Annotated in this window: 58 protein-coding genes, 2 pseudogenes and 1 other annotated feature (2 of these 61 only partly in view); of the genes and pseudogenes, 8 read left to right on the forward strand and 52 right to left on the reverse strand. The window is 40.0% G+C overall.

Annotated features, from left to right (window positions below):
• Both ACZSMY_RS11550 and ACZSMY_RS11555 read left to right on the forward strand, forming a co-directional pair.
• Positions 1-167: pseudogene (locus ACZSMY_RS11550) on the forward strand (transposase); its annotated part reaches 406 nt to the left of the window's first position; the annotation flags it as partial.
• A gap of 175 nt (positions 168-342) precedes the next feature.
• Positions 343-1,074, forward strand: coding sequence for an alpha/beta hydrolase (locus ACZSMY_RS11555; protein WP_052484914.1), 732 nt, complete (start codon positions 343-345; stop codon positions 1,072-1,074).
• Positions 1,075-1,219: 145 nt separating this feature from the next.
• Here ACZSMY_RS11555 and ACZSMY_RS11560 read toward each other — a convergent pair whose 3' ends face one another.
• Positions 1,220-1,870 (reverse strand): hypothetical protein, encoded by a 651-nt coding sequence (locus ACZSMY_RS11560; protein WP_465147798.1) that lies wholly within the window; start codon positions 1,868-1,870, stop codon positions 1,220-1,222.
• Between the two features lie 116 nt (positions 1,871-1,986).
• Here ACZSMY_RS11560 and ACZSMY_RS11565 point away from each other — a divergent pair, with 116 nt between their 5' ends.
• Positions 1,987-2,115 carry a hypothetical protein gene (locus ACZSMY_RS11565; protein WP_256704976.1) on the forward strand — a complete coding sequence of 43 codons (129 nt, stop codon included), beginning with the start codon at positions 1,987-1,989 and terminating at the stop codon, positions 2,113-2,115.
• A 535-nt stretch (positions 2,116-2,650) separates the two neighbouring features.
• Here ACZSMY_RS11565 and ACZSMY_RS11570 read toward each other — a convergent pair.
• From ACZSMY_RS11570 to hprK, 6 genes are read right to left on the reverse strand one after another with little or no spacing between them, the layout of a single operon-like run.
• The gene (locus ACZSMY_RS11570) at positions 2,651-3,184 is read right to left on the reverse strand and encodes a glycerol-3-phosphate responsive antiterminator (RefSeq protein WP_465147799.1); all 534 of its coding nucleotides are present in this window, start codon (positions 3,182-3,184) and stop codon (positions 2,651-2,653) included.
• Entirely contained in the window at positions 3,184-3,720 is a 537-nt protein-coding gene (locus ACZSMY_RS11575) for an acyltransferase (RefSeq protein ID WP_465147800.1), read from the reverse strand. Before ACZSMY_RS11575 ends, ACZSMY_RS11570 begins: the two co-directional genes overlap by 1 nt.
• A 2-nt stretch (positions 3,721-3,722) precedes the next feature.
• A complete protein-coding gene (gene ppaX, locus ACZSMY_RS11580) occupies positions 3,723-4,358 on the reverse strand; it encodes a pyrophosphatase PpaX (protein WP_193064303.1) in 636 nt (211 codons plus the stop codon).
• A complete protein-coding gene (locus ACZSMY_RS11585) occupies positions 4,333-5,280 on the reverse strand; it encodes a nucleoside recognition domain-containing protein (protein ID WP_042530225.1) in 948 nt (315 codons plus the stop codon). The genes ppaX and ACZSMY_RS11585 overlap by 26 nt, the downstream gene beginning before the upstream one ends.
• Positions 5,281-5,312: 32 nt before the next feature.
• A complete protein-coding gene (gene lgt / locus ACZSMY_RS11590; protein WP_465147801.1) occupies positions 5,313-6,194 on the reverse strand; it encodes a prolipoprotein diacylglyceryl transferase in 882 nt (293 codons plus the stop codon).
• Between the two features lie 13 nt (positions 6,195-6,207).
• Entirely contained in the window at positions 6,208-7,146 is a 939-nt protein-coding gene (hprK, locus tag ACZSMY_RS11595; RefSeq protein WP_042530222.1) for an HPr(Ser) kinase/phosphatase, read from the reverse strand.
• Between the two features lie 173 nt (positions 7,147-7,319).
• Positions 7,320-7,570: a binding site (T-box leader), on the forward strand.
• A 112-nt stretch (positions 7,571-7,682) separates the two neighbouring features.
• On the opposite strand from hprK, the gene argS reads away from it, so the two are divergent.
• Positions 7,683-9,371, forward strand: coding sequence for an arginine--tRNA ligase (gene argS / locus ACZSMY_RS11600; RefSeq protein WP_465147802.1), 1,689 nt, complete (start codon positions 7,683-7,685; stop codon positions 9,369-9,371).
• 372 nt (positions 9,372-9,743) lie between these two features.
• Here the strand turns inward: argS and ACZSMY_RS11605 are convergent, their stop codons facing one another.
• Together ACZSMY_RS11605 and ACZSMY_RS11610 are read right to left on the reverse strand one after the other, a co-directional pair.
• Entirely contained in the window at positions 9,744-10,154 is a 411-nt protein-coding gene (locus tag ACZSMY_RS11605) for a hypothetical protein (RefSeq protein ID WP_465147803.1), read from the reverse strand.
• A 705-nt stretch (positions 10,155-10,859) separates the two neighbouring features.
• Complete coding sequence (locus ACZSMY_RS11610) at positions 10,860-11,399, reverse strand: hypothetical protein (RefSeq protein WP_465147804.1); 540 nt, start codon at positions 11,397-11,399, stop codon at positions 10,860-10,862.
• A 162-nt stretch (positions 11,400-11,561) separates the two neighbouring features.
• Here ACZSMY_RS11610 and ACZSMY_RS11615 point away from each other — a divergent pair, with 162 nt between their 5' ends.
• On the forward strand, positions 11,562-12,335 hold the full coding sequence (locus ACZSMY_RS11615; RefSeq protein WP_042530217.1) for a MerR family transcriptional regulator: 774 nt from the start codon (positions 11,562-11,564) through the stop codon (positions 12,333-12,335).
• Positions 12,336-12,417: 82 nt separating this feature from the next.
• Here the strand turns inward: ACZSMY_RS11615 and ACZSMY_RS11620 are convergent, their stop codons facing one another.
• From ACZSMY_RS11620 to ACZSMY_RS11785, 34 genes are all read right to left on the reverse strand, one after another.
• Complete coding sequence (locus ACZSMY_RS11620; RefSeq protein WP_455725790.1) at positions 12,418-12,822, reverse strand: MepB family protein; 405 nt, start codon at positions 12,820-12,822, stop codon at positions 12,418-12,420.
• Between the two features lie 194 nt (positions 12,823-13,016).
• The gene (locus ACZSMY_RS11625) at positions 13,017-13,373 is read right to left on the reverse strand and encodes a phage holin family protein (protein WP_042530213.1); all 357 of its coding nucleotides are present in this window, start codon (positions 13,371-13,373) and stop codon (positions 13,017-13,019) included.
• A complete protein-coding gene (locus ACZSMY_RS11630; protein ID WP_042530211.1) occupies positions 13,373-13,564 on the reverse strand; it encodes a PspC domain-containing protein in 192 nt (63 codons plus the stop codon). The genes ACZSMY_RS11625 and ACZSMY_RS11630 overlap by 1 nt, the downstream gene beginning before the upstream one ends.
• Before the next feature lie 136 nt (positions 13,565-13,700).
• Complete coding sequence (gene bshB2 / locus ACZSMY_RS11635; RefSeq protein ID WP_042530210.1) at positions 13,701-14,384, reverse strand: bacillithiol biosynthesis deacetylase BshB2; 684 nt, start codon at positions 14,382-14,384, stop codon at positions 13,701-13,703.
• A gap of 44 nt (positions 14,385-14,428) precedes the next feature.
• Positions 14,429-14,782, reverse strand: coding sequence for a YojF family protein (locus ACZSMY_RS11640; RefSeq protein WP_040978834.1), 354 nt, complete (start codon positions 14,780-14,782; stop codon positions 14,429-14,431).
• A 330-nt stretch (positions 14,783-15,112) separates the two neighbouring features.
• A complete protein-coding gene (gene uvrA / locus ACZSMY_RS11645; RefSeq protein ID WP_343769592.1) occupies positions 15,113-17,986 on the reverse strand; it encodes an excinuclease ABC subunit UvrA in 2,874 nt (957 codons plus the stop codon).
• A 7-nt stretch (positions 17,987-17,993) separates the two neighbouring features.
• Positions 17,994-19,976 (reverse strand): excinuclease ABC subunit UvrB, encoded by a 1,983-nt coding sequence (gene uvrB, locus ACZSMY_RS11650; RefSeq protein WP_465147805.1) that lies wholly within the window; start codon positions 19,974-19,976, stop codon positions 17,994-17,996.
• Between the two features lie 232 nt (positions 19,977-20,208).
• Positions 20,209-21,405, reverse strand: coding sequence for a PDZ domain-containing protein (locus tag ACZSMY_RS11655; RefSeq protein ID WP_289584436.1), 1,197 nt, complete (start codon positions 21,403-21,405; stop codon positions 20,209-20,211).
• A gap of 227 nt (positions 21,406-21,632) precedes the next feature.
• Entirely contained in the window at positions 21,633-23,108 is a 1,476-nt protein-coding gene (locus ACZSMY_RS11660) for a S41 family peptidase (protein WP_465147806.1), read from the reverse strand.
• Between the two features lie 394 nt (positions 23,109-23,502).
• Positions 23,503-25,113 carry a murein hydrolase activator EnvC family protein gene (locus ACZSMY_RS11665; protein ID WP_212928326.1) on the reverse strand — a complete coding sequence of 537 codons (1,611 nt, stop codon included), beginning with the start codon at positions 25,111-25,113 and terminating at the stop codon, positions 23,503-23,505.
• A gap of 195 nt (positions 25,114-25,308) precedes the next feature.
• Entirely contained in the window at positions 25,309-26,205 is an 897-nt protein-coding gene (gene ftsX / locus ACZSMY_RS11670; protein ID WP_042530201.1) for a permease-like cell division protein FtsX, read from the reverse strand.
• Positions 26,195-26,881 (reverse strand): cell division ATP-binding protein FtsE, encoded by a 687-nt coding sequence (ftsE, locus tag ACZSMY_RS11675; protein ID WP_042530199.1) that lies wholly within the window; start codon positions 26,879-26,881, stop codon positions 26,195-26,197. The genes ftsX and ftsE overlap by 11 nt, the downstream gene beginning before the upstream one ends.
• Before the next feature lie 664 nt (positions 26,882-27,545).
• Entirely contained in the window at positions 27,546-27,860 is a 315-nt protein-coding gene (locus ACZSMY_RS11680; protein WP_042530197.1) for a c-type cytochrome, read from the reverse strand.
• Positions 27,861-27,954: 94 nt separating this feature from the next.
• Positions 27,955-29,056, reverse strand: a protein-coding gene (gene prfB, locus ACZSMY_RS11685; RefSeq protein WP_139089017.1) for a peptide chain release factor 2 whose coding sequence is annotated in 2 segments (ribosomal slippage) — positions 27,955-28,983 and positions 28,985-29,056 — 1,101 coding nt in all. Because the reading frame shifts where the segments join, the coding sequence is not laid out codon by codon here.
• Positions 29,057-29,209: 153 nt separating this feature from the next.
• Positions 29,210-31,729: a preprotein translocase subunit SecA gene (secA, locus tag ACZSMY_RS11690; RefSeq protein ID WP_042530195.1), complete on the reverse strand. Its 2,520-nt coding sequence runs from the start codon at positions 31,727-31,729 to the stop codon at positions 29,210-29,212.
• Between the two features lie 356 nt (positions 31,730-32,085).
• Complete coding sequence (locus ACZSMY_RS11695; RefSeq protein WP_175297008.1) at positions 32,086-32,232, reverse strand: hypothetical protein; 147 nt, start codon at positions 32,230-32,232, stop codon at positions 32,086-32,088.
• Between the two features lie 412 nt (positions 32,233-32,644).
• Positions 32,645-33,199 (reverse strand): ribosome hibernation-promoting factor, HPF/YfiA family, encoded by a 555-nt coding sequence (gene hpf, locus ACZSMY_RS11700; protein ID WP_042530193.1) that lies wholly within the window; start codon positions 33,197-33,199, stop codon positions 32,645-32,647.
• Positions 33,200-33,509: 310 nt separating this feature from the next.
• The gene (fliT, locus tag ACZSMY_RS11705) at positions 33,510-33,863 is read right to left on the reverse strand and encodes a flagellar protein FliT (protein ID WP_042530191.1); all 354 of its coding nucleotides are present in this window, start codon (positions 33,861-33,863) and stop codon (positions 33,510-33,512) included.
• Complete coding sequence (fliS, locus tag ACZSMY_RS11710) at positions 33,863-34,264, reverse strand: flagellar export chaperone FliS (protein ID WP_042530189.1); 402 nt, start codon at positions 34,262-34,264, stop codon at positions 33,863-33,865. Before fliS ends, fliT begins: the two co-directional genes overlap by 1 nt.
• A gap of 19 nt (positions 34,265-34,283) precedes the next feature.
• Entirely contained in the window at positions 34,284-35,816 is a 1,533-nt protein-coding gene (locus ACZSMY_RS11715; protein WP_465147807.1) for a flagellar hook-associated protein 2, read from the reverse strand.
• Between the two features lie 12 nt (positions 35,817-35,828).
• Entirely contained in the window at positions 35,829-36,188 is a 360-nt protein-coding gene (flaG, locus tag ACZSMY_RS11720; RefSeq protein ID WP_084612853.1) for a flagellar protein FlaG, read from the reverse strand.
• 127 nt (positions 36,189-36,315) lie between these two features.
• A complete protein-coding gene (gene csrA / locus ACZSMY_RS11725) occupies positions 36,316-36,540 on the reverse strand; it encodes a carbon storage regulator CsrA (protein WP_040978816.1) in 225 nt (74 codons plus the stop codon).
• Positions 36,540-36,986, reverse strand: coding sequence for a flagellar assembly protein FliW (gene fliW, locus ACZSMY_RS11730; RefSeq protein WP_042530185.1), 447 nt, complete (start codon positions 36,984-36,986; stop codon positions 36,540-36,542). Before fliW ends, csrA begins: the two co-directional genes overlap by 1 nt.
• A 12-nt stretch (positions 36,987-36,998) precedes the next feature.
• Positions 36,999-37,562 (reverse strand): DUF6470 family protein, encoded by a 564-nt coding sequence (locus ACZSMY_RS11735; RefSeq protein ID WP_368901344.1) that lies wholly within the window; start codon positions 37,560-37,562, stop codon positions 36,999-37,001.
• Positions 37,563-37,740: 178 nt separating this feature from the next.
• On the reverse strand, positions 37,741-38,622 hold the full coding sequence (gene flgL, locus ACZSMY_RS11740; protein ID WP_042530181.1) for a flagellar hook-associated protein FlgL: 882 nt from the start codon (positions 38,620-38,622) through the stop codon (positions 37,741-37,743).
• A 9-nt stretch (positions 38,623-38,631) separates the two neighbouring features.
• Complete coding sequence (flgK, locus tag ACZSMY_RS11745; RefSeq protein ID WP_256704985.1) at positions 38,632-40,107, reverse strand: flagellar hook-associated protein FlgK; 1,476 nt, start codon at positions 40,105-40,107, stop codon at positions 38,632-38,634.
• Positions 40,108-40,125: 18 nt separating this feature from the next.
• On the reverse strand, positions 40,126-40,608 hold the full coding sequence (locus ACZSMY_RS11750) for a flagellar protein FlgN (RefSeq protein ID WP_052484912.1): 483 nt from the start codon (positions 40,606-40,608) through the stop codon (positions 40,126-40,128).
• Between the two features lie 27 nt (positions 40,609-40,635).
• Positions 40,636-40,899, reverse strand: a complete 264-nt coding sequence (gene flgM / locus ACZSMY_RS11755) for a flagellar biosynthesis anti-sigma factor FlgM (protein WP_042530177.1) — start codon at positions 40,897-40,899, stop codon at positions 40,636-40,638.
• 74 nt (positions 40,900-40,973) lie between these two features.
• Entirely contained in the window at positions 40,974-41,396 is a 423-nt protein-coding gene (locus ACZSMY_RS11760; protein ID WP_042530176.1) for a TIGR03826 family flagellar region protein, read from the reverse strand.
• A gap of 218 nt (positions 41,397-41,614) precedes the next feature.
• The gene (locus ACZSMY_RS11765) at positions 41,615-42,292 is read right to left on the reverse strand and encodes a ComF family protein (RefSeq protein ID WP_042530173.1); all 678 of its coding nucleotides are present in this window, start codon (positions 42,290-42,292) and stop codon (positions 41,615-41,617) included.
• The gene (locus ACZSMY_RS11770; RefSeq protein WP_042530171.1) at positions 42,289-43,698 is read right to left on the reverse strand and encodes an ATP-dependent helicase ComFA; all 1,410 of its coding nucleotides are present in this window, start codon (positions 43,696-43,698) and stop codon (positions 42,289-42,291) included. The genes ACZSMY_RS11765 and ACZSMY_RS11770 overlap by 4 nt, the downstream gene beginning before the upstream one ends.
• 96 nt (positions 43,699-43,794) lie before the next feature.
• A complete protein-coding gene (locus tag ACZSMY_RS11775; protein ID WP_042530170.1) occupies positions 43,795-44,637 on the reverse strand; it encodes a DegV family protein in 843 nt (280 codons plus the stop codon).
• A 230-nt stretch (positions 44,638-44,867) separates the two neighbouring features.
• The gene (locus ACZSMY_RS11780; protein WP_042530169.1) at positions 44,868-45,560 is read right to left on the reverse strand and encodes a response regulator; all 693 of its coding nucleotides are present in this window, start codon (positions 45,558-45,560) and stop codon (positions 44,868-44,870) included.
• Between the two features lie 256 nt (positions 45,561-45,816).
• Positions 45,817-46,956, reverse strand: coding sequence for a sensor histidine kinase (locus ACZSMY_RS11785; protein WP_042530167.1), 1,140 nt, complete (start codon positions 46,954-46,956; stop codon positions 45,817-45,819).
• A gap of 224 nt (positions 46,957-47,180) precedes the next feature.
• Here ACZSMY_RS11785 and ACZSMY_RS11790 point away from each other — a divergent pair, with 224 nt between their 5' ends.
• Positions 47,181-47,831: a YigZ family protein gene (locus tag ACZSMY_RS11790; RefSeq protein WP_042530165.1), complete on the forward strand. Its 651-nt coding sequence runs from the start codon at positions 47,181-47,183 to the stop codon at positions 47,829-47,831.
• 46 nt (positions 47,832-47,877) lie between these two features.
• On the opposite strand, the gene ACZSMY_RS11795 is transcribed toward ACZSMY_RS11790, so the two are convergent.
• Complete coding sequence (locus tag ACZSMY_RS11795) at positions 47,878-48,030, reverse strand: hypothetical protein (protein ID WP_175297007.1); 153 nt, start codon at positions 48,028-48,030, stop codon at positions 47,878-47,880.
• Positions 48,031-48,441: 411 nt separating this feature from the next.
• On the opposite strand from ACZSMY_RS11795, the gene ACZSMY_RS11800 reads away from it, so the two are divergent.
• Positions 48,442-49,401, forward strand: coding sequence for an LCP family glycopolymer transferase (locus ACZSMY_RS11800; protein ID WP_445376001.1), 960 nt, complete (start codon positions 48,442-48,444; stop codon positions 49,399-49,401).
• A 245-nt stretch (positions 49,402-49,646) separates the two neighbouring features.
• Positions 49,647-51,641 (forward strand): penicillin-binding transpeptidase domain-containing protein, encoded by a 1,995-nt coding sequence (locus ACZSMY_RS11805; protein ID WP_465147808.1) that lies wholly within the window; start codon positions 49,647-49,649, stop codon positions 51,639-51,641.
• 123 nt (positions 51,642-51,764) lie between these two features.
• Here ACZSMY_RS11805 and ACZSMY_RS11810 read toward each other — a convergent pair whose 3' ends face one another.
• From ACZSMY_RS11810 to ACZSMY_RS11845, 8 genes and pseudogenes are all read right to left on the reverse strand, one after another.
• Positions 51,765-52,217: an IDEAL domain-containing protein gene (locus tag ACZSMY_RS11810; RefSeq protein WP_193064272.1), complete on the reverse strand. Its 453-nt coding sequence runs from the start codon at positions 52,215-52,217 to the stop codon at positions 51,765-51,767.
• Positions 52,218-52,344: 127 nt separating this feature from the next.
• The gene (locus tag ACZSMY_RS11815; protein WP_193064271.1) at positions 52,345-52,710 is read right to left on the reverse strand and encodes a DUF779 domain-containing protein; all 366 of its coding nucleotides are present in this window, start codon (positions 52,708-52,710) and stop codon (positions 52,345-52,347) included.
• Between the two features lie 113 nt (positions 52,711-52,823).
• Positions 52,824-54,344, reverse strand: coding sequence for an acetaldehyde dehydrogenase ExaC (gene exaC, locus ACZSMY_RS11820; protein WP_042530156.1), 1,521 nt, complete (start codon positions 54,342-54,344; stop codon positions 52,824-52,826).
• 303 nt (positions 54,345-54,647) lie between these two features.
• Positions 54,648-54,830 carry a cold-shock protein gene (locus ACZSMY_RS11825; RefSeq protein WP_040978795.1) on the reverse strand — a complete coding sequence of 61 codons (183 nt, stop codon included), beginning with the start codon at positions 54,828-54,830 and terminating at the stop codon, positions 54,648-54,650.
• 318 nt (positions 54,831-55,148) lie between these two features.
• Positions 55,149-55,886, reverse strand: a complete 738-nt coding sequence (locus ACZSMY_RS11830; protein ID WP_052484911.1) for a Cof-type HAD-IIB family hydrolase — start codon at positions 55,884-55,886, stop codon at positions 55,149-55,151.
• Between the two features lie 265 nt (positions 55,887-56,151).
• Positions 56,152-56,520, reverse strand: a pseudogene (locus ACZSMY_RS11835) (helix-turn-helix domain-containing protein); the annotation flags it as partial.
• A gap of 316 nt (positions 56,521-56,836) precedes the next feature.
• Positions 56,837-57,325, reverse strand: a complete 489-nt coding sequence (locus ACZSMY_RS11840) for a chemotaxis protein CheW (RefSeq protein ID WP_042530151.1) — start codon at positions 57,323-57,325, stop codon at positions 56,837-56,839.
• A 28-nt stretch (positions 57,326-57,353) separates the two neighbouring features.
• Positions 57,354-57,671 carry the final stretch of a chemotaxis protein CheA gene (locus tag ACZSMY_RS11845; RefSeq protein ID WP_465147809.1) on the reverse strand. The gene runs 1,773 nt beyond the window's last position, so the window shows 318 of its 2,091 coding nt (coding positions 1,774-2,091); its start codon lies off the right edge, out of view; its stop codon occupies positions 57,354-57,356.

The raw sequence follows: 57,671 nt of genomic DNA on the forward strand, positions 1-57,671 counted from the left end.
AGATTGAGCGTGCCATGAAAACAAGCGTGGATGCCTCTTATGTGCTGATGGATTATTGATTCACGTACCAGCCTCTCGGATAGAGATAAAGACCAAGGGCTTGATGTTATTGGCATGGTGAAAACTTGAAACAACGTTACCCCTTTCAAGATAAGCACGTAAGCCTACTTATCAAGATTATTAAATCAGAACTTAGAAGTAGTCAAATAATTAACAAAAGATACATATGGAATAGTATACGTAACAATAATATGATAAGATTTACAAGGAATAATAAGCATTTTGGATTTTAAACGTTATATACTTTTATAATGGATGAGTTAAAATGAAGGAGATTTTTCTTTGAAAATTTTCAAAAGAACTATGTTAATCGTTGGAGGACTAGTCTCTCTAGCAGCTATATGTTTTTTTATCTGGTCACAAATCACATATAAGCCTACTAATGAACTTAAAGAGCTTGTTAATCTTTCCGAGGTAACTAATAATGAGGAAGGCTCTACTTATGTTTTTACACCAGAAGAACCATCCAAAGTTGGAATTATATTATATCCTGGTGCTAAAGTAGAAACACTGGCATATAGCTATCTCGCGGAACAACTAGCAAACGAAGGCTATAATGTGTTCATACCATCAATGCCATTAAATTTTGCCATATTCGGGATAGATAGAGCGGATGAAGTCATGCAACTTGATGAATCAATTACAACTTGGTATATTGGCGGACATTCATTAGGTGGATCAATGGCAGCGGCTTATACAAAAAAAAATCCTGACAACGTTGATGGATTATTCTTTCTGGGATCGTATACAAACGATAGCAATAATTTATCAGAGCTAACTATTCCTTCTCTTTCTATCTATGCAGAATTTGATGGATTAAGTACCTTGAATAAAATCGAAAAAAATCGTATCTATAATCCGAAATCAACTGAGTACTTTGAAATTAAAGGTGGAAATCATGCGCAATTTGGTATGTATGGTGAGCAAAAAAATGATTTAGATGCATCTATATCTCCGAAGAAACAGCAGGATTTGGTCATTGAAAAAATCATTAATTGGCTAGAGCAGTTATGATTCTTAATTTAGCTAAATGAAAAATGAGGAGGTAGCACACCGTTTATTTGTGAAGAACTGTTGCTACCTCCTTCTTTAAAAATGCTTCCATTATTTAAACTCATGTTTATAAAATTGACTTTAATAAAGCCGTCTATATATTGAGTTAAGTTTTCCTCTGAAAGTAAGCTGTTCCAAGTAATGAAATGATTAATATCAACTCAAAAAGATTGGTAATAGCACCGCTCTTTATAGGCCACTGAATAGCACTTCCAATTATCATTAATAAAGCGCCAATAAAAAAACAAGCCCATTTCTGTTTAATCCATATGAGGATAGAAACTACAACTAATACGAATGAGACAACCAATATCATGAATGGGGGACCGCTTGAAGGATCTAAGCTCCTATAACTCAGCACTCCAAATTCCCATTTTGCTTCGATGTTAAGATTAAATACTTCAGTAAATAATTCCAAAAACACGAGTAATGCAGTTAAACCTATAGCCAAAATTCGGATAGAAGTCTTTCTTGCCCATTGCATGTTTGCTTGCTCAAGTGTTTTCCAAGCGAATAATACAAGCAATGGCGTAAAGAAAGCATGTATCCAATACCTTGCAATATTTAGGTTTTCTAAGAAATCTCCTTCACCAATAATACGGCCTATAGTAAGGATGGTATTATCATAGAATAGACCTGCGATAACAGGTAATAAGTATATGGAGCTTTCAACATAAGGTTTCTTTAATAACCTTATGACTAATAGGAGTAATATGAAATAACTGATCGAAAAAATAGCAAAGAAAATAGTATCCATTGGGTTTTCCTTTTGTTCCTAAGTTTTTAGCCAATATATCTTGCTTATATTAACTGTATCCATTTACAGTATACAATAAACCACCTAACACATTTATTTTAATAGCATATGCAAAAATGGTTGAAACAATTCTTTTATTATCATCTGTATTTTCTCGATTTGTTTATGTGTTGGAATTATTGCATATGGAAACCGCAGTAAAAGAATATGAAGGGAACAAAGCAGAAGAAGAGAAAGGAGCATAAATTTCGTAAACTAATTTTAAAACAGGTTCTATAAATAGAAACAATTGGCATTTTTTATTTACACTCCGATACAAATTAACTATATATTCCTCCATTAGGAAGGGTTTTATGTTTCTGTTTCACCGAGTATTGCGTACGCAGAGTGGCAATTCTCCTTAAATGATTAAGCCTTCCCAGATATTATAGAAGCATCTTGTACTACGGCCCCCGGCTGACTTCTGATAGTTCAGTGAACATTCGCATGTTCAGTTACGACTGTGTACCGCATTTCTATCAGGCCTCCCAGGGTAATTACACACTCTTCTTCTTCATGTCCCCACTTCATTTACTCTATGCACCCTTTCGCAGTAAGGCTTGTTTTGCAGTCTTACCCAAGCACCTCTAGCCTTCTATGAAGTTCGTGTTCCTAAGGTTAACCACTACTACTCCCTTCGCAGATCGGGACTTTAAACCTACAGAGTATACGCATGCCTCGTACACAAAAAGGGTGTTGTAACTTCTTCCAACCCGCCCATTTAAATCGCCGCCGCTACCTTTAATCCCAAAGCTTCCGGCTTGAAGTAGAAACAGCAACCGCTCCAGCATCTAATGCTGCTTTCACCTGCTCTTCCTCTTTAATCAAACCGCCGGCAATGACAGGAATATCAATTTCTCCCGTTATCTCTTCAATCACTTCAGGCATCAGTCCAGGCAAGATTTCAACGTAATCCGGATGAAATCGCTGAATAAGCTTAATGCTCTGTTCTAACGCCGCACTGTCCAAGATAAAAACACGCTGGATTGCCAGCAATTTATGCTTCTTAGCAGCGGCAATCACATTGCCGCGAGTTGTTAAAATTCCATCCGGCTTTATTTCACGCTGCAGAAATTCCATGCCGTACTCGTCTGCTTTCAATCCTTGGATCAAATCAAAATGGACTAATACCTTTTTATTTGCGCGATGAGCGTAATCAATCATACTCTTGAGCTGAACTAATCTGGATTCTAAAATAATAATATGTTCGTGATTACTTTCCAATACTTTCTCAAAGTCCTTCATCCGCCGTACAGCAGGCAATACCCCATGCATCAAGAATTCCTCCCTTCATGCCCATCCGGTGATTGACGCGATTCCATTTCTTCCTTGGTATAAATAATCCGCATTGGATTCCCCCCTGCAAAAGCTCCAGCCGGGACATCTTTATGAACAAGTGTCGCAGCCGAGACAATCGCTCCATCACCGATATGCACCCCCGGCAATATCGTCGAATTGGCTCCGATCATAACCTCATTGCCAATATGCACCTCACCCAGACGATATTCTGTAATTAAATATTCATGCGCTAAAATGGTGGTGTTATAACCGATAATGCTGTTATCTCCAACCTTGATTTTTTCAGGGAACATGGAATCAGGCATCGCCATTAAAGCAAAGGATGTACGGTCGCCTACTTTCATGCGCAACAGATGCCGATACAGCCAATTTTTCATTCTTAAAAAAGGGGTATATCGCGCAACCTGAATGACAATAAAATTCTTCACTATTTTAAAAAAAGATACGGTACTGTACATCTGCCATAGAGAATTTGCTTTATGATGAACCTTATACCTTTCCGTTCTCCGCATGCCTATTCACCTGCCACTGTTAATAAATCCCTCATTGTATCCAAATAATAGGTTGGATGATAGCTTTTTAAAAAGGCTTCTGTTTTCTCGGACCAGCTTACTGCCGCCGTTTGTGTGCCTGCCCGCTGTCCGGAAACAATGTCATGAAAATTATCTCCGACCATTAACGTTGTCTCCGGATCGGCATCCAGCAAACTCATCGCTTTTTCCACCGGTTCCGGATCAGGCTTTTTATTTACTACATCATCATAGGTAATGATGACCGAAAAGAAATCCGTCAGCTTGGTTAAATCCAGCCCCATCATCACCGTTTTTTTAATTTTTGTGCTGACGATTCCTAATGTAATATCCTTTTCATACAGCTGTTTGATTGTTTCATATACATCCGGAAAAGCTTCTACATAACGGTCATGCTCTCTCATATTATACTCCCGGTACGCAGCGACCATTTGCTCAGACAGCCCCGGATTTATTTCATAAAAGGTTTCATTTAGCGGCGGTCCGTTAAGATGTTTTATTTCTTCCGGTGTAAACTGCATATCAAATTGTTGAAATGTATGTTCAAATGAAGCACGTATCAGCTCATTTGTATCAATCAACGTTCCGTCCAGATCAAACAGAATGGTACGAATGCTCATGATGCATTTTCCTTTCTTCTTTTTTCCAGAAATAAGCAAGCGTCATCGTTAAAATAATCGCTACCGATAACCGGATAATCAATAATGGCCAAACTGGAATACCAAGCGGAATAAAGACTAGTGTATCTTCGACGACCGCATGGCAGGATACCAGAAAAATCAAGGCTAAATACATATCCTTCTTTGGCACATTATCTTCCTTTACTGCCTGCATCATAAGACCTGCTCCATAAGCAAGTCCAATCGTCAACCCGGCAACCATCGTCATGGAAGCCCGTTTATCTATCCCCAGCAGCTTCATAAACGGAGCGAATTTATTGGATAAAGCTGTCATCCAGCCCAACTCCCGCATAACCTGCATAATAATCATTAACGGAATAACGATACAAGCTAGTTGAACAATTGCTGTCAGCGCAGCCTGCGCGCCATGGAGTGCAATCTCCCACCAATTATCCAGCACTACTTCATTACTGGAAATGAATCCATATTGAGCAAGCTCTGAACCGCCATTCCAGAATAAATTAATCAGTAGCCCGGAAATGACAGCCAGTCCGACCCGAATACCGACGATGACCCACCATCTTACTCCGACACTGGTTGCTACAGCAGATTCAATAAAAAGATTATGAGAGAACGACAGCATGACTGCCATAATAAAGACTTCCTTCACTGTAAAATCAAAAGAAATAATCGCTGCAATACCTGCATATAAATTCAAGCCATTCCCTAAAACAAGCGGAACAGCGGCTTCACCTGACAAACCGAATAACCCCATAAGCGGGGAGATGATATTCATAAACCAGGGGAAAACTGGTGTAAACTGTAAAATCGTTATAATTAATGTAATGGGGAAAATAACCTTTCCAAGCTTTAGTGTGGTCTTTAACCCCTCTTTCAATCCCCTGTAAAGCATCCCTTTCATTTTCTTACCTCATTTCAACTTAGACAATTCCATTACTTCTTTTTCTTCTTCTTTTTACCTTTATTTTTATTCGACGGCTTTGCCTGTTTCTTTTTCGCAGGCACGTCAAGGTAACGGACGTTGGATGTTTTTATCAGATACAGCATCATGATAACTCCTGCTACAATCGTTAGTATGGAAACAACCTGCGCCGTTCGCAGTTCACCAATAACATATAAACTGTCTGTCCGGAGTCCTTCGATATAGAACCTTCCAATCGAATAGGTAACGGCATACATTAAAAATACCATGCCGCGTTTTGGATTGATCCTGCGGAAAAACAGCAGTCCGAAAAATATCAGGAAATTCCAGACGGATTCATATAAAAATGTCGGGTGATACATCACACCGTCAATTACCATCTGATTCATAATAAAGTCCGGCAAATACTGATGGAAGCTCTCATAAGCCGCCCCGGAAATTGGCCCGCCATGCGCTTCCTGATTAACGAAATTCCCCCAGCGTCCAATTGCCTGACCTAAGATTAAACTTGGTGCAATCACATCAGCAAGACGCCAGAAAGAAATTTTCTTTACTTTTGTGAACACGATAGCTGTGAGAACCCCGCCGATAATAGCTCCATGGATAGCGATACCGCCCTCCCAGACGGCAATCATCTTCCAAAGCGGACCATTCGCATATTGTTCAAATTCAAAAATGACATAATAGATTCTCGCTGAAATAATCGCAATCGGCACAGCAAAAATAATGAAATCCATAATGGTTTCTTTGCCAAGGCCGACTCTTTCTGCTTCCCTCGTTGCTAAATAAACGGCTAATACGGCCCCAACGGCGATAATAATACCATACCAATAAATGGTTAATGGCCCCAGTTCTAAAAACACGCGATCAATAGGAGCGTCTGTCCCAGTCATCTATATCATCCTCCTATTGTGATTCCAAATCACCTTGTTCAATCATTTTAGTTAACCGATCCGAAAATTCCTCTGCTGTATTCACGCCCATCCGCTTCAGACGGAAATTCATGGCAGCTACTTCGATAATAACAGCAAGGTTTCTTCCTGGTCTGACCGGTATCGTTGCTTTTGGCAAATGAACATCCATGATCTTCATGGTATCTTCATCTAAGCCTAAACGGTCGTACTGCTTCTTTTCATCCCAGATTTCCAATTGAATCACCATCGAGATCCGCTTTTGGCTGCGGATGGAGCTGGCTCCAAATAATGTCATAACATTGATAATCCCAAGTCCCCGAATCTCCAGTAAATGCTCAATCAGAGCCGGCGCATTGCCAATCAGACTCTCATAATCCTCCTGCCGGATTTCCACATTATCATCTGCTACAAGACGATGCCCCCGCTTTACTAATTCAAGCGCTGTCTCACTTTTACCGACACCGCTTTGGCCGATTATCAAGACGCCGACACCATAAATATCGATTAACACACCATGTACCGCAGTAAAAGGCGCAAATTTTGATTCTAAGTAATTGGTTAAACGGCTCAATACACGCGTGGTTGTCCGCGGTGATTGTATGATAGGAACGCCAGAGTGCTTCGATGCTTCAAAAAATTCTTCCGGTACATCCATCCCGCGGGAAATGATGATCCCCGGGGTTACATCCGTACATAGATTTTCAGCACGCTGCTTTCTCTCCGCTGCATTCAAACCCAGAAAATAAGCTAATTCTGTCTTTCCGATCAATTGCAGGCGTTCTCTGGGATAATAATCAAAAAAGCCAGTCATTTCTAATCCTGGACGTGAAATATCACTTGTGATAATCTCACGGTGAACCCCTTCTTCTCCTGCTACCAATTGCAAATGAAACCTGTCCAATAAATCTTTTGTACAGACGGTTGATACCATTTTGAAGCTCCTCTCTTCAACAAAGCTAACTGATATACATTTTAGCATAATCCATTTAAAAAACGTAGGGGAGAAGTTTTGGTGTGATTAAATTATTTTTGTTGTATAGGATAAGCTTTAACAGCAGAAAATACTTGTTATTTTGAAAAAATACTGTATACTATTCCATTAATATGAAACCGTTGATGAAGAGAGTAATTATATTTTTGTATGATAGCGAACCGAGGGGACGGTGTAAGCCCGGTGATACAGAATATAATGAAGCGCACTTCGGAGGAGCTGTCTGAACAATCAGTAGGATACGCCGGGTGATTCCGTTAAAGATACGATAAGATGGTTCTTATTTCACTCCTTTCCTAAAGGATAAAGCCACACATAAAATAAGAACAATTAGGGTGGCACCGCGGATAAACTCGTCTCTATGTTATATCATGGAGACGTTTTTTATTTATTGCGGAAAATCGTACGAAAAACTCCCGCTGAATGAAGGTTTGTTTTATAAAATTGTATTCCATTATACTAGGAGGATTGATAACATGAATTATCACCAGCAATTTGGAGATGTAATAGCTTCCCATTTAGAAGGAGTATCCGATATAAATGAAATCATTTCATTGCTGGAAAAACCAAAATATAATGCACACGGAGATTTAGCATTTCCTTGCTTTACACTTGCAAAAAAATTGAAAAAAGCACCACAGCAAATAGCAAAAGAGTTATCCGAGAATATTGCTGCACCCTTTTTAGAACAGACGATTGCTGAAGGCCCGTATTTAAATGGATTTTTAAACAAGGAGACGATCAGTAAAGAAGTAATCCAACATATTATCAAGGAACAAGAAAATTTCGGTTCTTTTTCCCAGTACAAGAAAAAAACAATCACGCTCGATTTCTCATCTCCCAATATTGCGAAGCCTTTTTCCATGGGACATTTACGCTCTACTGTTATTGGCAATGCCCTTGCTAATATATCAGAAAAATGCGGTTATAAGGCAATTCGTATCAATCATCTTGGCGATTGGGGAACTCAATTCGGCAAGATGATTACCGCATATAAGCTTTGGGGCGCAGAAGAAAAAGTACAGAAGAATCCAATCAAAGAACTGTTTCATCTATATGTGAAGTTTCATGAAGAGGCAGAAAAACATCCTCACTTAGAGGATAAAGCACGCTTTTGGTTTATACAATTAGAATCTGGAAACAAAGAAGCAACTCGGTTGTGGAAATGGTTTAGAGAAGAATCACTAAAAGAATTTGAGAAAATTTATAAGCTGCTGGATATCGAATTTGACTCCTATGATGGGGAAGCTTTCTATAATGATAAAATGAATACAGTTGTCCAAAAGTTGAAAGCGAAAGATCTTCTGTCTTTCTCTGACGGAGCAGAAGTGGTTGACTTAACAGATGAACAGATGCCGCCTTGCTTAATCAAAAAGAAAGATGGTGCTACCCTTTACGCAACGAGAGATCTAACTGCAGCTATTTATCGAAGAAAGACCTATCATGTTGAAAAGTCCTTTTATATCGTAGGGCAAGAACAGCGCCTTCATTTTCAGCAGCTATTCCTCGTACTACAGAAAATGGGATATAACTGGGCAAATGAATTAGAGCATGTACCATTTGGCTTTATATTAAAAGATGGCAAGAAAATGTCGACTCGTAAAGGGAAGGTTGTGCTATTAGAAGATGTCATCAAAGAAGCTATTGATCTGGCTCACCAAAATATTAAAGCTAAAAACTCAACATTAGAAAATAAAGAAGACGTAGCAAAAGTGGTTGGTGTCGGCGCCATTATTTTTCATGACTTAAAGAATGAACGACAAAACAATATTGAATTCAACTTAGAAGCGATGTTGAAATTTGAAGGTTCTACCGGGCTTTATGTGCAATATACTCATGCCCGCGCCTGCTCGATACTTCGGAAAGCTCCTTCTGGAATTTATTTTCCTGATACTGGACTAACCGATTTGCACAGCTGGACTATCATCAAAACATTGATGAATTTTCCAGATGTAATCGAAAAAAGTTTTCAGCAGGCTGAACCATCAGTTATCGCAAAATATGTTTTAAAATTAAGTCAAGAATTTAATAAATACTATAGTAATATCAAAATATTAGCGGAAGACGCAGAACAAAGCAGCAGACTCGCGTTAGTAAAATCGACTGCGATTGTGTTGAAAGAAGGTCTGAGACTGCTTGGAATCAAAGCCCCCGAGGAATTATAAAAATCAGTCCACTATTTTTGTTTAAGGTACCTCTTATTTATTTTGAAAATACGCTTCACCATTTAACGAAGCTGTCAACAAAATGCACAGTATGCATTCGTTGGCAGCTTCTTCATTTGAGAACTTATCCTACATACTGCGCCGCCTTTTGCCCCAGGATAATACCGCTAATGGCTCTTCCCAAATACTACGATTCCGATAAGGACCCAGTCAAGCGCAGACATCCCTCCGCCGCTTTCATTTGCGTCACTTACAGCACTTTCAGTATCTTCAGCATTTGCTGTATCATCAGCAGTATGATTGTTGTCCTTATTTTCCGCGGTTCCATCCGTTTCATTACTGTTGGAGGTGTTCTCTGTTCCTTCGTTTAAATTAAGAATAAAATAGTTTATTCTTATATTGAGTACTATTTTTATAAAAAAACACTCTTCTTACGTATATTGTATAAATCGTTACGATAATTGAAAAAATCATATTACCTGTATAAGGCTGAGGAGTTTGATTACTTATAAGCACTGAACTGATTGTCGCAAAAAAGATTGAATAAGTTATCATTATCCAAAACCCCCATTTTTTTAATTGAATGTAACCATAGACCATTACTAACGAAAACAAAGCCAAGATAACTCTCATTATGCGTTCAGGTATACTGTGAAGTCCGATCCTTTCAGCTATACTAATCACATTCGCATTCGGGTCATAAAAAATTGCGGTAGATAACAAAACTATCGCACCAAAAATATAGAAATAACTTATTAATGTAACTCCTAAAGGTCTTTTCACTGTGACACTTCCCTTATATTATTTTAAACATTTGATATGTCCTGTTCTACCGTCAATCAAATGGATAAAGTCTTATATCCGGAGACGTAGATAACTTGAATTTATCACATCTTTTTATGTTCTGTATAAGATTTTCTTTAATAATTGGTTCTATGTCAAGCACTTGGTAACGCTAAACTACTTCATAGCTTTCTGAATTCATACAATAATGCTTAATCATAAGAGGTTAGATAACTAATTGAAAAAATTTATAAAATGGATAAAATAACTCACAATCTGTTGGTTTGTTTAAAACCGGGATGAAAAATATGAGCCATACATTCTTATTAAAAATTTTAAAAATAGCTCTGTTTCTACAAATTATTTGGTATATCATGTTCTTCACGAATATTCTTGGTTTGATTGGATCTATAAGTGAGTTATTACAAGATATAGTATGGATCGGCATATCAACATTCGGATTATCACTTTCTATTTCAGCTTTCTTCAAAAAATCATTTACTCCTCTTTCGGTTTGTACATTGTTCCTTTCCATCTCAATTATCTTGCTGTGGTATTTAATAACTGGAATTGGGAAAATGGGATAAAAGAAGCATTATAGATGTTTCTAAAAAACTAGCTAAATAATTACATACAAAGAGTGAGTTTCTATTTTCTATCCTAAAAAGCAGCAACTCACTCTCTTTATAACCGGATCAATTTGTTTTATTCATGATCATCCTCTATACCTCCCTGCGGATTATCCAACTCCACATCTTCTGCAATACGAACTTTACTGTACATTTCTTCATTGTCTCCTTCAATAAGTTCTACGTTAAATTTGTAACTGTCTTCTTCCATTTCCACATTTTCAAAACGCTCCGAGCTTTCAAACCGCAGGATTACTCCATCGTCCATCGGTTCTTCATTCACTTCTTCCGCATTTTGCGGCATGTACTTTTCTGCCCCTGCCAATGCTTCATCATAGGTTCGCTCTGACTCATCCGTTTCCAAGAAATCGAGTCCAAAAGCATAAACAGTATCTTCTTCAGCACTCATTCCTGCGTAAATGGAAGAAGTGTCATCCATACAGTTAAAAAATAGAGCAGAAAATAAGCCTTCCCCTTGCGCATTAAAATGATTTTCTCCATACGCATCAGCAAATTCATCCGTTGTACTTCCAAAACCAGGCATGCCCCCAGCTTCACTGTTACAGCCTCCCATAAATAATAAAGAAAGCGTAATCAAAAAAAGCCATTTTTTCATTAAATCTCCCCTGCCCTTCCACATTATTTTTATCCGTTCCTTCCATGCTGCTATTAAAAATATTACCTGGTGGGTTCTGGTTTAGACAAACACTTATATTTTTTCCTCTTGCACTTCACGTTACGGAAACCGTTATACTTATCTGTAAAGGAGCTGATTCAAATGTATACCATTGGAGAATTTGGAGCAAAAACCGGATTTTCAACACGGACGCTGCGTTTTTATGAAGAGCTTGGAATTCTTTACCCAAGCAAAAGAAATGAGAGCGGTCATCGATTATATGGCTTGGAAGAACTCGCTGCCTTACAGCGTATTCAATCGTTAAAGTTTATTGGCTATTCGCTTCAGGAAATCAAAGAATTGCTCGATAAAGAAGAAATTACCTTAGAAAATTTTGTAGACTCCGTCCCTGTTCAAAGAAAGGTTTTGGTGCATAAGCGCGAAGAATTAAACCGCGCCATTGCAGCTATTGATCATGTGCAAGCACTTTTAGATGATGATTTCCCATTAGATTGGACGGTCCTCACCTCGCTGCTTCACGGGATGGAATTTGAAGAAGAGCAAAAGGCATGGATGAAGGAGCATTTTCCAGATGATTTTGCATCACTTTTCACAGATATCCCAAAGAAAAAACGTGAAAAATTAGATAGAGAATGGCTTTCCATTCTGGCCGAGGTGAAAAGACTGATGCGGGAAAATGTTCCTCCGCATGCCCCAGAAGCGCAGCAGGTATTTTTAAATATCAATGATTTATTTATGAGGATTGTCCCTGAAGATGTTATTACAGAAAATATCGATAAATGGGAGGAGCAATTGGAATCTGCTGAAGCTGATGATTTTGTAGCTCCGACTTTTTGGTCGAAAGAGGAAGAAGCTTATATGGAGGAAATCGCTAAAGCGATGGAACAGAAGTATAAAGAGAGTGAAGGGAAATAATGGACTGAAAAAGTCCGAAAGAGCTCACTATCTACACTGAATCACTTCGGACTTTTTCATTCGATATTTTTATATGTACTTTTCAAGAAAAATATAATTCTGTAAGCCTTCCCCAATCTATTTCATTTGAAACATTGATAAAGTATGGCGCTTGCCATGCTTGTGTTTTTTTTGCAGCGTTATTTAACGACTTTTCCCAAGAAGGATATACTCTTATTGCCATTTTCCCTTTGTTATCAATCGTTCTTAATATTCTTTTTTCTAAAAGCAAGGACTTTGGAAAAATAAACTGACCTTTCAGGTCTTTATCTATAATTGAAATCATTATTTTATCAGGACTTTCACTATACGCATAAGCCTGATTACGCTGATTTACATCTTTTTCCCAGAAAACAACAAAGTAGCCTTTTTTCTTTGGTGTTCGTTTAGCTAAGCGGCTCCTATACATCGTTTCATGAATCGTAAAAGTAGTCCCTTCATATTCCATATTTTGCGGCTCATTCACTATATTTGTGATGTCATCATCTGTGCCAGAAAGCAATGATTTGATTAGGTTTATCGATTTTAGCATTTTTTCTTCTCCTTCCTTTTTTATCCCCCTCGCCCTCAGAGCAGCGGTATCTTGACAATATCCGTTTTAGTACACAAAGAAAAAGCCAGGCAATAACCTGACCTTCCCTTCTATCGTCGTATATCCCGGACAACACTGTTTAAAATCATCGAAATCAATGAAATCACAATCGATGCGATAAACGCCGTTCCAAACCCGTCAATGACAAAGGAAGGTCCGATAAGCGCCTGCGTAATCATCAATATAATCGCATTGACCACAATTAAAAACAATCCAAATGTAATCACCGTAATGGGCAATGTTAAAATAACCAAAATCGGCTTCACAAACATATTCAGGATGGCTAAAATAACACTTGCTAACAGCGCTGTGCCAAATCCATCCAGCTGAAATGAATCAAAAATCTGTGCAACTGCTATCAGCGCGACAGCATTTAATACTAATGAAATAACCCCCCGAAGTAACATTAATACACGTCTCCTCTAGGCATAATAAATGCAGCAATCAGATAAACAATTGCCAATGTAGAAAAGCTCGGGATAAGCAGAATCAAGAAAATAATCCGGAGCAGGGTCGGATCCACATTTAAATACTCTCCTATTCCGCCAAGGACACCAGCTAATATTTTATTGGTTTCGGAACGATATAATTTTTTCATGAAAGTACCTCCTCAGGTAATTGTTTTGCCATCTATTTATTCATGGATATGTGTGCTTCTACTGGTATATACGAAAATAGAAATGAAAAAGTTTCATTTCTATTTTCCCTCTCCCTATTCTTTTTAAACAAAACAATTAGTTGGAGCTGTTCTTTTCAAAATCCCAAGTATAAAAACGTTCCATCGCCTGATGCTCAATCAGTTCATTTTTCACTTCTTCATCGATTTCATCCATCTGTTTAAACCAGCCAAACATGCCTGCTACCTGAGAATCATGAGACAGAACCGTTTGCAGCTTTTTATCAAACGTATCATGGACATCATTCACGATATCAGGGCTTCCTAAATCCTCTTCATGACCATTGGAAAAGGCTTGTGCCCATACTTTTGGTCTTTTCTCAGGAGTCATATCTTCTACAGCCTGAATCGCAGCTGCTCCCAAGGAATTATGATCCGGGTGCACAGCATAGCCGGGATAGTGTGTAATCACAAGAGAAGGTTTAATTTCTTCTAAATAGCTTCTTAAATGATCGGCCACCTCTTGTTTATCTTCAAATTCAATCGTTTTATCACGGTATCCGAGCATTTTCAGTTCCATATCTAACGTTTCACATGCCTGCTTCAACTCTTTTTTACGAATTTCAGGCAAGGATTCCCGATTTGCAAATGTCGGATTCCCCATATTCCTCCCCATTTGTCCTAACGTTCCACATAAATATGTTACTGGCACTCCATCTCTTCGAAACTGTGCGATGGAACCAGAAGCGCCGAATGCTTCATCGTCTGGATGCGGATAAATAACTACTACATGTTTCTCCATTACGTTCACCTATCTTTCTAGAATCAAGCTATATCCTTCGTTTTTTATTGATGAAAAGGCGTCTCACTAATTTCTAATGCCACCATTAACCGGCCTTCTCTGTCATGACCGGCCAGCAGCAATTGGTCTTCCTGATAAATCGTCCAGTCGGTCAGTCCTTCTGCATAAATCCAGCCAAGCTCCATTTTCAAACCAACACGATAGGAGTTCCCTTCTCCTATAATCTTTGCCTGTTTATAGGTTACTTTTGCATTACGTATATATGCACCAACGGTATAGGCATTGGCGTCTAAATGATTCGCATAAGCTCCATTTGTTGTTTCCAAATGAACATACACTTCTTTATTTAAGTAACTGTCCAGCGCCTGCTGAACTTTTTCAATTTCTATCGGCTTCATGTTTCAACCTCCACTTCTTATTCTTTTACTCTATCGAAATGCGGACAAATCGTCAATTAGATAGCTTATTCATACGAAAACAACGCTTTAAGCTGATTTAAAAATTACATTTGCACCCTATTCGTAAGATATTTACGTTTTATTATACCATAGTATTCTGATTGGATTGCAAATGTATGATGAAATAAACTATTTTTTCTCCAACAGCATTGTGATTTGCCTTAAAAACATTGTATCTATCTGCAAATGTTTTTACAGTCTGTGATTCTGTGATAAAACAAAGTCCATCTAAAGAGCAAAATTGCACTCTAAAGATGGACCGGCTATCCTCTATTTACTGCTGACTTTCTCTTTCAGCATGTCCTTCATACGTTCCTTATCGCGCTCTAACACAGGGCCAAGATACTTTCCTGTATAAGAAACATCTGCCTGTTCTGCGATTTTTTCCGGCGTTCCCTTCGCGATAATCTGACCGCCGCGGTCTCCGCCTTCCGGACCTAAATCAATAATATGATCCGCACTTTTGATGACATCCAGGTTGTGTTCGATAATTAAGACAGAATCCCCATTATCTACAAGTCTCTGCAGAACCTCCAGCAGACGGCGGATATCGGCAGAGTGAAGTCCTGTTGTCGGCTCGTCCAGAATATAAAATGTCTTTCCGTTAGAGCGTTTATGCAATTCACTCGCCAATTTCACACGCTGTGCTTCCCCGCCGGATAATGTCGTTGCCGGCTGACCTAACTTAATATATCCTAAGCCGACATCATAGATCGTTTGCAGCTTCCGTTTAATTTTTGGAATCGCAGAGAAAAACTCCAGTGCTTCTTCAATACGCATTTCCAAAACATCAGATATGCTTTTACCTTTATACTTCACTTCCAATGTTTCCCGGTTATAACGTGCTCCGTCACAAACCTCACAAGGGACATACACATCGGGAAGGAAATGCATTTCAATCTTGATGATTCCATCGCCGCGGCAGGCTTCACAGCGTCCGCCTTTAACGTTGAAGCTGAAACGGCCTTTTTTATAGCCGCGTATCTTCGCCTCATTTGTCTGGGCGAACACATCACGAATATCATCAAATACCCCGGTGTACGTCGCCGGATTGGAACGCGGTGTTCTCCCGATTGGAGACTGGTCGATATCAATGACTTTTTCAATATGCTCGATGCCTTTTATGCTTCGATATTTCCCTGGTTTTACTTTTCCTTTATATAATTCTTTTGCTAAGGATTTATAAATGATCTCATTAACCAGCGTACTTTTCCCTGAACCGGAAACCCCTGTGACAACGGTCATCAGACCAATCGGAATTTCAGCTGATACGTTTTTTAAATTATTTTCCGAAGCGCCGGTAACTTTTATTTTGCGTTTATCCGCTTTTTTACGTTTTGACGGCACAGGAATAAATTCTTTTCCAGATAAATAACGGCCCGTTAATGAATTCTCATTTGCCTTCACATTCTCCGGCGTATCACTGGCAACAATCTCCCCGCCATGCTCACCGGCGCCAGGTCCGATATCAATCAGCCAGTCCGCCGCAAGCATCGTATCTTCATCATGCTCCACCACAATCAGCGTATTATCTAAATCACGCATCTGTTTGAGTGTTTCAATCAGACGGTCATTATCCCGCTGATGCAGTCCGATAGAAGGCTCATCCAGCACATAAAGCACTCCTGTCAACGCAGAACCGATTTGTGTCGCCAGACGGATCCGCTGTGCTTCCCCTCCGGAAAGTGTTCCTGCTGAACGGGACAGCGTTAAATAATCCAAGCCGACATTATTTAAGAATGACAGCCGGTTATCTATTTCTCTTAAAATCAATCGTGCAATCTGACGGTCCTTTGCACTCAATTCAAGCTGCTTAAAGAAATCCATTGATTCCAGGATAGAAAAATCTGTTACCTGACTGATATGCTTCCCGTCAATTAATACAGCAAGCGCCTCTTTATTGAGACGGTTCCCTTTACAGGTTGGACAATTTTTCTGCGCCATATATTTTTCTAATGTCTCACGGATAAAATCCGAAGAAGTTTCTTTATATCTGCGTTCTACGTTCTTTAACACACCTTCAAATGCAACATCCTTCGTACGGGAGCTGCCAAAATCATTTTCATAATGAAAGTGGATTTTTTCTTTCCCGCTTCCATATAAAATTTTATCCATTTGTTCCTCAGGGATATCCTTCACTGGAACATCCATCGGAATGCCATAATGGTCGCAGACGCTTTTCAATAGCTGCGGGTAATACTGCGAGCTGATTGGCTCCCATGGTGCGATAGCATGCTCATTTAACGTCTTATCCCAATCCGGAATAACCAATTCCACATCGACCTCCAGCTTGGTGCCCAGCCCATCACAGCTTGGACACGCGCCAAAGGGGCTGTTAAAGGAGAATAAACGCGGCTCTAATTTCCCGATAGAGAAACCGCAAATCGGACAGGCATGGTTTTCACTGAATAACAATTCTTCATCATCAATAACGTCCACGATTGCATTGCCTTCTCCCAGCTTCAGTGCTGCTTCCAGGGAATCACTCAGCCGGCTTTCGATGCCGCTTTTAATAACAATACGGTCGATAACCACCTCGATAGAGTGCTTTTTATTTTTCTCCAGATTAATATCATCCGCAACCTCCATCATATCGCCATCAATTCGAACACGCACATAACCTTGCTTTTTCAAGTCCTCTAATACTTTAACATGTTCCCCTTTTCTGCCGGATACGACCGGAGCCAAAATCTGCATTTTCGTTCTCTCCGGATATTCCAGAACCCGGTCAACCATCTGCTGTACAGTCTGCGAGCTGATCTCGATACCGTGCTTCGGACAGGTCGGCTTCCCTACGCGTGCAAAAAGCAAACGCAAATAATCATAAATCTCGGTCACTGTTCCGACTGTCGATCTCGGATTTTTGCTGGTTGTTTTTTGGTCAATCGAAATTGCCGGAGACAAGCCCTCAATCACGTCCACATCCGGCTTGTCCATCTGTCCCAGAAATTGTCTTGCATAGGCAGACAGCGATTCTACGTATCTGCGCTGTCCTTCTGCATAAACGGTATCAAAGGCAAGGGAGGATTTCCCGGAACCAGAAAGCCCTGTAAGAACCACTAATTTATTTTTAGGAATATCCACATCGATATTTTTTAAGTTATGCGCTCTGGCACCTTGGATTTTTATAGATTTACTTGGCATAAAAAATTCATCCTTCCGCTTTAAGCTCCAAGAGAACATCTCTTAATTCTGCTGCTTTCTCGAAGTCTAGATTTTTGGCTGCCTGCTTCATTTCTTTTTCCATTTTTTCGATGACTTTCTGCTTCTCTTTCTTCGTCATCTTCTTCATTTGCTTCGCTTCCGATTCATACGTTTCCGGTGCTTCCGCAGCAATTGTTGCCTGGATAACGTCGCGTACTTCCTTGCGAATCGTTTGCGGGGTAATGCCGTGTTTTTCGTTATATTCCTGCTGAACCATACGGCGGCGTTCTGTTTCATCAATTGCTTTTTGCATCGAATCGGTCATCTTATCAGCATACATAATAACTTTACCCTGTTCATTTCGTGCGGCACGACCCATCGTCTGAATCAGCGAACGCTCGGAACGAAGGAAGCCTTCTTTATCCGCATCCAAAATGGAAACTAAGGATACTTCCGGAATATCCAGCCCTTCCCGGAGCAGGTTGATTCCGACAAGCACATCATATTTCCCGACACGCAAATCACGGATTACTTCAATCCGCTCTAATGTTTTGATTTCCGAATGCAGATAAGCTACTTTTATCCCGATTTCTTTCAGGTAATCTGTTAAGTCCTCTGACATTTTCTTCGTTAACGTCGTAATCAACACGCGTTCATTGCGTTCCGTCCGCTTATTGATTTCACCTATTAAATCATCGATCTGCCCTTCAATCGGACGGACCTCCACCTCTGGGTCCAGTAAGCCGGTCGGACGGATGATTTGCTCTGTCATTTCTGGTGAATGCTCTAATTCATACGGTCCCGGTGTCGCCGAAACATAAACCAGCTGATTGGTCTTTTCTTCAAATTCTTCAAACCGCAGCGGGCGGTTATCCATCGCAGAAGGCAAGCGGAAGCCATGATCCACTAATACCTGTTTCCGGGCCTGGTCCCCGTTATACATACCGCGAATCTGCGGCAGCGTCACATGGGACTCATCAATAATTACTAAAAAGTCCTCTGGAAAGAAATCCAGAAGTGTATAGGGCGTTGCTCCCGCTTCACGCAGTGTCAGCGGACGTGAATAGTTTTCAATCCCGGAACAAAAGCCCATTTCCCGCATCATTTCTAAATCATAATTGGTCCGCTGCTCGAGACGCTGCGCTTCCAGCAGCTTCCCGGCATCGTTTAATTCCTTCAACCGGTCTTCTAATTCTTTTTCAATATTTTTAATCGCAATTTTCATTTTCTCTTCACGGGTCACAAAGTGAGAAGCCGGGAAAATAGCTACATGCTCTCTGTCGCCGATGATTTCTCCCGTCAGCGCATCGACTTCACGGATCCGGTCGATCTCATCTCCGAAAAATTCTACCCGGATACAATGCTCCTCATGAGATGCCGGGATAATTTCCACGGAATCCCCGCGCACACGAAACGTCCCGCGCTGAAAATTAATATCATTTCTTGCATATTGAATATCTACTAATTCCCGCAGAAGCTGATCTCTTTCTTTTTCCATGCCAAGTCTAAGGGACAGCACCTGGCTTCTGTATTCTTCCGGGTTACCTAAACCGTAAATACACGACACACTCGCTACGATCAATACATCGCTTCGTTCAAAAAGCGCCGATGTCGCAGAGTGGCGCAATTTATCTATTTCATCATTGATGCTGGCGTCTTTTTCAATAAACGTATCGGTAGAAGGCACATACGCTTCCGGCTGATAGTAATCATAATAGCTCACAAAATACTCTACCGCATTGTTTGGAAAGAACTCTTTAAACTCACTGTAAAGCTGTCCTGCCAGTGTTTTATTATGTGCAATAACAAGCGTCGGCCGGTTGATTTCTTTCACCACATTGGACATCGTAAATGTTTTCCCCGTTCCAGTAGCACCGAGTAACGTCTGATGATGCTGGCCGGCAAGTACCTTATCTACAATTTCCTGAATAGCTGCCGGCTGATCACCCGCAGGCTCATAAGCAGAAACTAACTCAAATTGCTCATTCATCCTATTTCCTCCGTTCCATACCATAGCTATTTTCTATTATATCCTTTTCTCAAAAAACGAACAAGTATTCGTTCTTGTTTTTAAGAAATTATATATTTTTTTATATTATTATTGAAATAACCTCTATTTTCATTATAGCCTTTCTGTCAATCTTTCAATCCTCGTTTTATTGTTATAATCAAATAAGAATGCTTGGATGCAGCAGTAAACCACTGTTCCAAGCATTCTTATGTTAAGAGGCGTTTGTATTCTTTTCTCTTCTAGCTTTAAAAGGCTCTTCCGCAAATTGAAAGCCTAAGGAATGGTGCTCTCCTTCATACAGAGATCCTTGTACAAAACGAACCTCTTCCTCATGGTTCAAAACTTCCATTTTAATATAAGCTCCGCTTCCCTGCAGTGCTTCATAAAAAGCTTGGCTTGTCCGTACGTTTTTCCCGCCGACTCTGTAAATGACCTCGCCAGTCTCTATTTCCAGCCTGTCCGCCGGACTGCCAGGCAGCACGCCAACCACTCTCAGGCCTTTGGCATGCGGCTGATAGTACGGACGGCGCAAACGGTCTCCTTCGCGATAGCGATAATTCAAATACTCTTTTCCGATAATCGCCAAAATTATCGCAGCCAGGGAAAGGTACGGGATAAATACTCCGCCGACAGCAATAAGTAAAATACCGATTGCTAAAAAGGTATTTGCTTTTGCCAGCTTGTAAATCGCATCCTGATGAAAATGTCCTTTTGCTTTATAGTTAAACCCAATCAAAAATGGAATCAGTGCTAAGCCTAAGCTGGATTCTCCAATGGATAAATACGGCCACCAGGGAGCAAAGGAAGTAATTAATCCTTCAGGCACAAGCATCAGCAGAGGAACAACCGTTAATCGTTTGATTTGCTGTTCGCCTACCCAGACACCGCGGTCACTCAGCGTAATTCTTGGAAACGTATCTTGCTTTTCAATACGTTTAATGAACAGGGATTCTACAAAAAGAAGCAATCCCGCTAATACAGCTAACGCCGGAAGACTGCTTTCGTAAAGCAAGGAATAATCAATGACATCTTGCATGTCAATAAGATACGGTGCAAAAAACAAAATAAGAAAAGTCAGCCCAAGTGTATAGCTGGGAGACAATAATGTAAAATGCGTACTGATGCTTAATACAACAAAGCTTAACGCTAAAACGAGAAGTGTTTCATAAGAGAATACCATGCCTGTGCCAATAATGACGGCAGAAATCAGTATTCCGCTGATTAAGGAGACAAGCCAGGTCCGATGCCACTCCATAAACTTCGGATATATTTTTATCCCAAAATCGTACCGCTCCCGTTTGATTCGAAAATAACTTGCCATCGTCAATATAAATAAAAACCAGTATAATGCCGGATTCAGAAAAAATTTGCCTATACCTTTTGCCAATTCAATAAGCCATGCTTCCACCAATACTCTTCACCTGCTTTGCAAATACAATTTGTTCATCCATCACATAGTGGTGGATGAACAAATCTCTTATTTTATCACGGAGAATCGCCCGTAAATCTTCCGTCTCAAAATAGAAAGTGGAAATATAATTAGTCAGAGGGGAGTTAACGGGCGCTAACTCCCTGAATCATTTAGGCTAATTCAGCGAGAGAAAAGCAACAACTCCCGCTGAATGAAGTTTCGTTTTATTGATAAAGTTCTTCTAAAGAGCGTTCCAGCTGTCGGTCGTCCTCTCCGTCCCGAATCTTTTCAATAACCTGTGTTTCAATTAAACCGCCTGTTTCTTCGTCTACTTCTCCAGTTGTTTCCAAGTCATTATCTTCCTGAAATTCTTCTACAGCTTGCTCTGTTTCTTCACTGAAATAACCGTCTGTTCTTCCAGTATCATATCCCAGTCCAGATAACATCACTTGCATATTTGCCACTGCTTCGCTTGTATGGTCAAACGTGAGCGGCTCGTCATCTGTCACTTGAATCGGAGTAGAGTAGTAGTAATCATCCTGCCTTTGTTCGACGGTCGGTTCCACTCCTTTTCCATCAATCCACTCGCCGCCAGGAGACAGCCATTTAAGAGTTGTCATTTTAATAGAACTGTCATCCCCAAGCGGAATAGCCTGCTGTACGGTACCTTTTCCAAAGCTTGTTTCTCCCACAACATCATAATCAAGCTCTTTCATAGCAACAGCGACAATTTCAGAAGCAGAGGCACTGCCTTCATCAATTAACACGCTGATTGGATAATCTTTCGCCTCATCCAGATTAGACACATACTCTTCTGCATTTCCATTCGCATCCTCGATTTGCAGATAAGGCATATCACTTGGAACAAATTGCTGTAAGATTTCTTCCGCAACATCTAACAGTCCGCCCGGGTTCCCGCGAACATCAATGACTAGACCGTCAATATCCTGCTCTTCCAGATCTGCCAGCTGTTCTTCAAATTCTTCTCCTGTATGCTCAGAGAAGTTTGTGATTTGAATAACTCCTGTATCCTTGCCATCTTCTGATTCCACTTCACTATATACGGTTTCCACCGGAATCGTATCTCTTTGAATCGTTACTTCAAATGGATCCGAAGTACCTAAACGCTGTATTTCTAAAACAACATCGGTTCCTTTTTCTCCGCGGATTTTAGCAACTGCCTCGTTTACATTCAATCCTTCTAAACTCTCTCCGTCCACACTTAAGACCTGGTCATTTGGACGCAGCCCTGCTTTTTCCGCAGGTGATTCTTTCATTGGCGACATAATGGTTATATAGCCGTCTATCTCACGGACCTCCGCACCAATTCCTTCAAACGAAGACTCAATCTGCTCGTTGAACTGCTCCATCATTTCACTATCTAAGTAAGAAGTATGCGGGTCTTCCAGCGTCGAAAGCATCCCTTCTATAGCGCCTTCCACCAGTTCATTATCATCAACATCTTCTATATAGTTTGATTTGATTAAATCAAAGGTTTGAGAAATCTTGTCTAAATCTGCCGGTAATTCAGCAGATGATTCTTCCTCGGCATTATCAGTTTCATTTTCTGAATTCGTTATTTCCAAAGGAGCGTTCCCCTCTGAATTTTGAGCTAATTTAACTCCGCCGTAGCCCCCTAACACACCGATAAGCAGAGCACCAATTAATATCAGTATGATTTTAGTTTGATTAAGCTTCATTTCTACACCTCTTTGTTGCTTCAAAAGCTTCCATCCAGCTCCGAAGTTGAATTAATATATCTATCACAAGCAGCAAACCATTTAGAAAAACTGATATTCGTAAAAATCATTTAAAAAGCGTATGTTCCTATATAAAAATAAAGACACTTCTCAAGTAAAACAAAGCATATTTATTTTCTAATAAAGAAATCATATCATGTTATCCAGTGAATGACTATGATTTTACACACAAACATTATCTAGAATCTTTCTTTTGAATAGACTATTCAGAACATGCTTCTGGCAGCTTTATTTAATAACAAGAAATCCGAACTAATTCACATTCTGCCTAAAAGCAAATGAAGTACTAGTTCGGATTTATTATTTGATAAATTTCTATTTATTTAGCTTTGAATTAATTCAAGTAGCCTGCCGGGTCAACCGGGTTCTTATAGCCTCCAGGGTGAATTTCAAAATGGAGATGGACACCAGTGGAACCTCCCGTATTGCCCATTACAGCGATTTGATCGCCTTGGCTCACCGTCTCGCCATTAGATACCGTAAAGCTATCCAAATGTGCATATAAGGTCGTATACTCCTGGCCGTTTATATTATGCGTAACCATCACCGTATTGCCATAACCACTCATTGAACCAGTATAAGCCACCACACCATCAGCAGCTGCACGAATTACTTTATCCGCTTCTCCGGCTTGCCCAAAATCCATTCCGTTATGCGGTCTGACATCTCCATGTATCGGATGTACACGATTCGGATCAAAAGGAGAAGTGGTCGGCCCGGAGGTTGGTCGAATAAAACCAGAACGATTGCTTGGCGCAGCATCTTCTGATTTCACCTCACCAGAAGCTCCGCTGGCTACTTGCACGTCCACATCACTTTCTTCTTCCTGCTGTTCTGTTTCTTCTTCACTGGAAGTATCTTCACTCTCTGATTCTTCCTCTGCCGGCTGGCTCTCTTGTTCCTGCTCTTCACTTTCTTCTTCCTGCTGCTCTGATTCTTGTTCACTTTCTGCCGCAGCTCGACGCGCTTCTTCCGCCTGACGTTCTTCTTCTGCCTTGCGCTCTGCTTCGGCTTCTGCCTCAGCACGTGCTTTCTCTTCTGCTTCCTTCTGTTCCAGATCATCCTTTTTACTTTGAGCAGACTCTAATGCAGATTGCTTCGCTGCTGCCTGAGCGTCAATCAGCTGCTGCTCCTCCTCAGCTGATAACTTCACTTCTTCCATTTCATCGTACTCAATTTCTAAGTCAGCTAATAACGTTTCTTTATCAGATATTTGTTCATCTAATTGGTCTTGCAATGCAAGCAGGTCATCATGCTGATCTTCAAGCGCTGCTTTATTTTCTTCTACAGCAACCTTATTTTCCTCAACCGTCACTTTACTTGCTTCCAGTTCCCCTTTATCGTCTTCCAGCTGCGCCTTATCATTAGCCTGTTCCTCCATAATAGATCTGTCAGAATCCATTACTTTATTCACCGCGGTACTGCGAGAGACGAATTCACTGAAATTTTGTGCACCAAAAATAACCTCTAAGTATTGAATTTCTCCACCATTCTGCTGAATACTGCGGAGACGGTCTTTAATGAGCGCATCTCGCTGTTCGATTCGCTCTTCTAAATCTACTATGTCTTCTTCTAATTCCTCTATACGATTAGACAATTCCTCTATTTCATCTGTTAAACTTTCAATCTCCTGATTGGTTGCTTCAATCTCGCCTTCTTTATCAGCGATATCTGATTGTGTCCGGCTCAATTCTTCATCTATGGATGAGATTTCACTTTCCACGTCACTTTGTTCTTTTTTGTTTGATTCAAGCTTTTCCTCCGAATCATCTTTCTTTTTCTTTGCTTCCTCTTTTTCCGATTCCAAATCAGACTTCTCTTTCTCCAGTTCGTTAATTTCATCTTCTACATCTTTTACAGACTCTGCTGAAACAGAATGTATTGGTGTCGTGACTGTGAGCAATGTAACCAGGCTGAATGCCGCAAGTGCTCTCAAGCTTCTCATATGTTGTTCCCCTCTCCATTTTGTTTCTGCTTTATAGTAAATTGTGATTTTTTTATCAGCTGAAAACTACCCCCTATGTCTTTCTGCTCAGCTGACTATTCTATTTTAGAAAAACTCGTATTCACTGCGTTTGCAGCAAATGCGAGTTTTTCTTATTTTCCCTATATGGAACATAATCTTTATTTCTTTTGTATGCTAGACTTTTAAGAATTTACGTACACTCATCACGCTTCCCCAAACGCCGATTACTGCTCCTATCAGCAGTACCATCCCGGACAGCTGCCAAGCAAATGGATTGAATGGCAGAAGGTCTATAAATCGGAAGGTATTCGTTATACCTGGTAAGTTATGATAAATATAATAATAACCTCCCACGATAACGGCCATTGGGGTTATGGAACCAAGTATCCCTAACAGTGCCCCTTCCACAAAGAACGGCCAGCGAATAAAGGAATTCGTTGCTCCTACTAATTTCTGAATGCCAATTTCGGTACTTCTTGCAATAATTGTTATCTTGATTGTATTTGAAATTAAGAAAATAGCTGTAAATACCAGCGCTATAATCAATGCCATTCCAATTGCTCTTGCATAATTATTAAATTGGAAAAGCCGATCAACTACTTCTTGGCCATATAATACATCTTCTACGCTGTCTAACTCGCTGATTTGATTGGCAATAGCCTCTGTTTCCTCAGGAATGCCAGCTTCCACGATATATACATGGTTCAACGGGTTGTCCTGCTCCAGCATGACCCACGCCTGGCCGTCATCTCCCATACTGTCAATTAAGCTTTTTAATTCATTATCATTGGAAGAAAATTGAACCTCTGCCACACCATCTATCTGTTCAATTTCTTCACCGAGTTCGACAATTTGATCTTCATCTGCCGTTAATTCAATTAGCGTACTGATTTGTACATCCTGCTCGATATTCCTTGCCATTTGGTCAAGGTTCAGAACTAAAGCCAAAAATACAGCTACAAGAATTAAGGTTGTGGTTACGGCCGCAATGGAGGCAAAGGTCATCCAGCCATTCCGGAATATGTTTTTCATACCTTCACGTATATGTCTTAACAATGTTCTAAACTTCATAGCCGTAGTCACCCCGCTGTTGATCTCGTACAATATTCCCATCTTCAATTGCAATGACACGACGTTTAATTGTATTAACAATATGTTTACTGTGAGTTGCCATGATTATGGTTGTACCTTTTGAATTAATGTCTTCTAAAACTTCCATAATTCCCCATGAAGTATCCGGGTCCAGGTTTCCTGTCGGTTCATCGGCTATTACAACCTTAGGGTTATTTACAATCGCCCGTGCAATTGCCACACGCTGCTGTTCCCCGCCAGATAATTCACTTGGAATCATTTTTGCTTTATCCTCTAATCCTACAAGCTGCAAGACTTCTGACACTCTGCGTTTGATACTTTTTGGCGACGTTTCGATTACTTCTAAAGCAAACGCCACATTTTCATAGACTGTCAGTTTTTGCAGAAGTTTGAAATCCTGAAAGACAACTCCTATATCACGACGCAAGTATGGGATATGCCTTTCTTTTATTTTACTTAATTCTCGTCCATTAATGATTATCTTACCTTTTGTCGGCTTTGCTTCACGATAAATCAAACGAATAAAGGATGATTTACCAGCCCCGCTCGGCCCGACAAGATAAACAAATTCACCACGATCGATATGTATATTTATATCGTTCAGTGCTGTCACACCATTACTATATGTTTTGGATACATTCTCCATTGTTATCATTTCATGACCACCTAATTTAATATATTATTTCCGCTTATGACTTTAACCGTTACTGATATCTGTCTGATTAACTGCCAAAAAAATACATATTTTGCAAGCTCTATCTATTTATATATTTCTGTTATATTTTTATTTCTGCTATTTTATCTCTATCTTTTTTATATCATTAGAATTCATTTAAATAGATTTAAACGACCAAAAATAATTATAACATCTCTGTGTATTTTATGATGAAAAAATCGTATTACATTTTTATTTCAATTCGACAACTCTTGTAACAATCAAAAAAGAACACTAATTAAGCTCGGCATAGAGCGGTTTAACACAGCTTCTTATAATCGACAATTTTTTATGTTTACTAGTTGAAAAGGTTTTGTTTTAAAGGATAACGGGTAATTGAGCGGTTTGTGCTAAAACGACGGATTTTGGAATTTTTGAAAGGCTGGAGGGTACACTGTATTTCATGAAGAAGATTGATTTTTATCATTATTTCTATTTGAACATTCAAGTAAAAAGCAGCATTAACCCGCTATACCTAATAAACGAAGAACTATGAATGTAAACCTGATAACGACGAAATATCAATGCTTTTAAAATACTTTTTTTAAATAAAATGAGAAGAAGAGACACAGACGCTTGCCGTAAAGCAAACGTCTGTCCGTCCCTATTGTTCAATTAACCAGGATGCCAACTCTTCTAAGTCTTGTCCTTCTACTTGCGACTGCGGCGGCATGCTGCCAATACCTTCTTGGACGATATCCTCAATTTGTTCCTGAGAATATTTTGACCCAATATCAAGCAGTTCAGGACCGCCATTTCCAGAAAGGTCAGCACCATGACAGTTAGCACAGTTATTGCGATACACTTCCTCGCCAGCTTCTAAATTTTCAGCTGAATCGCTGTTGGTATCGTCTGCATTACCGCAAGCTCCCAGAATAATAACCATTCCCAGGAACAAGGCAGCTAATCCTTTTTTCATCGCCTCAATCCTCCTTGCCAGTTGCTACTATTAGTATATCTGCTTCGGTTTCATTCTACATAAATCATTATGAACAAAAAAGGACAATTGGTGTTTATTTCATTTGGGAACGGAGATATCCGTCAATAAATATATCCAGATTACCGTCCATTACTGCCTGCGTATTCCCTGTCTCCACATCTGTTCTATGATCCTTGACCATTGAATACGGGTGGAAAACATACGAACGAATCTGGCTTCCCCAGCCAATTTCCATTTGTTCTCCGCGAATTTCTGCTAGTTCTTGCCGCTGTTTTTCAATCTCCAGCTGATAAAGCTTTGATTTTAACATTTTCATCGCTTGTTCCCGGTTTTTGATCTGGGAACGTTCATTTTGACAGGTAACAATGATATTAGTCGGAAGATGCGTAATCCGTACAGCCGAATCCGTCGTATTGACATGCTGCCCGCCGGCGCCGCTTGCACGATACGTGTCTATTTTTAAATCCTCTGTTTTTACATCAATATCTACGTCGTCGCTCATCTCTGGTGTCACATCACAGGATACAAAAGATGTATGCCGTCTTCCTGAGGAGTCAAAAGGAGAAATTCGGACAAGACGATGAACCCCTTTTTCCGCTTTTAAATAGCCATAGACGTTATGACCTTTGATTAATAACGTAACGCTTTTCACACCAGCTTCATCTCCGGGGAGGTAATCAATGGTCTCCACAGAAAACGAATGGCTTTCCGCCCAGCGCTGATACATACGCAGCAGCATACTTGCCCAATCCTGCGATTCTGTACCGCCTGCTCCTGGGTGCAGCTCTAAAATCGCATTATTCGCATCGTAAGGCTCGCTCAATAAGAGCTGTAATTCAAATTTATTTACTTTCTCTTTAAAATCCTTCAGCTCTGACTGCAGATCTTCAAATAACTCTTGGTCATTTTCCTCTTTAACCAGCTCATAAGATACTTCCAGATTGTCTAATGTTTCTTCAATCTCTTCAAAAGAATCGACGTAGCTTTTTAATCCATTCGATTCTTGAATAACTGTTTGCGCTTGATTCTGATCATCCCAAAAAGCAGGATCGGCCATCAATGCTTCTAATTCAGCAATCCGTGCTTTCTTTTGTTCGAGGTCAAAGAGACCCCCTGAAATCTTCAACACGTGAAGTTATTTTTTCCAGTTCTTGTTTAATTTCGCTTAATTCCATATACTGATTCCTCCTAATATTGCTTTTCCTTGCCATGGTATAACAGGTGCTCTGTGCAGGAAAGCTCTCTGTTTCCCCCAGCCGGGTTTCCCCGCCAATAGCCGTTGTATCCACTATTGAACAGGGGGTTATTTCAAATGAATGCCGATTAGCTTATTGCTTACCATGACAGTTTTTATACTTTTTACCGCTGCCGCATGGACAAGGGTCATTTCGCCCTACGGTATTATTTTTCACAACTGGTTTTCTGGATTTTTTCTTCTGACCGTCACCGCCTCCAGAAACAGCTTGCGTATTTTTAACGACTTCCTGACGCTGCAGATTATCCTGAATCTGTGCTTTCATCACATATTTGGATACTTCCTCTTCAATGCTTGCAATCATTTCTTCAAACATTGTGAAGCCTTCCATTTGATATTCACGCAGCGGATCGTTCTGACCGTAGGCACGTAAATGAATACCTTGGCGAAGCTGATCCATCTGGTCAATATGGTCCATCCATTTTGTATCTACTGTGCGCAGCAGAATAACTTTTTCAAACTCAACAAACTGTTCCGGCGTAATCTCTGCTTCTTTTGCATCATAACGGCGATTCACTTTTTCCATAATAATGCCGGTTATTTCTTCTGCTTCCTTATCCTGAAGCTCTGCCGTTGTCATATCACCTTGCTCTAATAGGTTACCTTCTATATATTCCACAATAGCATCCAGGTTCCATTTATCTTCATCATTATCCTGTGTATGTGTTGCAACAATTCGCTCTACAGTAGATTGAATCATATTTATAATGATTTCACGCAGGTTGGTTTCAGAATCAATGACGTCAAAACGCTGTTTATAAATAATTTCACGCTGTTCACGAAGCACATCATCATAAGACAGAACCGTTTTACGTGCATCGTAGTTATTCCCTTCCACACGCTTTTGAGCAGATTCTACTGCACGGGAAACCATTTTACTTTCGATTGGCTGGTCATCATCCATGCCAAGCCTTTCCATCATCGCTTTCAAATTATCTGAACCGAAACGGCGCATCAGCTCATCTTCCATAGATAAGAAAAATTGGGATATTCCCGGATCACCCTGACGTCCGGAACGTCCGCGGAGCTGATTATCAATACGGCGTGATTCGTGTCGTTCCGTGCCGATGACAGCCAGTCCGCCGAGGTCTTTCACACCGTCTCCTAATTTAATATCTGTACCGCGGCCTGCCATGTTGGTTGCGATGGTTACTGCACCTCGCTGACCGGCATTTTCAATAATTTCCGCCTCACGGAAGTGGTTTTTCGCATTTAGTACTTCATGCTTTACTCCCGCACGCTTCAGCAGCTGTGAAATCAGCTCGGAGGTTTCTACCGCTACCGTACCGACCAGAACCGGCTGGCCCGTTTCATGGCGTTCTTTGATGTTATTAACAACGGATTTAAACTTGCCTTCCATCGTTTTATAAATTTGATCTGCACGGTCATCTCTTTGGACTGGCTGATTAGTTGGGATAGCAATAACATCCATATTATAGATGCTTCTGAACTCTTCTTCCTCTGTTTTTGCTGTACCTGTCATACCAGACAATTTTTTGTACATACGGAAATAGTTCTGGAAAGTAATCGAAGCAAGCGTCATACTCTCATTTTGTATTTGTAAGTTTTCCTTCGCTTCAATTGCCTGATGCAGACCATCACTATAGCGGCGGCCTTTCATTTTACGTCCAGTAAACTGGTCGATAATAATGACTTCGCCTTCTTCTACCATATAATCCGTATCTTTATGCATGGATACGTGCGCTTTCAATGCCTGATTAATATGATGCGTTAAGGAAACATGTGATAATTCAAATAAATTTTCAATACTGAAGAATTTCTCTGCTTTATCAATTCCTTGTTCCGTTAATTGTACTGCTTTTGTTTTTTCCTCGAAGGTATAATCTGTTTCCTTTTGCAGTGTACGCACAAATCGATCTGCCTGCTGGTAGAGCGATGCAGATTTTTTTGCTGATCCAGAAATAATCAATGGCGTACGGGCTTCATCAATTAAAATCGAGTCAACCTCATCGATAATGGCATAATTCAATGGCCGCTGCACCATCTGTTCTTTATATAACACCATGTTATCTCTTAAGTAATCAAAACCAAATTCATTATTTGTTCCATAAGTGATATCTGCTTGATACGCTTTACGCTTATCTTCCTTGGGAAGACCATTGTGGTTTAAACCGACCGTTAATCCTAAAAAAGCAAACAGCTCTCCATTTTCTTTCGCATCACGATCTGCTAAATAATCATTGACTGTAATAATATGCACGCCTTCACCCGAAAGCGCATTAAGATACGCTGGCATCGTTGAAGCCAACGTTTTCCCTTCCCCTGTTTTCATTTCAGATATATTTCCATTATGCAGCGCTACCGCACCGACTAACTGTGTACGGAAAGGGCGCATTCCGAGCACACGCTTAGAGGCTTCACGAACAACCGCATATGCTTCTACAAGAAGGTTGTCCAATTCTTCTCCATTTGCGACCCGTTCCTTAAATTCCTCTGTTTTCTTCTGTAAATCATTATCTGAAAGCTTCTGCACCTCAGGCTCTAATGCTTCGATCTTGTCCACCTGTTTTTCGATACGCTTCACTTGTTTTTGATTTCCGTCACCAAAAATCTTCGTTAAAATTCCTGCCATTATGAACGCTCCTCAGTTAATTGAAACTTTTATTGCTTATAGAATTACACTTGATTCAAAATTATATGTCATATACCACTATTTAAAGGTAATGATATCGTAGCTGATAAATTTACCATGTCTGATAGGCAATAGTCAATATAAGTAATCATAACACTTCCTAAACCGTTATGACAACTTACATTGTCCGTTTCGTTCCCAGCAGGGTCTCTTTCTGACACAAGCTAATTATCTATATACTGACAGACCTCCTGCATGTATAAAAAAAAGAACTGAAATGTTGATTTCAGTCCTGAATGAAGTGATCTTCCGAGGGTGTTTTGCGAAGAGTAGTACCGATTATAGATACACTACTTTTAAACTTTTTCTTTTTGTTCAGAGGATATCTGTGCAAGATGCTTATTGAGGTTGCCTACAATACGTAATAGCTGCTGAATCGTATGCTCGTGCTGACTTACCCGCTGTTCCAATTCATCCAGCACTCGCTGTGTCGTATACTGCATTTGACTGCCCCCCTTTACTTTCTAATTTATTTATACCACACGCCTTCTTTTCCAGCGAATCCGCAAACTCCATTTTTCAACAGCCAAAAACACAGTTTGTCTAGACAAACTGTGTTTTTGGCTGTAAAAATGACGCGTTTACCCGTATAAACTGAAAAAAAACGCCAGTTTGATGTTTTTTTCGACAAAATTTCATCGATTGGATAAAATTAATAAATTTTTTGGCTTATTTATTCTTCCTTTACCACAACAAAGCCTGTACATACGCACTTTGTGAGCTATTTCTATCATCGCTATATATTTTTTTCTTGATAAAAAAACTTTTTAGCCATCTCGTAAAAAAGCAGGATATTGCTCCCTCCATCGGAAGCAATATCCTGCTTTTTCTATTAATATACTATTTTATTTTGATTTAAACATGCGGTTCAATCAATCCGTATTTTCCATCACGGCGTTTATAAACCACATTGGTTTCTCCAGATTGATCATTAGTAAATACAAAGAAGCTGTGTCCAAGCATATCCATTTGCAGGATTGCTTCTTCAGAATCCATTGGTTTTAAGTTAAAACGTTTGGTACGTACTAATTCAATTTGATTTTCATTTTCTTCAGATGCCAGTTTTGCTTCTTTTTCTAATTCAGCAAAAGCATGCTTAGGAGCGCCGTTTTGTCTGAATTTACGATTGATTTTAGTTTTATGTTTGCGAATTTGTCTTTCTAATTTATCTACGGCTAAGTCTACAGCAGCATATAAGTCAATATGCTGTACCTCTGCACGCAGTAAGAGATTTGTCATTGGGATGGTAACCTCAATGCGCTGTTCATCATTATAGACACTTAGATTTACATGCACATCGCTAGTCGGAGCGGAATCAAAATATCTTTCCAGTTTGCTGATTTTCTTCTCAACATACTCTCGAATAGCGTTTGTAACCTCAATATTTTCGCCTCTAATATTAAATTTCATATAAGTGTCCTCCTTCTTTACTTTTATAAATATATTATAGCACTATTTCACAAACTTCTCTTGTCTAAACCCTTAATTTTCGTAAACGTTTTCTATTCATCCGGCCCAACCCCTGTACATGCAAGGGTTAGAAAGATTAAAATTTTTTGACAAAATTCGAAGTTATGTTTGAATTCGATTTACTAGAATCATATCCTTCTATTCTTTTTCTTCTCCACATCTAAGACAGAAAGTAAAGCATCCTCTCTTCTAAAAAAAGATAACCAGCTTGGCCATTGCTGATTATCTCTTTTTGAAAGGTAACAAACCTTTATTTTTTCTGATCTAAAAACATGCCGTCCATGCTTTGCATATTTTTATATGGATTGGAATAGCTTGATGTTGATTTCTTTTGCTGCTGTACCTGCTTCATTTCATTTTTTAAAGCAAAGAATATAAATTTTATCTTTTGCTCAATATCTTGGTTCATGTGGACGATTGCTTTTCCCAGCTTGTCTTCATCCTTTGTGTATGGAGGAGCTATTGCATCAAGCAGCTCTCCTCTCTCTTCCATCATTTTTTGAAAGGTATTGATAACCTCTTCCCGATTATGTGAATCAATATCCTGGGATAATAGCTGCTGCATGCTCTCTGTTAATTGGTAGATAGGTATGATCCGGTTCATCAGATGGAAGCACCCTGACTGTATTTCTGCTGACGATCCTTTAGAATGACCTGTTTCCAAACATCGCGAAATTCCTCTGCATAGCTGAGCGCCTCTTCTAACTTTTCGGTATCATTTTTTATATTCGCTTCTGTTAATAGATTATGCATATAGTCATATAACGGCATCATCTGATGAGAGATTTCCATATTCATATCCAATGTCACCATGAGTTCATTAATGATTTTTTGCGCTTTTTGGATGTTGGTATTTTTAGCAGCAAAATGGTCATTATCCATCTCTTTCCTTGCTTGTTTAATAAATTTAATACAGCCATTATAGAGCATCAGCGTCAGCTCTCCGCCTGATGCTGTATTAACGGCGTTATTTTGATAGGTTTGATATGCTTTATTACTACTCAAATTGCATCACCCTTCTTTCTTATTGTGCCAGTCCAGGAGCAAAATTCGACATCAGCATATCGGATTGCTGATTCATCATGGAAATAGCACGCTCCATCTCTGAAAATTGTCTCCAATAACGCGATTCAACTTTTTCCAAACGACGCTCGAAATTCTCAATTCGGCTGTTGATTTCTTCCATGCGCTTCCCTAGTGCATACCCATCTAAGGATACACTTGTTGCCGTGCCAGCACGCTGATTAATTTGACCGATTGTATCTTCCACAGCATCTTCCAGACGATTGATTAATCCTCTGCCTTCTCCTTCTGAACTGTTCGAGAAGAGCCTTTGTACACTTTCCGGATCGGCAGCAAGTGCATCCCGCAAATCAGCTTCATTAATAACAAGCTTCCCGCCATCCATATAATCAGATGACGTTTCAATTCCAATCTCTGTTAATGAAGTGAATGCTCCGTCATTTTTAACTGTTCCATACCAGCTTTGGCGCATATTAGTTAATCCACTAGATAAGAATGATTCTCCCCGCAGCATTCCGCTTTTTGCTTTTTCTTCCCAAAGTTCAATTTCACGCTCGGACATATCTAATTTTTGCTCATCTGTTAACGGAGGAAAATCACGGAAAACTTGTTCCCGCTGCGATTCATTTATTTTCTCAACAATTTCATTATAAGCTTCCACAAACTCGGTGATTTTTTCAACGGTATGGTCAATATCATTGGTTACGTTTAATGTTGCTTCGCCTTCTGTTTTATTTAAGAATTGGAAGGTGACGCCATTTAGCTGGTAGTGGTTATCCTGAGTTTCTACTTCATAGGCACCGTTGTATGTGAATTTTGCGTTTTGGGCGCCTTGTTCTCCACCTCTCATTACTCCATCTTCCACTTCTACCGGATCTTGACTTAGTCCTAATTGTGAGAAAAAACTTCCTTCACTATCATCAAATTCTATTTCTTTTCCATTCGGATTATAAACCCCGGTTCTTGTAGCTTCTATAATAACTTTATTTGAATTCTCATCATAAGTCATCCGAACTGGACTATCTACATCATCATTAATTCTCTTGACAACATCGGAAAGTTTGTCTCCATCCCGAATCTCATATTTATGTTCTTTAACCCCGTTATCTCCGTAAGAACTATCTTTTCCATATGTTTTAAATGTGATAGAACCAGTAATTCCTTGCTCACTTAAAGTCTTTTCAGTATCAAATTGAACTTCTTTAGCTCCAACATTAATCGCAGAGGTCGCTAACTGCTCCACATTAATCCGATACGTACCACTATTCGCACCAGCATTCCCCGTAGCACGAACCGCATCCTCCTGTGTCGAGGAAATAATTTTTTTATTAAAAGTTTCACTCAATTTCATATTCAAAATCATATTCTGATCAAAGTTGCCTAATAATTTATTAACGTCCCGGAAAGCATCACGTTTCCATTCCAGCTTTGTCCGGTCCTGATGCATTTTATCAAGCGGGATTCTTTCTGCGTTCATTAAATCTTTAATCATGGATTCTGTATCAATTCCACTTGCCAATCCGCCAATTCGCATATTCACTCACCTCTATATCTTTTTATTGATTAACAGGCCCATGAAGTCGGCCATTTCTGCATACATATCTAATAACTTTTTGGGAGGAATTTCTCGTATAACCTCGTCTTTATCTGCGTCTACAACAGTAACATAATACTTTTCCAATTTATCGTGCATTTCAAACTTTACATTTCTTCTGACCGGCTCTAAAAAGCCATTCATTTTTTCAATAACCTGCTCTACTTGTTCTTTGCTCACTGCTCTGCTCGCTTCTGTCTTGGTTGCTTCTATTTCTTTTGCTTCAGATGGTAAAGCAGCGGGGGATGTAACAGCCTTAATGGGATGAGGAATAAATGAAGTGTCCTGCACTCCAGTTTTATTTACAACCATCAGGTCACAACTCCTTACTGTTTATCTTTTATATCGGCTTCTTTTATGAAATGTAAAGGGTTAAATACAAGTTTTCTAGCATGATTGTCAGGTTTATCTGTACGATAATAAAAGAAGGACGTAAAAGTTATAGTTTTTCTCCTTTTAAGAAATCAAAGAGGTTTTGATCAATCTGTGCCGCTTGATTATTTTGGTTTTTGATATCTACATAAATCTCCTGCCGGTAGATATCTACTGACTTTGGCGCACGAATACCCAGCTTGACCTGATCCCCTTCAATCGCAATTACTTCTACTTCAATATCGTCACCGATTTGGATAGCTTCATTTCTTTTTCTGGAAAGTACAAGCATTATTTTTCCTCCTTTTCATGGGAAGGCCGGTTGATTGGCGTTCTGGATGAATACGCATCCGTTTGAAGGACGACCTGTTTTGCCAAGTTTTCTTTAACGTGAATCACAATTGGCGCTTTCAGGTTAATGGTGCTGTCCGTAAAAGGTTTATTTACAGTGACAATCGTATAGATAGCTACATCATTGCGATCTTTTATTTTTAACAGGTCAATAGTAGAGGGTTCCAGTTCAAACACATAATCCTGATACAGATAATAGGGGTCGGTAATGATAAAAGCTAATTGCGCATTATCTGCCGATTGTAAAATATGAAACATCTGGTTATCTGGAAATTCCAGTAATACAAATTGTTTGGACTCTGAAAATCCGGGTATTCCGGATGGAAATGTAATTATTTTTGACTCATCGACTTCGATTTCACCTAAGTACGCTGATGTCATCTTCATGGTGCACACTCCTTATATTTTTGTATTGATTACTTCAATTGTTAACTCCGGACGCTGGGCGAGGGAGGATTCTATGCTTCCAGGTGTATATTGCATGATTGGTTTATTTGCTCTTCCTTCAATCACCGGCTGATGTGTTTGCACCTGAATATCTAAATCTGCCGGTTCATAGGAAGTTTTTACAGCAAAGGTAGAAGGTATAAATGTAATCCCCAATCTTTTTTGCTCTGAAAATGCGTTTTCCATCGCCTGTGCCTTGATGGTATCTGCACTATTTTCAATGCGCATTAATGCATTGCCCTGCCGTGCTCTTCTGGCAGTCCCTTGAGCAGCCGCCTGTTCCCCGGCCTGCGCATTTTTGGCGATGCTTTTTTTCGCACTTAATAAATTCATGTCCTCCCATGCCTGGCTCTGATCGATGTTTAGCTTTCCTTGTTTCGTACGCATGGAGATTTCTGCTTTGGGCTGTCTGATGATTAAATCACCAGACGGTTGTGACATATGTAATTGTGCCGGCTCTGTTTGAATTTGTATTTTTGCCGGCTGTGAATGCATTCTAATTTGTGGAATCTCCATCTCTTTTCCCTCTCCATCGCATGATTTAGAAAACATTGGCTTGGCTAAGCCTTTGAGTGAATAACATGCTCACATCCGTCTTATAAAAAAACTGTCCTATTTGCTAAAAACACCCTGCTCCAAACAACGTAGTGGGCAGGGTGTTTTATACGTAACAAACTTTCACGTGAACTTGTCCTTATCGTAAAAAGTCAACCAGAGAAGGCTGGATAATACGAGAACCTGCTGAAAGTGCTGCCCGATGTAGACTCTCTTGTGTAATCAGGTTCGTAATTGCCTCTGCAAAATCGACGTCTTCATTATCAGATAACGTTTTTGTCGTGACGATTTTTTGATCGGCTAAGCGGTTTTCGACAAGCTCTACCCGATTCATACGGGCACCGATTTCTGCACGTGAATCAAGAACGCCGCCAATCGACGCTTCTAATTCGCCAATGCTTTCTTCGATACCTTCTCCGTCTACAAGGCGTGAAATAAAGCTATCTACCGTTGCAAATAAATCTCCATTCTCGCCAAAAACGGTAGATCCATCTGTATTTGCTTTTACGGTAATCCCGCTTGAAACTTCGATAACCACATCATCATCTGCAAAATCAACCGTCAGTTCTCCATCTTCGCCTATTGTTACTGGTTGTACATCCGAATTTGTACCGTTAAAAATATATTTTCCATTCACACTCGTATTCGCTATATCTACTAAATGCTCTTTTAATTGCTTTGCTTCTTCTACAATACTCTGGTATTCATCACTGCTGTTTGTCCCATTGCTTGCCTTTACTGCCAGCTCTTTTAACCGCTGCATCGCATGATTGGTCTGGTCAATGGCAGCATCTGTATTATCCAGCCAGCTGTTCACTTCAGAGGTATTCCGTTCAAACTGTTCGATTCGTGCTAATTCGGAACGGTAAGAAACGCCCTTCATCGCAATCATCGGATCATCAGAAGGCTTGGATATCTTTTTCCCCGTGTACAGCTGATCCATATATTTATTCATTTGCGTACTGTTATGTGATAAATTACGTAATAAGTTATTGGAAAGCATACTTTGAGTGACACGCATTTTTCTAACCTACCTTCCTACTAATCCCATTCGGTTGATAATTGTATCTATTAATTCATCCATCGCTGTCATTCCGCGGGCAGCTGCATTGTATGCATGCTGGAATTTAATCATGTTCGTCATTTCTTCATCCAGAGAAACTGCACTGATCGATTGACGCTGGTTATTGACCTGGTGCTGTAATGTCGCTGTATTATCCAGCATGGTGATGGCATGGTTAGCATCCACGCCGACTTCACCGATAATGGATTCCAGATAACCGTTCACAGAGACACCATCTAAATCCTCATTAGCACTTGTAAAAACATTCGACAAATCTCTTGCCAGGTCTCCTGAATTTCCTTCTCTTGACACATTAACTTCGGAACGGTCTTTTAAAGCAACTGCCATTTTCCCGGCAGCCCCCCGTGCATCAGTTAATTCTTCAAAAAATGGCAGCCCGGAATCCCCTTCTTGATGCAGTTCATTGATGCTGGTCACAATTGCATATGCCAGATTATCCAGCTTTTCAAGCATTTCCGGGAAATCGCCTTTTGCTACCGCGTTATCCCCTTCGCCCTCCGCATATCCGGAAGCATGTACATAGCTTTGGATAGTGCCTCTGGAGGATGTAATATCCACATCGCCTACATTAATGCTTTCAAAAACTTTCATTCCATTAATTTCTGTATAAACCGGGTCATCGATCTGCCGGGTTTCTCCTGTCACGCCATTTACGATATTCACCGGCTCACCGTCTGCAACAATGATATTCACAATGGCGACACCATCCCCCTGCTTCCCGCCCGGAATATGGTCTTTATTGTATGTCACATCAATATTCACAATTTCTGAAAGCTCATCCAAAATATTATCGCGTCGATCATATAAATCATTGGCAGTATACCCATGCGTTTCGAGCTTTTTAATTTGGGAATTGATATCTTTCAGGTTTTCAATCATACTATTTGCCTGATCAATTGTATTCTCTGTCTCCGTTTGTAAATCCGTACGAATCGTATTCATCGAAGACGACAGATGATTGAACGTATCAGCCAGCGCTTCCCCTCTGCTCAGGATGACTGCACGTCCCCCATTTTCGCCCGGGGTGGTAGATGCAGTCTGCAACGCACTCCAGAAATCACTCATTGCTGCTTCGATGCCTGAATCGCTCGGTTCATTCAATAAATTTTCCATTCTTGAAAGTGCCTCTGTCCGTTGAGACCAATAGCCTACAGAAGCATTCTCCGATCGAAATTGTGTATCTAAAAATTGATTGCGGATACGCTGTACAGACCCGGCTTCTACTCCGGTCCCCATCTGGCCAGGCAGATGCGGACTGTTCATCCCCGGCGTCGGGTAAGGATTCATCGCCTGCATATTAACGCGCTGTCTGGAGTATCCAGGTGTATTGGCATTGGAAATATTATGCCCGGTTGTATATAAAGCACTTTGCTGTGTACTCAGTGCCTGACGTGCCATTTCTAATCCTCGGAACGTGCTCATGCCTTCTTCTCTCCTTTTCTACGCTTTCGAATCAAATAAAGAACGGTTGGACATCTTATCAGAGGATGCAGTTCCGTAATTCATTGAGTTGATGGAAGGATTAACTAATTCCATCGAAAGCTGAACAAACTTCATCGATTCTTCCAGTAATGCTTTATTTAATTGCTCTTGTCTTTTTAGCTCTGTCATTGTATCCGTTAGTGCAGCCGCTGCATCTGCTGCCATTTTCTGCTCTTCTCCATCCAGCCTGTCCAAGATTTCTGTAATGGTCAGTGATGCTGCGGCATCAGGCTGTTCTTGATTCCATGCTTCTGCGGCTTCCTGTCTTTGTTGTTCCTGTTTCTCCAGTTGACGGATAAGCTTCTGCTCTTCTAAAAGCAATGCCTGAAATTCATCCAGCTTATTATTCGTCAAAGCTTCTGTCTTTCGCTTGGATAATCCCAGTAAATCTTTGTGTGTTGCGGTTAAATCATTCATTGCGTGAATCAGCTGTATGCCCACACCGTTTCCTCCTTTGACGGTATTCCCTTACTTACCAGTCCAAAAATCATGCATTTTCTGAGCAACCTTCTCATAATTTATTTCATATTGATTGCTCTCGATTTTTTGTTTTATCTCATTGACATATGCTGCCCGCGTTTCATTGGGCTGCTCCTGCTTCTGCAGCTTTTTCGCTTCCGGCGATATCTCAATACTGTCCTTCTTATATGCTTCAGACTCGACTGCCTGTTTATCCTTAAATGCCTGTTTATATGGATTAAAGTTGGTTGGATTTGGTCCATGTATTTTCAATTTCTGCACCCCTTCCAGTAATGCGTGATTTCTTTGGATACTGCATTACTCTTTCTTTGTCCGATTCTGGTATGTTAATCTTTCTTCCATTCTCCTTTTGCATAATACGTTGTTTCACTTTCTTCTTTCAGCGCTTTTTCCTGAATGGATTCCACTGCATCATGCCGCTCCAGTTCTTCCTTCAGCTCTGTCTGGCAAGCATCACATAAAGTCCCTTCTGTAATAGGCCGCTGGCACCTTTCACAAGGATAGGACAAATTAGGGAAGTGAGAAGGCTGGAGCCTTTTTTCCCGGATAAATTTATGAAGAATACTTTCATCTACATCTATCGCCTCTACAATCTGCCCAATTGTAGCCATCCGGTTTTCCCGTTTTCTTAAAAAGTTATATACCATTCTAAAATCTTCTTCTTCTTTTTTATAGCATTCGTTGCATATTTCTCTAAATTGCTTCACAAACACACGATTACATCGTTCGCAGTTTGCCAGTTCTCCCATTGCCGTTTCTCCTCTCTGCTCTGCATATTGCCAGGAAGGAATTTATCATTTCATATTTTATTTTCACGAAATACTTTTGCCTACTTATATCATCGTCACTATTGCCGCTATTGTTAATAGTAAATTCGATTTATTTTACGTTCGTTACATTTATTATAACAAATCGTTTCGCAGTTTTGGGAGCAGTTCTATTATTCATCCTGTGCAGGCCTGCCCTTCTAACTTCGTGCTACTGTTAAGGAATACACTGCCGGGCAGCCGTGAAGCTTCAGCTGCTGTGCTGCCTGCCGGACAGTTGTACCAGTTGTATAAATATCATCCACAATCAAAGCTGGCTGCTGGAGGGCCTCTGTGATAAAAAAAGGATTCCCTCTTTTTAAACGCGACTTCCGATTTTTCTTTGCCTGCTTTTCCCCGCTGTTTCTTCCCAACGCATGCTTTACTGGAATATCCAGCATTTCTGCCAGAGCTAATGATTGATTAAACCCCCGCTCCTGCATTCGATTTTTACTTAATGGAATAGGCACGGCCGCTATGGATGGCGTAATCGAAGCAAATTGTTTTTCAAAAGCACGCTGCAGGTCCTTCCGAAAAACCTCTCTTAATACATAATCTCCCCGGAATTTCCATTGGGTAATCAGGTCACGCATCGTTTCATTATAATAGTAAATAGAATAATTCCCTTCTATATTTTCTCCTAATTGCCTCCACTGCTGACAATCAGAACAAATGGCGCCGTTCCACGCCCGGCTGCATACCTCACACCGCTTTCCAGAAATTATTTTGAGTTTTGCGGCACATGTTTCACAAAGAACCGAATTCGCTTCTATCGTCAGCCAATTCGACCATGTCAGGGGCTTTTCTAAGAGGGCATAGCAGTATAAACAAATATTCAACGCTTTCTCCCCCTTGCATTCATATCTAAAATCATCTGCCTGGCTTTTTCCATGGCATATGTTTTCCCATCATGGAAAAAGATAACCTCTCCCGATGGGTCATCCGCACTTCTTCCGGCACGTCCAGCAATTTGCACCAGTGCAGCTTCATTAAATACTTCATGGCCGGCACCCAGCACAACTACATCCACAGAGGGAAAGGTCACTCCCCTTTCCAGGATTGTTGTTGTAATCAAGGCGTGTAATTTCTTTTCCCGGAACTGGTTGATTTTTTCTTCTCGATTCTGATCCGCCGCAAAAACGATTTCTAATTCTTCTGCGGCTGCTATCGTATTGGTTTCAAGCAGGGAAGTGGAAATGACTTCCTTTAATTCCTTTGCCATGACGATTTCCGGCACGAATAACAGCAGCTGCCGCTTCGGATTTTTTCTCTGCGTAAGCCATTTTAATAAGACATGGGGAAGCTTTTTATTTGTCAGCTGACTGGTAAGGTAAAAGGAAAATTTAAATTTTGGGACAGGTAAAAGATGTCCATGGTAACGCAAAGGCACAAAAACATGCGGGAGTTTTCCAAGCTTCATTTGCAGCCTGAAGTTTTTACGAGGGGTGGCTGTGAGGTATAATGTCGTAGCCTGCTTCTTAACAGCTTGCTTGGCAGCATACATCAGGCTTCTATCTAAATAATAGGGAAAAGCATCTACCTCATCAATGATTAATACATCAAATGCCTGATAATAGCGCAGCAGTTGATGCGTAGTGGCTAAAATCAATTGGGACCTGCCAGTACGTTGCTCACTGCCGCCATAAAGAGCTTCTATGGTGATGTTTTGAAAAGCCTGTCTCATTCTGGGGAGTAATTCCCGGATAACATCGACGCGTGGAGAAGCCAGAGCAACACGATCCCCGCGCTTCAATGCCGCAGTAATTGCCGGGAACAGCATTTCTGTTTTGCCGGCACCGCAGACAGCCCAGCATAGATAGGATGGAATTATTTCGTTAACGGCTTGCTCCAGGTGCGCCGCAGCCCTGCTTTGAGCTGGCGTTAACTGTCCTTCCCAGGTTAACGGATTGGCATGCACCGGCCACCGTGCCTCTGCGCCATTCCAACTATACAACGGCTTGCATTCGCTGATCCTTCCCATTTGGATACAGTTCCGGCAATATAAATGGGTTTTCTGGCAAATTCCACAAGAGTATTCGGAAAAATAATGCATGGCTGTATTGCCGCAGCGAGTACATTTTGCTGCTCCTTTATTATTTTCAATTGCAGGAATTGGAATGAGCTGCTTCGTAGATCGGAGTACTTGAAAACAGGCTTGAGGTATGGGGACTTCATCTTCTAATAATCGTTTTCCGGATAAAGCCTGAGCGAGGAGTGCAGGGGTTAGGGGAATCTGTTTGTCCATACGTAATATAACACCTCCGTAAATTGTGGGGAAAAGCATCTATTTAGCAGAAAACTTCATTCAGTGCGCTTTTCTGCTGCTGAATGAAGTTTTATTCTATTTTTTATACCAAGCGACGCCAACAGCGCCTTGTCCGAGATGCGTACCAATAACAGGTCCAAAATAACTGATAGATGTTTCGATTTCCGAATGTTTTTCTTTAAAATCCGCTTCGAGCTTCTCGGCATAAGAACGGTCATTTCCATGAATAAACACTACGCGCAGTTCCTTGCCTCCGTCAACCTCTTCTTCCAGCATGGCAAGGATGCGGGATATCGCTTTTTTCTTCGTGCGGATTTTTTCAAAAGGAACAATCAGCTTATCCTCAAAATGAAGAATCGGCTTGATTTGTAACAGACTTCCTAATATCGCTTGGGCATTCGATAATCTTCCGCCTTTTTGGAGGTTCGTTAAATCATCCACCATAAAATAAGCGCGGGCTGATTTTTTTATTTCATCCAATCTCGCTAAAATAGCCTCTGCAGATGCTCCATTTTGAGCCATTGCCGCAGCTTCAAGCACATAAAAGCCCTGCAGCATACAGCTGATTTCCGAATCGTAGGCATACACATCGATTCCTTCCACCATGTCACCTGTACTTACCATGGTCTGATAGGTTCCGCTTATTCCGCTCGATAAATGAACCGAAATAACAGCGTCATAGTCTTCTGCTAATGCTTCTAATTTTTTCGTCATCTCGCCGACAGACGGCTGTGAGGTACTTGGCAATTCTTTGGCGTCAGCAAGCTTCCGGTAAAACTCCTCCGTGGTAATATCTAATTCTTCACGATAGGATCCATCCGGGAAATTGACACTTAACGGAACCATATGAATATTATATTTCTCCCGTTCTTCCGGCGTAATATATGCTGTACTATCTGTCATAACAGCAACTTTCATAGGCAATTACCCCTTTTCTTTTCTGTTACTATACTGTCTTGTTTCTGTATATCCTCATAGAAAACGGCTTACTTGACATTATTCTACACGAAACGGCTGTAAAAATCGAATGCTTTCCGGCAAGATGAACGTCTCTCCTCACCATTATGAAGAAATGAGAGATTCTGCTTGCCCAGAGGGAAAAAAGCGCCCTGACAGACTCAATCAGGACGCTTTTTTGTTTATTATAATTAAATAACCTCTACCCAGCCTTTTCGTATAGCACACACAACAGCCTGCGTACGATCATTCACATTCATTTTTTGAAGAATATTACTTACATGGTTTTTTACTGTTTTTTCACTGATATAAAGCGACTCTGCTACAGCACGGTTGCTTTTCCCCTCTGCCAGCAGCTGCAGCACCTGACATTCACGTCTTGTCAATAAATGAAGCGGCTTGCGGTGCTCTACATGTCTGTTTGCCAGACTGGAAGTATTTTCCCGTGCCAGACGTCGATACTCTTTTACTAAATTATGTGTAATGCGCGGATGTAAATAAGAACCGCCCTCGCTAACTACTTTAATTGCTTCAACAAGTGCTTCTGCATCCATCTCTTTTAGCAGATAGCCTTGCGCCCCCGTTTTCAAAGCATGTGTCACATAATTTTCATCATCATGGATAGACAGAATGATTATTTTTGTATGCGGAAATTGTCTCAGTAAGTCAGCAGTTGCCTGTACCCCGTTAATTTTAGGCATATTGATATCCATTAACACAACATCCGGATTATTATCTCTTACAAGATTAGCTGCATCCGTTCCGTCATCCGCTTCTGCAACTACCTTAAATGCCGGTTCGAATTCTAAAATTCGTTTGACACCTTCGCGAAATAATTTGTGGTCATCAATTAATACGATATTTACTTCTTTTTGTGCGTCCATATATATATCTCCTTTTCTACTAAATGATACTAATTGAACTGTCATGTTGTCTTCATCATTAATAGATAGATAGTTTTCTCTAGATTAAATAAGTCTATTGTAGTATATTTCATCATTATTGTCTCATTTCAGCTCAAACTATTTTTAACAGCTTATTTATTTATGAATGATGACACCCCTATGAAAAAATCCAGATACTTTCTACTTTTCTGCAAAAAGCTCTTTTTTTCTACAATATCTCTTTTTCATTATATACTTAAGTTAACGAATATGGAACATTAATTGTAACCGTTGTTCCTTTTCCTTCCCCTGTCACGATTTCCAGCTTGCCGTCAAGCATCTCCACGCGTTCTTTCATCCCGATTAATCCAAAGGAATTATCACTTTTTTCTTCCGGATTAAACCCTTTCCCGTTATCGGCTACAATCAGAATCAATCTATCTTTTAAAATTTCTAATTTCACTTTGATTGTTGTTGCTTCACTATGCTTTATCACATTCTGCGCAGCCTCCTGCATTAGCCGGAACAAAGCAACCTCATATTTGGAATCTAATCTTTTTTCTTTCCCAAATACAATAAAATCTACATGAATATTATGATATTCGGTCAATCTGTCAACATATTTCCGGATTGTCGGGATAAGTCCCAAATCATCCAAGGCCATTGGACGCAGGTCATAGATAATTCTCCGCACCTCCTGTAAAGAAGCACGAACATTTTTTCGCAGCGATTTAATTTCTTTGCTCACTTCTTCTGGCGACCCTTTTTTTATGACATAGTCCAAAATATCGGACCGTAACAAGACATTAGCCAGCATTTGAGCCGGTCCATCGTGGATTTCCCGGGAAAGCTTCTTCCTTTCCTCTTCTTGTGCTTCAATGATTTTCAAACCAAATTCCTGTTTTTCTCTGGCATCTTCAATCATCTCATTGACCTGTTTCATGTCATCCATCATAAAATTAAAAATAACCGTCATTTTAGCGGTAAGCTCTTCTCCGCGTTGCAATATATGTGTAAGATTTGTCAATCTGAGCTCTATCTCATCACGCCGCTTCCTTAACAGTTTTTCCTCTTCGCGCATAATGACTAATTTTGTTTGCAGATCATGTGTTTTTTCATAAACCTTCCGCACTTCTTCCTCAGAGTATTTCATAAAGTCTCTGCTGACTGCAGCAAGCTTCTTACGGTGATTTTTGACTTCGTTCTCTAACTGATCACCGTTTTTGATATATTCCTTTACTTTCTTTTTCGTTGATTCTAATTCCCCAGAAAGGTATTCATACTCTTTTCTGCCTTCCTCGGTCATTTCAAATACTTCATCCTTACTCTGGTTTACCATCTGCATTACATTCTCTACAATGTTATCTATCGCTTGACTGCTTAATCTTATTGTCATAAGAAACTCACCAACCTATGTTATAATTATTCGTAGCTTTCCTTGGTTTTATAAGGTTATTTAAAAATTAATTTCACCAAAATCCGGTATATATCTGTTAAATTAAATATGAAGCGAAGATAACAGCTGCTCAAGCGGACTTAAACGGCATTCCCAAAAGACACAGCTGGTTACAATGCCTTAGGGATGTTATGTAATACTTAAAATAATGAGGTGAAAATAAAATGCTATCAACTTATTATACCGTAAATAAACAGGGTACAGACGAAATAACCATTCAAAAGTCACGTTTTATCGCAAATGTTAAAAGGGTGGAATCAGAAGAGGAAGCACAGGAATTTATTCAATCTATTAAAAAGGAACACCGGGATGCGACACATAATTGCTCCGCATATATTATCGGGGAAACCGATTATATCCAAAAAGCGAATGATGACGGTGAACCAAGCGGAACAGCTGGTGTCCCAATGTTAGAAGTATTGAAGAAAAAAGGATTAAAGGATACTGCTGTGGTCGTGACAAGATATTTTGGAGGAATCAAACTGGGAGCCGGCGGGCTTATCCGTGCTTATGGCTCAGCAACCACACAAGGCATCCAAACGACCGGAATCGTCCGCAGAGAACTGATGCAAGGTGTTTCCGTCACTGTCGAATATACACTGCTCGGCAAGCTGGAAAACGAAATTCGTCAGCAGTCCAAATATCTTTTGGAGGACATTCATTATCTTGAGAATGTCGCATTTATTATTTATGTCAAAACGGAAGAAACCGATACTTTCCAAGATTGGATAACGGAAATGACAAATGCGCAAGCAGCATTCGAACTGCTCGGCCAGAAATATGTCGACATCGATGTAGAGGATACGCCTTCATAATAAAAAAACTCTGTCAGATTGCTCGATAATCCGACAGAGTTTTTATTTAATAACTTCTTTTTATGTTTGTGGTCGTATTTAATGATAATTCCTTAATAAGTAATTGAATGATTTCATCCATTGAATTTACTTTTTGATTTTCCGTATCATGAATAACCCGTTTCAATATCTTCTGATACTGTTCTTGCTCTCTGCCCATTCATCTACCGCCTTTAAATATTTTTTCTAAAAGTCGTTAACCTATACTCTACATGCAAATATGTAATATTGCACTCTAAGATGAATTTTCTTACTAAACGTAATTCTATATAAAAATAGAAGCGTTGTCTACTAATTTCGATAAATTTTTTAACTCTTTTGATAGATTCATAAATGACAGCGATTTCATCTATTCAAAGGCGTAACCCCCCCGTCAAAACTCCTCTTTACAGCTAATTCAAATCTCACAGCGAATCAAAAGTCCTACCCTCAGGAGAAATAGTACGCACAAAATTTGTTTTAAACATAGACGATTTATCTAATTTTCGATATAATCTATTACAGATTTATTTTTCCTGACAATTAGTAAAAATTTGTTTAAATTAAGGAAAGAATAGAGGAGAATATATTGGTGTCCAGATTAAATGATAGAAGTCGTAAAAGAAAAAAATGGCCATTTATTGTTGGTGGAATCATACTGTTTTTCATTTTAGTCGTCGGCGGCGGGGCCTTTTTTGTGTGGAATCAGGTTGGCAAGGTTGTTGAATCGATGCATAGTCCATTAGAAAGAGATAATGACCCTGAACGGCAGGATGAAATCAACCGGCTCTATAGCGATTCAGATGCAGTTAACATTCTGCTTCTGGGAGTAGATGAACGGGATGGAGATGTCGGACGTTCGGATACGATGATACTGCTTTCCTTAAATCCAAGAACCGACTCCATGCTTATGTTAAGTATTCCTCGTGATACCTATGTAAATATCCCGGATCGGGGAATGGATAAAATCAACCATGCGTATGCATTTGGTGAAGCTGCTCAAACAGGAGGCGGTACTGAATTATCTGTGGAAACAGTAGAAGAAGCCTTTGATTTGCCTATCCACTCCTATGTACGTGTGAATATGGAAGGTTTCCAGCAAGGTATTGATGCATTAGGCGGCGTTACTGTTCAAAACAGCACAGCTTTTTCTCAAGACGGGCATGATTTCAGCGAAGGAAATCTCACTTTAAATGGCGAGGAAGCTCTTTCTTATATCCGCATGAGAAAAGAAGACAGCCGCGGTGATATGGGAAGAAATGAACGCCAACGTAATGTTATCGTTGCTGCAATGGATGAAGCAGCCAGCTTTTCAAGCATTACCAAAGCAGGCAACATCCTGGACATCTTAGGAAATAATGTCCAAACGGATTTAGATATGAAACGGTTGCAAACATTATTTACAGACTATAGCGGAACAAGAAATAATGTCGAAACAATGGAAATAGAAGGAGACGGTCAAACCATCGGCGGAGTTTGGTATTATGTGGTACCTGATGATGAATTTAACCGTATCCGCTCAACGATTACCGACCATATGGAACAAAAATAAAGAAATGTGTCATTACTGAAACTTTTTTCATAGATTTCAGAACTGCAGACAGCTGATTCCAATTGGAAAACAAAACGTCACCTGGTAAATATACAGCGTGACGTTTTTTCACACAGTCTCTTCCTTTTTCTGATTGGATCAATATACTTTTAAAAATTTCATGTCATTCTATCTATTTTTCTAAAAAAAATGTAGAACGTGGTATACTTTTACGTAAAGAGATATTTTTTAATGGGGGTTAGAAAATGTGGAAAAAAAGTTTATGGATGATTCTTTTTATCGCCCTGTTAGCCGGGTGCTCTGAAGAACAAACCGACCCGACAAATACGTTAAATCAATATGCAGAAGCAGTAGAAGAAGGAGACTATGAATCTCTGTATCATCTTTTTTCTCAGGAAACAAAAGATACATATAGCGAAGAAGAGTCCGCTCTGCGCTTAGGAAAATTATATGATGATATTGCTGCTACGGATATTGAAATAAATATACAGCAATTAGAGGAAAGAGAAGTCGCTAACGCATATGACGACGGCATAGCAACGATTCCCTTCACTGTTAGCATGAACACAACCGCCGGTGAAATTTCATTTGATTACCAGGCAGAACTGACTTTAATCGAAAAGGAAGATGAAGAAGACAGCTGGCTGATCAATTGGGATTCCGGCTTTATCTTCCCTGATCTTGCAGATGGCGGAGAAATCCGCATTTCTACCAACGAGCCGGAAAGAGGAGAAATCCTTGACAAAAATCAGATGCCACTGGCAATCAATGATACCGTATACGAATTTGGAGTTATCCCGAGTGAATTGGGAGAAAATGAAGCAAAGCGCGAAGAAATAGCCCGTTTACTCGGAATGTCTGTCGACTCTATTAATTCCAGTATCGAAGCAGAATGGGTGGAAGATGATTTATTTGTTCCGCTGAAAACCATCCTCCCAGATGATTCAGATACCGTACAGGAGTTAAATGCAATCGATGGCGTTTCCTATCGTGAAATAAACGGCAGGGTTTATCCAGAAGGCGAAATAACTGCTCACTTAGTAGGTTATCTCCGCTCCGTAAATGCAGAGGATTTGGAAGAGCTAGACCCGACAGAATACACTTCTTCTGACAGAATCGGAGCACGGGGATTAGAAAGTTTATTTGAAGAAGAGCTTCGCGGTAAAAAAGGAGCGACGATTCAAGTAACAAAAGATGACGGAGAAGATGTGACTTTAGCTGAAACAGAAGCAGTAGACGGAGAGAATATTACAGTAACAATTGATATCAATATTCAGGATGATGTTTTTCAAGGATTTGATGAGGAGCCTGGCAATGCAGCTGTCATCGATCCAAAAACGGGGGAAACATTAGCCTTAGTCAGCAGCCCGTCTTTTGATCCAAACGATATTCTTTATGGCACTGCCCCAAATTATTGGGCAGATATGGAAGAGGATGAGTTACAGCCTATGCTGAATCGTTCTTCCTCCACGTTTGCGCCTGGTTCTGTTATTAAACCGGTCACTGGCGCAATCGGGCTGAAAAACGGTACGATTGAATACGATAAAGGCATTGAAATTGATGGATTGCAATGGGAGGATTACAATGTAACACGTGTATCGACCTCCGACGGACCTGTGGATTTAGATGATGCCCTGGTTCGTTCAGATAATATTTACTTTGCAATGAAAGCCGTTGAAATGGGCGGAGATGCTTTTGTTGAAGGGCTGCATGAATTTGGAGTTGGAGAAGAATTCCCATACACCTATCCGGTTTCAGATTCTACCATTTCTAATTCAGGTGAGTTAGACGACAATTATTTACTGGCACACACAAGCTATGGACAAGGTGAAATTGAAATGAGCGCGCTGCATCTGGCAACTACTTATTCCGCCTTCTTGAATAATGGAGATATGATACAGCCGACATTATTAACAGATGAAGAAACCGGGCAGTTTTGGAAAGAAGGCTTAGTTACGGAAGAACAAGCGAATCAAATCCAAGAGTCCCTTCGTAATGTGGTCACAGAAGGAACTGGTAAACCTGCTGAAGAAGCCGATTTTCCTATCTCAGGTAAAACAGGTACCGCCGAATTAAAATTAACCGGAGAAGACAGCGGAGATGAAAATAGCTGGTTTGTCGGCTACCCGACAGATGACCAGGATCTCATGATCGCCATCATGGTGGAAGGAACCAAAAACAATGACCGCAGCTCCGGAGTGGAGAAAGCTACAGAAATATTAATGGATATTAAAGAGTAGAGCTTCTATAGCAAAAAGGGTTTGAGCACTGGTATTGTTGCTCAAACCCTTTTTTTATAAGCAAAAGAAAGCCATTTAACAGAATAGCATCTGTCAAACAGCTGAAATAGAAATATAGTCATTTTATTGATTGTTTAAGGCACTTGTTAATTCTAAGAATGTTTCTTTGTCATCGTTATCAATCGCTTTATCAATCAGCCTTCTGACATTTTCATACTCCATTTCTGCTATCAGCTGGTCTAAAGCCTTTTGCTGTTCGGAAACCTCCTGCGAATCTTCAGGTAAATAATAGGATTCTGCAATACGGTGAAGCATTTCCAAAAAGCCGGGAATCGAAATCAATTGTGACATGGAGATAGTGAGTACTTCTTTCCCTTTTTGAAAAGCAAAGACATCATCGACATTCTCAATTTTTTTCGTCTTGCGATTAATACGAACTTCCGTAGATTTTACAGGGATAAATTGATATACCTTCTTATTCATGATAATGGAGAAGTATTGATATGCTAAAATAATCCGGATATATTTCTCTTCTGTCTTTACATAATAAGGCTTTAACATTTTAACAGTAACCATCTTATCCCCCCTATTTAGGACACACTCTAAATTTTCTGTTAATTTATTCTACCGGATATAGCTGAAAAAATCAAGCAGAGATTTTTAATTGTTTAGAAAACTTGGTTTTTATTAAAAATTGAAATGATCATGGGCTTCCATTTAACGCTTCTGCTTCTTCCTCTGAAAAAACTCTCGAACGAGTTAAAAATCTTTTTCCTTCAGGTCCTTCTAACGAGAACATCCCGCCCCTTCCATTAACAACATCAATAATAAGCTGCGTATGCTTCCAATACTCAAATTGATCTCTAGATATATAAAATGGGATATCGCCTGGCAGTTTTCCTAATAAGACATCCGACTCGCCGGTTTTTAGCTCTCCAAGCGGATAACACATGGGCGAGCTTCCGTCACAGCAGCCTCCTGACTGATGAAACATAAGCGGGCCATGAATGTCTTTCAGCTTCTCCATCAAGTTCTGCGCATCCTGCGTTGCAACCACTCTGTCTACCATGGAAAATACCTCCTTATTTAAGTAACTGCAGACAAGAGAATCCGTATGTTTCGGCAGGCATACGTATCTAACCTATGCCTGCCATTTTGCTGTTCCTATAACCTTTTTTTATTTTAAAATAAACCAGCCGGGCCTTCGCTGTAGCTGACCAGTAAGTTCTTTGTCTGTTGATAATGATCCAGCATCATTAAATGATTTTCTCTGCCGATTCCTGATTTTTTATATCCTCCAAATGCGGCATGCGCAGGGTACTGATGATAACAATTGGTCCATACGCGCCCGGCTTGAATGCCGCGTCCAAAACGATACGCTGTGTTCATATCACGTGTCCAGATACCAGAACCTAGACCATATAGTGTATCATTTGCGATTTCCAGCGCCTCTTCCTTATCCTTGAATGTAGTTACGGATAATACCGGACCGAAAATCTCCTCCTGGAAAATACGCATCTTATTATTCCCTTTAAAAATTGTCGGCTGCACATAATACCCGGAAGCCAGTTCTCCGTCAAGCTTATTAACATCTCCACCGACAAGAACTTCTGCACCTTCCTGCTTGCCAATATCGAGATAAGACTTAATTTTTTCAAATTGTTCTTCCGAGGCTTGGGCTCCCATCATCGTCTCTGTATCAAGCGGGTGACCAATTTTAATTTGATTGACACGTTCAATTGCTTTTTCCATAAACCGGTCGTAGATTGATTCATGCACAAGGGCGCGGGACGGACATGTACAAACTTCCCCCTGGTTCAGGGCAAACATGACCATTCCTTCAATTGCTTTATCTACAAAGCTGTCATCCTTATCTAATATGTCTTCAAAAAATATATTCGGTGATTTGCCTCCCAGCTCCAAGGTTACTGGAATTATATTTTCAGACGCATATTGCATAATGAGACGGCCAGTCGTGGTTTCGCCTGTAAATGCAATTTTCGCGATACGGCTGTTTGTGGCAAGCGGCTTCCCTGCTTCTACTCCAAAACCGTTGACAATATTCACCACACCGTCTGGCAACAAGTCCTTGATTAAATCCAACAGCACATGAATCGAAGCCGGTGTCTGTTCAGCAGGCTTCAATACAACGCAGTTTCCGGCAGCCAATGCTGGGGCAAGCTTCCAGGTTGCCATTAATATTGGAAAGTTCCATGGAATAATTTGACCGACGACTCCTAACGGCTCATGAAAATGGTAAGCAACCGTATCATTATCAATTTGGCTCAGCGTCCCCTCTTGCGCGCGAATCGTCCCTGCAAAATAACGGAAATGATCGATTGCCAATGGAATATCTGCTGCCAAGGTCTCCCGGACTGCTTTCCCGTTCTCCCAGCTTTCTGCTACGGCCAGCTTTTCTAAATTCTCTTCCATCCGGTCAGCAATACGATTTAAAATCAGTGCCCGTTCTGCGACAGATGTTTGACCCCACGCATCTTTCGCCTCATATGCTGCATCAATCGCCGCATCCACGTCTTCCTTTGTGGAACGGGCGATTTCACAAAACACTTCACCTGTAATCGGAGTTGTATTCTCAAAGTAGTTTCCCTTTAGCGGCGGCTGATACTTTCCCCCAATGTAATTATCATAACGCTTTTCATAGTTTACAATAGCACCTTCTGTGTTCGGATTAGCATACCTCATTTAAACTCCTCCTTATTGTAAGCGATTACATTTTGATGTGAATAATATATTAATTTGTTATTACAGTATAGCAAATATTATCTTACATTTACAATAATTTCAACTATTAAATTTTTTATGTATGAAAATCCTTTATATTTCGTTTGCAAACTGCTCAGCTATAGGTATTTGAACTTGACTATACCACCATATTGAAAATATGCTTTCTATTTCCTGTTTAACGAACGCGAAGATGCAGCGGATCAAAATCAACCCGCTGCATCTTCGCTTCGTTCTATCCTCAGTAAATTATAGAGATACTATTTACTTCAATTCAGGAATTACTCGAACTTCTTTTGCCATTTCAGATTGGCATAAAGGGCAGCTCGGCTCAGCTTCAAAACTAAACGATTCTCTCATCCATCCTTGACAATCTTCTTGAGTGCATGACCAGACGTTTGTTTCCACCTCTGGCACTGGTTCCTTAGGTCCACGCGAAAAAGACATTATAGCATCTCCCTTCCTTATATACAGTATACGCTAAAACTTGAAAGAGTGAAACTTTTGAGCATAACAACTTTTCATACTTTTTTCAAATATTGTACCTTTATTTCCATAAATTCATGTGTCAGCTTCTTCTTATAGCTTGTACTACTTTCCATTTTGATATACTGTTTAAAAGCGAAATGCTCTATTTTTATTATATGCGCTGAATAGCTATATATGATAAAAAGATTCATATATACAAAAAAGAATTAGACAGCTTTTTGTATACTGCCCAATTCCTTTTGTATTCCCATACATGAAACATATGGATATCATCAATTATTTCAATGCAAATTTTTCAATTGCTTTACCGACACCGTCTTCCAGATTACTGTCTGTTACAGCATTAGCTGCTTCTTTTATTTTTTCTTGCGCATTGCCCATCGCAACACCTACACCTACTTGCTGAATCATTTTCAAATCGTTCAGACTGTCACCGACTGCCATAATTTCTTCCATGGAAATCCCGGTACGATCGCAAAGAAAGGATAATGCATTTGCTTTGCTTACACCTTCAGGGTTAATTTCAATATTTGTCGGCAAAGAGTTTGTTATTTCTAAACCCTCCAGCTCCTTTAACCTATCTTTAACTTCCTGCAGTCTATCCAGATCCTCTGAAGCACATCCGAATTTAAGCCATTGATAATCTTGTATATTTACTGTTTCATCGCCTTGAAATACTCCTTCCGTAGAAATCATCCATCTGTGTACCCCTGCTTCTTCGGTATATTGCTGCAGTTTTTCTACTGTTTCATTAGCCAACAGTTTCTGCTGGAGCAATTCTTTTTCCATTGTCCACACCTGGCCGCCGTTAGCTGTAATCATAAATGTCTGTAATTTTAACTCTTCTGCATAAGGATAGCATGTATCAATTCCCCGTCCAGTACTTAGTACCACTTGGATACCTTGACGCAATGCCTCCTGGATGGCTTCCTTATTACGCTTTGATACCTCAAGCGCCGGATTTAACAATGTTCCATCCATATCCAAGGCAATTAACTTCACCGATTTTGTCATTTTATTCATACCTCATTTCTCTGTTATCTTGTTTAAGTATACTGGAAACCCGGATGCTTTTACTACTAAAACGCAGCTTGGCGCATCCATTAGATTTTGAACTACCCCCGCTTATCCACCTTATAAGTTGCTTGAAGTGGGAGATTCCTAAGAACACCAACCTACCGGTCAGTTATGGATTAGGCTATCCCCGCAGTCCCTGCGGTTAATCGCAATGCTTCTTTACGAAGATTCCTGCTTGCGTTCCTATCTCTTTGGTGATGGCATTGACATGTTTCGTGGTATAGGATTGAACAGAATTCTTTTTTGATTTAAAACGAGGTGCCTTATTCTGTTTCTTATAATAGCGCGGATAGGAATCATTCACGTTTTCCACCGCTTTTTGAAGGGCAATACTATCGACTTCTTTGAAGAAGGGATAGGTTTTCTTTAATTCCCGAACTGCTTTGATTGCCTTATTTTTATTGAAAAATTCGCTCTTCCAATTATTTTGAAGAAGCTGTCCGTGTTGTATCATTTCATTCACCGTATGCCAATAGTGGTCTTTTTGTTTTCCTGTAAAATAGTTGTAGACAAAGCGGGAGCAGCCGATTGTCTTATGGATGAAGGTGATTTGTTTTTTGTTCGGATAGATACGAAAACAAAATGCTTTTTTACTTTCATAGCTTCTTACCTCTCCTGTCTATTATATCAGAAAAAGGATGTTTTTTGGAACGTTTGTTCGATTCCTTATTGGACAGTTTAGACACTCAAAAGCAATCTTTTGTGCATGGGAGATTCGTCTCCCCCTTACCTCTACGCGCTTGAAGAGGGAGTTTTCTCTCGTTTTTTTATAAAAAACTGCTGTTTCTACAAATTATCCTATTATATTTCCCAGGAAATACTCTGTTTCTCGTTTTCAAAAAGAAAACACCTAATCAGATATTTCTAATTAAGTGCTTTCTAAACAGCTAGCTTTCGATAGTTTTCCCAGATTCATCTATATCATTAATGATTTCCTGAAGCTGATTTTTTTCGGTGAATTGAATAATCTGCTCCAAATCTAACAGTAAAATAAGTTCATCGTCAATCGTTGCTACACCTAATAAAAAGGTATCTTTTATCTCACCGACAAGCTTAGGGGCAGACTTAATGAAGGAAGCTGGTATATCCTTTACCTCTGTCGCCTGATCCACAACCATCCCAATTTGCATCTCATCAACTTGTACAACGAGCGTTCTGGTCTGGTCTGTGATATCAACACCGCCTAGATTCAATCTTTCCCGTAAATCAATAATAGGGGTCATTACTCCCCGCATTTCCGTAACACCTTTCATAAAACCAGGAGTACGAGGTATCTCTGTTAGAGATAATGCCCGCTCTATGGAAACGATTTGCTGCACATGAACAGCAAAGGTCTGTTCTTTTAATCTGAATATAATATGTTTCTCTGTATCCATTTACTTTCCCCCTTTCTTTAAATGCACTTTAATCAATCAGCGCATTAGGATCAATAATCAAAGCGACCTCACCATCACCTAATATGGTTGCTCCTGATACGGCAAATACTTCTCCAAGATAATTCCCTAGCGATTTTAATACAACTTCCTGCTGACCAATCAGTTCATCGACAATTAATCCCACCAGTTTTTCTCCCTTTTTGATGATTACAGTAGAATAACGATCTGCTTCCGTATCATAATCAGGAACCTTTAGTACCTTACCTAAAGACAAGACAGGTATAATTTTGCCACGATAATCGATAACATCTGCTCCTTGCGCACACATAATCTTTTCTTTAGGAAG

It is taken from the genome of Oceanobacillus sp. B139/18 (assembly GCF_055524595.1).

Excerpts from the sequence above, each read along its gene's own strand:
- ACZSMY_RS11560 (WP_465147798.1), bottom strand. The coding sequence starts at position 1,870 with ATGGATACTATTTTCTTTGCTATTTTTTCGATCAGTTATTTCATATTA.
- ACZSMY_RS11565 (WP_256704976.1), top strand. The coding sequence starts at position 1,987 with ATGGTTGAAACAATTCTTTTATTATCATCTGTATTTTCTCGATTTGTT.
- ACZSMY_RS11570 (WP_465147799.1), bottom strand. The coding sequence starts at position 3,184 with ATGCATGGGGTATTGCCTGCTGTACGGCGGATGAAGGACTTTGAGAAA.
- ACZSMY_RS11575 (WP_465147800.1), bottom strand. The coding sequence starts at position 3,720 with ATGCGGAGAACGGAAAGGTATAAGGTTCATCATAAAGCAAATTCTCTA.
- ppaX (WP_193064303.1), bottom strand. The coding sequence starts at position 4,358 with ATGAGCATTCGTACCATTCTGTTTGATCTGGACGGAACGTTGATTGAT.
- ACZSMY_RS11585 (WP_042530225.1), bottom strand. The coding sequence starts at position 5,280 with ATGAAAGGGATGCTTTACAGGGGATTGAAAGAGGGGTTAAAGACCACA.
- lgt (WP_465147801.1), bottom strand. The coding sequence starts at position 6,194 with ATGACTGGGACAGACGCTCCTATTGATCGCGTGTTTTTAGAACTGGGG.
- hprK (WP_042530222.1), bottom strand. The coding sequence starts at position 7,146 with ATGGTATCAACCGTCTGTACAAAAGATTTATTGGACAGGTTTCATTTG.
- argS (WP_465147802.1), top strand. The coding sequence starts at position 7,683 with ATGAATTATCACCAGCAATTTGGAGATGTAATAGCTTCCCATTTAGAA.
- ACZSMY_RS11610 (WP_465147804.1), bottom strand. The coding sequence starts at position 11,399 with ATGAAAAAATGGCTTTTTTTGATTACGCTTTCTTTATTATTTATGGGA.
- ACZSMY_RS11615 (WP_042530217.1), top strand. The coding sequence starts at position 11,562 with ATGTATACCATTGGAGAATTTGGAGCAAAAACCGGATTTTCAACACGG.
- ACZSMY_RS11620 (WP_455725790.1), bottom strand. The coding sequence starts at position 12,822 with ATGGAATATGAAGGGACTACTTTTACGATTCATGAAACGATGTATAGG.
- ACZSMY_RS11625 (WP_042530213.1), bottom strand. The coding sequence starts at position 13,373 with ATGTTACTTCGGGGGGTTATTTCATTAGTATTAAATGCTGTCGCGCTG.
- ACZSMY_RS11630 (WP_042530211.1), bottom strand. The coding sequence starts at position 13,564 with ATGAAAAAATTATATCGTTCCGAAACCAATAAAATATTAGCTGGTGTC.
- bshB2 (WP_042530210.1), bottom strand. The coding sequence starts at position 14,384 with ATGGAGAAACATGTAGTAGTTATTTATCCGCATCCAGACGATGAAGCA.
- ACZSMY_RS11640 (WP_040978834.1), bottom strand. The coding sequence starts at position 14,782 with ATGAAGCCGATAGAAATTGAAAAAGTTCAGCAGGCGCTGGACAGTTAC.
- uvrA (WP_343769592.1), bottom strand. The coding sequence starts at position 17,986 with ATGCCAAGTAAATCTATAAAAATCCAAGGTGCCAGAGCGCATAACTTA.
- uvrB (WP_465147805.1), bottom strand. The coding sequence starts at position 19,976 with ATGAATGAGCAATTTGAGTTAGTTTCTGCTTATGAGCCTGCGGGTGAT.
- ACZSMY_RS11660 (WP_465147806.1), bottom strand. The coding sequence starts at position 23,108 with ATGAAGCTTAATCAAACTAAAATCATACTGATATTAATTGGTGCTCTG.
- ACZSMY_RS11665 (WP_212928326.1), bottom strand. The coding sequence starts at position 25,113 with ATGAGAAGCTTGAGAGCACTTGCGGCATTCAGCCTGGTTACATTGCTC.
- ftsX (WP_042530201.1), bottom strand. The coding sequence starts at position 26,205 with ATGAAGTTTAGAACATTGTTAAGACATATACGTGAAGGTATGAAAAAC.
- ftsE (WP_042530199.1), bottom strand. The coding sequence starts at position 26,881 with ATGATAACAATGGAGAATGTATCCAAAACATATAGTAATGGTGTGACA.
- ACZSMY_RS11680 (WP_042530197.1), bottom strand. The coding sequence starts at position 27,860 with ATGAAAAAAGGATTAGCTGCCTTGTTCCTGGGAATGGTTATTATTCTG.
- secA (WP_042530195.1), bottom strand. The coding sequence starts at position 31,729 with ATGGCAGGAATTTTAACGAAGATTTTTGGTGACGGAAATCAAAAACAA.
- ACZSMY_RS11695 (WP_175297008.1), bottom strand. The coding sequence starts at position 32,232 with ATGCAGTATACGACACAGCGAGTGCTGGATGAATTGGAACAGCGGGTA.
- hpf (WP_042530193.1), bottom strand. The coding sequence starts at position 33,199 with ATGAAATTTAATATTAGAGGCGAAAATATTGAGGTTACAAACGCTATT.
- fliT (WP_042530191.1), bottom strand. The coding sequence starts at position 33,863 with ATGAACCGGATCATACCTATCTACCAATTAACAGAGAGCATGCAGCAG.
- ACZSMY_RS11715 (WP_465147807.1), bottom strand. The coding sequence starts at position 35,816 with ATGCGAATTGGCGGATTGGCAAGTGGAATTGATACAGAATCCATGATT.
- flaG (WP_084612853.1), bottom strand. The coding sequence starts at position 36,188 with ATGGTTGTAAATAAAACTGGAGTGCAGGACACTTCATTTATTCCTCAT.
- csrA (WP_040978816.1), bottom strand. The coding sequence starts at position 36,540 with ATGCTTGTACTTTCCAGAAAAAGAAATGAAGCTATCCAAATCGGTGAC.
- fliW (WP_042530185.1), bottom strand. The coding sequence starts at position 36,986 with ATGAAGATGACATCAGCGTACTTAGGTGAAATCGAAGTCGATGAGTCA.
- ACZSMY_RS11735 (WP_368901344.1), bottom strand. The coding sequence starts at position 37,562 with ATGGAGATTCCACAAATTAGAATGCATTCACAGCCGGCAAAAATACAA.
- flgL (WP_042530181.1), bottom strand. The coding sequence starts at position 38,622 with ATGCGTGTCACTCAAAGTATGCTTTCCAATAACTTATTACGTAATTTA.
- flgK (WP_256704985.1), bottom strand. The coding sequence starts at position 40,107 with ATGAGCACGTTCCGAGGATTAGAAATGGCACGTCAGGCACTGAGTACA.
- ACZSMY_RS11760 (WP_042530176.1), bottom strand. The coding sequence starts at position 41,396 with ATGGGAGAACTGGCAAACTGCGAACGATGTAATCGTGTGTTTGTGAAG.
- ACZSMY_RS11770 (WP_042530171.1), bottom strand. The coding sequence starts at position 43,698 with ATGGACAAACAGATTCCCCTAACCCCTGCACTCCTCGCTCAGGCTTTA.
- ACZSMY_RS11775 (WP_042530170.1), bottom strand. The coding sequence starts at position 44,637 with ATGAAAGTTGCTGTTATGACAGATAGTACAGCATATATTACGCCGGAA.
- ACZSMY_RS11780 (WP_042530169.1), bottom strand. The coding sequence starts at position 45,560 with ATGGACGCACAAAAAGAAGTAAATATCGTATTAATTGATGACCACAAA.
- ACZSMY_RS11785 (WP_042530167.1), bottom strand. The coding sequence starts at position 46,956 with ATGACAATAAGATTAAGCAGTCAAGCGATAGATAACATTGTAGAGAAT.
- ACZSMY_RS11790 (WP_042530165.1), top strand. The coding sequence starts at position 47,181 with ATGCTATCAACTTATTATACCGTAAATAAACAGGGTACAGACGAAATA.
- ACZSMY_RS11795 (WP_175297007.1), bottom strand. The coding sequence starts at position 48,030 with ATGGGCAGAGAGCAAGAACAGTATCAGAAGATATTGAAACGGGTTATT.
- ACZSMY_RS11805 (WP_465147808.1), top strand. The coding sequence starts at position 49,647 with ATGTGGAAAAAAAGTTTATGGATGATTCTTTTTATCGCCCTGTTAGCC.
- ACZSMY_RS11810 (WP_193064272.1), bottom strand. The coding sequence starts at position 52,217 with ATGGTTACTGTTAAAATGTTAAAGCCTTATTATGTAAAGACAGAAGAG.
- ACZSMY_RS11815 (WP_193064271.1), bottom strand. The coding sequence starts at position 52,710 with ATGGTAGACAGAGTGGTTGCAACGCAGGATGCGCAGAACTTGATGGAG.
- exaC (WP_042530156.1), bottom strand. The coding sequence starts at position 54,344 with ATGAGGTATGCTAATCCGAACACAGAAGGTGCTATTGTAAACTATGAA.
- ACZSMY_RS11825 (WP_040978795.1), bottom strand. The coding sequence starts at position 54,830 with ATGTCTTTTTCGCGTGGACCTAAGGAACCAGTGCCAGAGGTGGAAACA.
- ACZSMY_RS11830 (WP_052484911.1), bottom strand. The coding sequence starts at position 55,886 with ATGACAAAATCGGTGAAGTTAATTGCCTTGGATATGGATGGAACATTG.
- ACZSMY_RS11840 (WP_042530151.1), bottom strand. The coding sequence starts at position 57,325 with ATGGATACAGAGAAACATATTATATTCAGATTAAAAGAACAGACCTTT.